Origin of the sequence: Nonomuraea sp. NPDC050383, from assembly GCF_044459125.1 — a bacterium.
Lineage (GTDB): Bacteria > Actinomycetota > Actinomycetes > Streptosporangiales > Streptosporangiaceae > Nonomuraea.
In genome coordinates this window covers 1-57,100 of sequence record NZ_JBITIP010000028.1, presented here as the reverse complement: position 1 = coordinate 57,100, position 57,100 = coordinate 1, and the positions used below count along the sequence as shown (strand labels likewise).

47 protein-coding genes, 1 tRNA gene and 2 CRISPR repeat arrays (1 of these 50 cut by a window edge) are annotated in these 57,100 nt (G+C 71.7%); of the genes, 29 read left to right on the top strand and 19 right to left on the bottom strand.

Translation table 11 applies throughout. The features are described from left to right. Window positions 1–1,203, top strand: partial view of an acyltransferase family protein gene (locus tag ACIBG4_RS39895; protein WP_397207523.1) — the 3' portion only. The gene continues 78 nt to the left of window position 1, outside the view; 1,203 of the gene's 1,281 nt are visible here — the last part of the coding sequence; its start codon lies beyond the left edge, outside the window; it ends in the stop codon at window positions 1,201–1,203. Window positions 1,204–1,264: 61 nt separating this feature from the next. On the opposite strand, the gene ACIBG4_RS39890 is transcribed toward ACIBG4_RS39895, so the two are convergent. Then, window positions 1,265–1,771 (bottom strand): DinB family protein, encoded by a 507-nt coding sequence (locus ACIBG4_RS39890; RefSeq protein WP_397207521.1) that lies wholly within the window; start codon window positions 1,769–1,771, stop codon window positions 1,265–1,267. Between the two features lie 83 nt (window positions 1,772–1,854). Between ACIBG4_RS39890 and ACIBG4_RS39885 the strand changes: the two genes are divergently transcribed. Next, window positions 1,855–2,244 carry a PPOX class F420-dependent oxidoreductase gene (locus ACIBG4_RS39885; protein WP_397207519.1) on the top strand — a complete coding sequence of 130 codons (390 nt, stop codon included), beginning with the start codon at window positions 1,855–1,857 and terminating at the stop codon, window positions 2,242–2,244. A gap of 55 nt (window positions 2,245–2,299) precedes the next feature. Here ACIBG4_RS39885 and ACIBG4_RS39880 read toward each other — a convergent pair whose 3' ends face one another. Together ACIBG4_RS39880 and ACIBG4_RS39875 are read right to left on the bottom strand one after the other, a co-directional pair. Continuing rightward, window positions 2,300–3,067, bottom strand: a complete 768-nt coding sequence (locus ACIBG4_RS39880) for an ankyrin repeat domain-containing protein (protein WP_397207517.1) — start codon at window positions 3,065–3,067, stop codon at window positions 2,300–2,302. Between the two features lie 189 nt (window positions 3,068–3,256). After that, the gene (locus ACIBG4_RS39875) at window positions 3,257–4,612 is read right to left on the bottom strand and encodes a dipeptidase (RefSeq protein WP_310715636.1); all 1,356 of its coding nucleotides are present in this window, start codon (window positions 4,610–4,612) and stop codon (window positions 3,257–3,259) included. Between the two features lie 232 nt (window positions 4,613–4,844). Between ACIBG4_RS39875 and ACIBG4_RS39870 the strand changes: the two genes are divergently transcribed. Continuing rightward, entirely contained in the window at window positions 4,845–6,227 is a 1,383-nt protein-coding gene (locus ACIBG4_RS39870) for an aspartate aminotransferase family protein (protein ID WP_310715633.1), read from the top strand. A 60-nt stretch (window positions 6,228–6,287) separates the two neighbouring features. Continuing rightward, window positions 6,288–7,403 (top strand): alanine dehydrogenase, encoded by a 1,116-nt coding sequence (gene ald, locus ACIBG4_RS39865; RefSeq protein WP_397207514.1) that lies wholly within the window; start codon window positions 6,288–6,290, stop codon window positions 7,401–7,403. A gap of 39 nt (window positions 7,404–7,442) precedes the next feature. Here the strand turns inward: ald and ACIBG4_RS39860 are convergent, their stop codons facing one another. From ACIBG4_RS39860 to ACIBG4_RS39850, 3 genes are all read right to left on the bottom strand, one after another. Next, window positions 7,443–8,831 (bottom strand): tetratricopeptide repeat protein, encoded by a 1,389-nt coding sequence (locus ACIBG4_RS39860; RefSeq protein ID WP_397207512.1) that lies wholly within the window; start codon window positions 8,829–8,831, stop codon window positions 7,443–7,445. 53 nt (window positions 8,832–8,884) lie between these two features. Beyond that, on the bottom strand, window positions 8,885–9,844 hold the full coding sequence (locus ACIBG4_RS39855) for a sulfite exporter TauE/SafE family protein (protein ID WP_397207510.1): 960 nt from the start codon (window positions 9,842–9,844) through the stop codon (window positions 8,885–8,887). Window positions 9,845–10,039: 195 nt separating this feature from the next. After that, window positions 10,040–10,687, bottom strand: a complete 648-nt coding sequence (locus ACIBG4_RS39850; protein ID WP_397207508.1) for a TetR/AcrR family transcriptional regulator — start codon at window positions 10,685–10,687, stop codon at window positions 10,040–10,042. A gap of 81 nt (window positions 10,688–10,768) precedes the next feature. Here ACIBG4_RS39850 and ACIBG4_RS39845 point away from each other — a divergent pair, with 81 nt between their 5' ends. Together ACIBG4_RS39845 and ACIBG4_RS39840 are read left to right on the top strand one after the other, a co-directional pair. After that, window positions 10,769–11,659 carry a hypothetical protein gene (locus ACIBG4_RS39845; protein ID WP_397207506.1) on the top strand — a complete coding sequence of 297 codons (891 nt, stop codon included), beginning with the start codon at window positions 10,769–10,771 and terminating at the stop codon, window positions 11,657–11,659. Next, a complete protein-coding gene (locus ACIBG4_RS39840) occupies window positions 11,656–12,903 on the top strand; it encodes a methyltransferase family protein (RefSeq protein ID WP_397207504.1) in 1,248 nt (415 codons plus the stop codon). The genes ACIBG4_RS39845 and ACIBG4_RS39840 overlap by 4 nt, the downstream gene beginning before the upstream one ends. Here the strand turns inward: ACIBG4_RS39840 and ACIBG4_RS39835 are convergent. The 4 genes from ACIBG4_RS39835 to ACIBG4_RS39820 form a co-directional block, all read right to left on the bottom strand. After that, window positions 12,869–13,630 carry a class I SAM-dependent methyltransferase gene (locus tag ACIBG4_RS39835; protein ID WP_397207502.1) on the bottom strand — a complete coding sequence of 254 codons (762 nt, stop codon included), beginning with the start codon at window positions 13,628–13,630 and terminating at the stop codon, window positions 12,869–12,871. The two genes, ACIBG4_RS39840 and ACIBG4_RS39835, sit on opposite strands and share 35 nt — an antisense overlap. 127 nt (window positions 13,631–13,757) lie before the next feature. After that, window positions 13,758–15,251, bottom strand: a complete 1,494-nt coding sequence (locus tag ACIBG4_RS39830; protein ID WP_397207500.1) for an ATP-binding protein — start codon at window positions 15,249–15,251, stop codon at window positions 13,758–13,760. Between the two features lie 51 nt (window positions 15,252–15,302). After that, window positions 15,303–15,950 carry a response regulator gene (locus ACIBG4_RS39825; protein WP_397207498.1) on the bottom strand — a complete coding sequence of 216 codons (648 nt, stop codon included), beginning with the start codon at window positions 15,948–15,950 and terminating at the stop codon, window positions 15,303–15,305. Continuing rightward, on the bottom strand, window positions 15,950–17,083 hold the full coding sequence (locus tag ACIBG4_RS39820) for a sensor histidine kinase (protein WP_397207496.1): 1,134 nt from the start codon (window positions 17,081–17,083) through the stop codon (window positions 15,950–15,952). The genes ACIBG4_RS39825 and ACIBG4_RS39820 overlap by 1 nt, the downstream gene beginning before the upstream one ends. A 96-nt stretch (window positions 17,084–17,179) precedes the next feature. Between ACIBG4_RS39820 and ACIBG4_RS39815 the strand changes: the two genes are divergently transcribed. Continuing rightward, window positions 17,180–18,943, top strand: coding sequence for a gamma-glutamyltransferase family protein (locus tag ACIBG4_RS39815; protein WP_310709475.1), 1,764 nt, complete (start codon window positions 17,180–17,182; stop codon window positions 18,941–18,943). A gap of 166 nt (window positions 18,944–19,109) precedes the next feature. On the opposite strand, the gene ACIBG4_RS39810 is transcribed toward ACIBG4_RS39815, so the two are convergent. Continuing rightward, on the bottom strand, window positions 19,110–19,292 hold the full coding sequence (locus ACIBG4_RS39810; RefSeq protein ID WP_310709474.1) for a hypothetical protein: 183 nt from the start codon (window positions 19,290–19,292) through the stop codon (window positions 19,110–19,112). A 103-nt stretch (window positions 19,293–19,395) separates the two neighbouring features. On the opposite strand from ACIBG4_RS39810, the gene ACIBG4_RS39805 reads away from it, so the two are divergent. Then, window positions 19,396–20,175: an SURF1 family protein gene (locus ACIBG4_RS39805; RefSeq protein WP_397207493.1), complete on the top strand. Its 780-nt coding sequence runs from the start codon at window positions 19,396–19,398 to the stop codon at window positions 20,173–20,175. Between the two features lie 4 nt (window positions 20,176–20,179). Next, window positions 20,180–20,500: a DUF3817 domain-containing protein gene (locus tag ACIBG4_RS39800; protein WP_310709472.1), complete on the top strand. Its 321-nt coding sequence runs from the start codon at window positions 20,180–20,182 to the stop codon at window positions 20,498–20,500. Between the two features lie 27 nt (window positions 20,501–20,527). Here ACIBG4_RS39800 and ACIBG4_RS39795 read toward each other — a convergent pair whose 3' ends face one another. Together ACIBG4_RS39795 and ACIBG4_RS39790 are read right to left on the bottom strand one after the other, a co-directional pair. Then, a complete protein-coding gene (locus tag ACIBG4_RS39795) occupies window positions 20,528–20,719 on the bottom strand; it encodes a hypothetical protein (protein WP_310709471.1) in 192 nt (63 codons plus the stop codon). A 129-nt stretch (window positions 20,720–20,848) separates the two neighbouring features. Next, window positions 20,849–21,505, bottom strand: coding sequence for a protein kinase (locus ACIBG4_RS39790; protein WP_397207491.1), 657 nt, complete (start codon window positions 21,503–21,505; stop codon window positions 20,849–20,851). A gap of 149 nt (window positions 21,506–21,654) precedes the next feature. Between ACIBG4_RS39790 and ACIBG4_RS39785 the strand changes: the two genes are divergently transcribed. The 6 genes from ACIBG4_RS39785 to ACIBG4_RS39760 all read left to right on the top strand — a co-directional run bounded on the left by ACIBG4_RS39785 (window position 21,655) and on the right by ACIBG4_RS39760 (window position 29,880). After that, window positions 21,655–22,338: a response regulator transcription factor gene (locus ACIBG4_RS39785; protein ID WP_310709469.1), complete on the top strand. Its 684-nt coding sequence runs from the start codon at window positions 21,655–21,657 to the stop codon at window positions 22,336–22,338. After that, on the top strand, window positions 22,335–25,505 hold the full coding sequence (locus ACIBG4_RS39780) for a DUF4153 domain-containing protein (protein ID WP_397207489.1): 3,171 nt from the start codon (window positions 22,335–22,337) through the stop codon (window positions 25,503–25,505). Before ACIBG4_RS39785 ends, ACIBG4_RS39780 begins: the two co-directional genes overlap by 4 nt. 98 nt (window positions 25,506–25,603) lie before the next feature. Beyond that, window positions 25,604–27,151, top strand: coding sequence for an amidohydrolase family protein (locus ACIBG4_RS39775; RefSeq protein WP_397207487.1), 1,548 nt, complete (start codon window positions 25,604–25,606; stop codon window positions 27,149–27,151). A gap of 44 nt (window positions 27,152–27,195) precedes the next feature. Beyond that, entirely contained in the window at window positions 27,196–28,272 is a 1,077-nt protein-coding gene (locus ACIBG4_RS39770) for an alanine racemase (RefSeq protein WP_397207485.1), read from the top strand. 9 nt (window positions 28,273–28,281) lie between these two features. Further along, window positions 28,282–28,662 carry a RidA family protein gene (locus ACIBG4_RS39765; protein WP_397207483.1) on the top strand — a complete coding sequence of 127 codons (381 nt, stop codon included), beginning with the start codon at window positions 28,282–28,284 and terminating at the stop codon, window positions 28,660–28,662. A 21-nt stretch (window positions 28,663–28,683) separates the two neighbouring features. Then, a complete protein-coding gene (locus ACIBG4_RS39760; RefSeq protein ID WP_310709464.1) occupies window positions 28,684–29,880 on the top strand; it encodes a hypothetical protein in 1,197 nt (398 codons plus the stop codon). A 10-nt stretch (window positions 29,881–29,890) separates the two neighbouring features. On the opposite strand, the gene ACIBG4_RS39755 is transcribed toward ACIBG4_RS39760, so the two are convergent. Together ACIBG4_RS39755 and ACIBG4_RS39750 are read right to left on the bottom strand one after the other, a co-directional pair. Beyond that, window positions 29,891–30,439 (bottom strand): TetR/AcrR family transcriptional regulator, encoded by a 549-nt coding sequence (locus ACIBG4_RS39755; RefSeq protein WP_397207481.1) that lies wholly within the window; start codon window positions 30,437–30,439, stop codon window positions 29,891–29,893. Window positions 30,440–30,443: 4 nt separating this feature from the next. Further along, entirely contained in the window at window positions 30,444–31,061 is a 618-nt protein-coding gene (locus ACIBG4_RS39750) for a LysE family translocator (protein ID WP_355438991.1), read from the bottom strand. 102 nt (window positions 31,062–31,163) lie between these two features. On the opposite strand from ACIBG4_RS39750, the gene ACIBG4_RS39745 reads away from it, so the two are divergent. After that, window positions 31,164–33,929, top strand: coding sequence for an AAA family ATPase (locus tag ACIBG4_RS39745; protein WP_397207479.1), 2,766 nt, complete (start codon window positions 31,164–31,166; stop codon window positions 33,927–33,929). A gap of 31 nt (window positions 33,930–33,960) precedes the next feature. Here ACIBG4_RS39745 and ACIBG4_RS39740 read toward each other — a convergent pair whose 3' ends face one another. Next, a complete protein-coding gene (locus ACIBG4_RS39740; RefSeq protein WP_397207477.1) occupies window positions 33,961–34,326 on the bottom strand; it encodes a response regulator transcription factor in 366 nt (121 codons plus the stop codon). A 137-nt stretch (window positions 34,327–34,463) separates the two neighbouring features. Here ACIBG4_RS39740 and ACIBG4_RS39735 point away from each other — a divergent pair. The 8 genes from ACIBG4_RS39735 to cas2 all read left to right on the top strand — a co-directional run bounded on the left by ACIBG4_RS39735 (window position 34,464) and on the right by cas2 (window position 44,091). Continuing rightward, window positions 34,464–34,535 (top strand) — tRNA-Arg (locus ACIBG4_RS39735). A gap of 289 nt (window positions 34,536–34,824) precedes the next feature. Continuing rightward, window positions 34,825–36,242: a CRISPR direct-repeat array (repeat unit 37 nt; unit sequence GTTGCGATCCTCGGCCACCCCGGAGGGTGGCCGCCAC). Window positions 36,243–36,622: 380 nt separating this feature from the next. Then, window positions 36,623–38,797 carry a CRISPR-associated helicase Cas3' gene (cas3, locus tag ACIBG4_RS39730; RefSeq protein WP_397207475.1) on the top strand — a complete coding sequence of 725 codons (2,175 nt, stop codon included), beginning with the start codon at window positions 36,623–36,625 and terminating at the stop codon, window positions 38,795–38,797. After that, the gene (gene cas5c / locus ACIBG4_RS39725) at window positions 38,794–39,483 is read left to right on the top strand and encodes a type I-C CRISPR-associated protein Cas5c (protein ID WP_397207473.1); all 690 of its coding nucleotides are present in this window, start codon (window positions 38,794–38,796) and stop codon (window positions 39,481–39,483) included. Before cas3 ends, cas5c begins: the two co-directional genes overlap by 4 nt. Before the next feature lie 4 nt (window positions 39,484–39,487). After that, a complete protein-coding gene (gene cas8c, locus ACIBG4_RS39720) occupies window positions 39,488–41,221 on the top strand; it encodes a type I-C CRISPR-associated protein Cas8c/Csd1 (protein WP_397207471.1) in 1,734 nt (577 codons plus the stop codon). A 36-nt stretch (window positions 41,222–41,257) separates the two neighbouring features. Next, on the top strand, window positions 41,258–42,118 hold the full coding sequence (cas7c, locus tag ACIBG4_RS39715) for a type I-C CRISPR-associated protein Cas7/Csd2 (RefSeq protein WP_397207469.1): 861 nt from the start codon (window positions 41,258–41,260) through the stop codon (window positions 42,116–42,118). After that, entirely contained in the window at window positions 42,115–42,780 is a 666-nt protein-coding gene (gene cas4, locus ACIBG4_RS39710; protein WP_397207467.1) for a CRISPR-associated protein Cas4, read from the top strand. The genes cas7c and cas4 overlap by 4 nt, the downstream gene beginning before the upstream one ends. Further along, window positions 42,773–43,801, top strand: coding sequence for a type I-C CRISPR-associated endonuclease Cas1c (cas1c, locus tag ACIBG4_RS39705; RefSeq protein WP_397207465.1), 1,029 nt, complete (start codon window positions 42,773–42,775; stop codon window positions 43,799–43,801). The genes cas4 and cas1c overlap by 8 nt, the downstream gene beginning before the upstream one ends. Beyond that, a complete protein-coding gene (gene cas2, locus ACIBG4_RS39700) occupies window positions 43,801–44,091 on the top strand; it encodes a CRISPR-associated endonuclease Cas2 (protein WP_355438975.1) in 291 nt (96 codons plus the stop codon). Before cas1c ends, cas2 begins: the two co-directional genes overlap by 1 nt. Window positions 44,092–44,221: 130 nt before the next feature. Then, window positions 44,222–47,204: direct repeats of the CRISPR family, unit length 37 nt; unit sequence GTGGCGGTCGCCCTCCGGGGCGACCGAGGGTCGCAAC. 162 nt (window positions 47,205–47,366) lie between these two features. Here the strand turns inward: cas2 and ACIBG4_RS39695 are convergent. Beyond that, on the bottom strand, window positions 47,367–47,945 hold the full coding sequence (locus tag ACIBG4_RS39695) for a tyrosine-type recombinase/integrase (protein WP_397207463.1): 579 nt from the start codon (window positions 47,943–47,945) through the stop codon (window positions 47,367–47,369). Window positions 47,946–48,426: 481 nt separating this feature from the next. Between ACIBG4_RS39695 and ACIBG4_RS39690 the strand changes: the two genes are divergently transcribed. Together ACIBG4_RS39690 and ACIBG4_RS39685 are read left to right on the top strand one after the other, a co-directional pair. Further along, entirely contained in the window at window positions 48,427–48,828 is a 402-nt protein-coding gene (locus tag ACIBG4_RS39690) for a hypothetical protein (protein ID WP_397207461.1), read from the top strand. 257 nt (window positions 48,829–49,085) lie between these two features. Beyond that, window positions 49,086–50,012, top strand: a complete 927-nt coding sequence (locus tag ACIBG4_RS39685) for a hypothetical protein (protein WP_397207459.1) — start codon at window positions 49,086–49,088, stop codon at window positions 50,010–50,012. A 102-nt stretch (window positions 50,013–50,114) separates the two neighbouring features. Here ACIBG4_RS39685 and ACIBG4_RS39680 read toward each other — a convergent pair whose 3' ends face one another. Next, window positions 50,115–51,314, bottom strand: coding sequence for a cytochrome P450 (locus ACIBG4_RS39680; protein ID WP_397207458.1), 1,200 nt, complete (start codon window positions 51,312–51,314; stop codon window positions 50,115–50,117). A gap of 232 nt (window positions 51,315–51,546) precedes the next feature. On the opposite strand from ACIBG4_RS39680, the gene ACIBG4_RS39675 reads away from it, so the two are divergent. Together ACIBG4_RS39675 and ACIBG4_RS39670 are read left to right on the top strand one after the other, a co-directional pair. Continuing rightward, window positions 51,547–52,491 carry an ATP-binding cassette domain-containing protein gene (locus tag ACIBG4_RS39675; RefSeq protein WP_397207457.1) on the top strand — a complete coding sequence of 315 codons (945 nt, stop codon included), beginning with the start codon at window positions 51,547–51,549 and terminating at the stop codon, window positions 52,489–52,491. Continuing rightward, a complete protein-coding gene (locus ACIBG4_RS39670) occupies window positions 52,488–53,249 on the top strand; it encodes an ABC transporter permease (protein WP_397207456.1) in 762 nt (253 codons plus the stop codon). The genes ACIBG4_RS39675 and ACIBG4_RS39670 overlap by 4 nt, the downstream gene beginning before the upstream one ends. On the opposite strand, the gene ACIBG4_RS39665 is transcribed toward ACIBG4_RS39670, so the two are convergent. Then, complete coding sequence (locus ACIBG4_RS39665) at window positions 53,233–56,385, bottom strand: BTAD domain-containing putative transcriptional regulator (RefSeq protein ID WP_397207454.1); 3,153 nt, start codon at window positions 56,383–56,385, stop codon at window positions 53,233–53,235. The genes ACIBG4_RS39670 and ACIBG4_RS39665 overlap by 17 nt on opposite strands. A gap of 154 nt (window positions 56,386–56,539) precedes the next feature. On the opposite strand from ACIBG4_RS39665, the gene ACIBG4_RS39660 reads away from it, so the two are divergent. Next, window positions 56,540–57,010 (top strand): hypothetical protein, encoded by a 471-nt coding sequence (locus ACIBG4_RS39660; RefSeq protein ID WP_397207452.1) that lies wholly within the window; start codon window positions 56,540–56,542, stop codon window positions 57,008–57,010. Window positions 57,011–57,100: the final 90 nt, after the last annotated feature.

Sequence of the window (57,100 nt, the reverse complement as noted above, 5' to 3'; positions counted from 1 at the left end):
CTGGCCGCGATCGTGGTGGTCTTCGAGCACGCGCTCGAACCGCTGTGGCCGGAGGCGCGGACGCCGATCAAGGCCGTCTTCGATCCCGGCTGGTACGGCGTTCTGGTGTTCTTCCTGGTGAGTGGCTACATCGTGCCGGCGTCGCTGGAGCGCCGGGGTAGTGTGCGGGCCTTCTGGATCTCGCGGTTCTTCCGGCTGTGGCCGCTGTTCGCCGTGTGCGTGGCCGGCATGATGCTGCTGGCGGCGGCCGGCTGGGACAGCTTGCACACCTGGTGGGGCAGCCGGCCGGTGGCGCTGGCCCTGGCGCACGCCGGCATGCTGCAGAACCTGATGTACGTGCCGAACCTGGCCAATGTGCTGTGGACACTGTCCTACGAGATGGCCTTCTACCTGCTGCTGACGGCGATGTTCAGCCTGGGCGTACACCGGCGCAGCACCGCGGCCGCGCTCGCGTTCGCGGCGGCCGCGGTGCTGGGTGCCGGGCTGCTGCCGGTGGCGCTCCTGTCGGCCGGTGGGGCCGGCCGGATGCTCACCGTCGTGGTCGTGGTGACCGCCGTGCTGGCCGCCGGCCTGGCCGCGACGTTGTCCGGCGGCAGGCGGGTACGGCAGGTGGGCGCGGTGGTCATCGCCGGCACGATCCTCCTGCTGCTGGCGGTCAACCAGAGCTACCCCGGGCCGTGGCAAGGGCTGTTCATCCTGGCGACCATGTTCGCCGGCACCGCGCTGTATCGCGTCGAGACGCGGGGGCTCGGCCGCCGGCACATCGCCTGGGTGGCTCTGATACCGCTGGCGGGACTGTGGCTGGCGCGCGCCGAGCTCGGGACGCAGGTGGCGATCGCGGCGGCCTGGCTCACCTTCGCCGCCGGGACGGCACTGCGCCACCGCACGATGCCGTCATGGCTGACCTGGCTGGGCCTGGTGTCCTACTCGATCTACCTGCTGCACCCGCTGCTGCTGGAGAGCGTGGAGTTCTTCCTGCCGGACCCGCCGGCCGTGCCGCCGGCAGCGCGCATGACGCTGCTGGCGGGGGTGTACGCGGCGCTGCTCGGCCTGTGCGCGCTGACCTGGCGGTGGGTGGAGCTGCCGGCGCAGCGGCTGGGCAGGCGCCTGATCAGCCGGGCCGAATCCCGCCGGGCGGGGTCCGGCCTGGCGGGGGGCTCAGAAGAACCAGCCGACGAGCCGCACGTTTTCCGCGCCGTGTAGTCCGCCCAGTGTCACGGCGTAGTTCGCCCAGTGTCACGGCCACCACCGATCGACCCGTCCCTCACTCCCCGGTGGTGCCGTCGATCCGCTCGCGCAGCAGGTCGGCGTGGCCGTTGTGGCGGGCGTACTCCTCGATCATGTGCACGAGGATCCAGCGGTGGGAGAACCTCTCGCCGTGGCGAAGCCGCTTGCCCAGGGCGTCGAGGGGCAGCCCGGCCGACACCTCCCGCGCGTGCTCGACCTCGGCCCGCCAGATCGCGAACGCCTCCTCGGCGGACGTGTCGTCCACGTTCTCGAAGTCGGCGTCCCGGTTGGTCTCCTTGCCCCACAGGAGCGGCACGTCCTCGTCGCAGAGCACGTGCCGGAACCACGCCCGCTCCACGTGCGCCAGGTGCCGTACCAGCCCGAGCAGCGACATGCCGGACGGCTCCACGGCCGGCAGCCGCAACTGCTCATCGGTCAGGCCCTCGCACTTGAGGGTCAGGGTGTCACGCTGCCAGTCGAGGAACGTGCTCAAAGTGACCCGCTCATCGGCGGCCAGCGGAGGGTCAACACGGTTGTCTGCCATGTGCGGCAACGTACCCCGCCACCCTCTGACCGCGCATCCGGTGCATTGACTGACGTCGGTGTCAAGGTTTCATACTTGGCCGCATGATCTTCACACAGGCGGAACTCGACTATCTGGCCGGACAGCATCTTGCCCGCCTGGCCACCGTCTCTCCTGCGGGTCACGTTCAGAACAATCCCGTGGGGTTCTTCGTGGACGCCGCCTCGGGCACGATCACCATAGGCGGGCACGCGCTGGGGGTGTCGAAGAAGTTCAGGAACGTCCAGCAGGGCAGCACCGTGTCTCTCGTCGTGGACGACCTGGCCTCGGTGGACCCGTGGGTAGTGCGCGGCATCGAGATCCGGGGCTCGGCGGTGGCCCTGACCGATCACGAGCCGCCGGTCCCGTACTTCTCACGGGAGATCATCAAGATCACCCCCAACAAGATCATCTCTTGGGGGCTCGACGGGGCTCGGTCGAGCCGCACGGTGTGATCGACGCTCGACTGACCGGGCGCTGGTGGGCCCGCCGGCCCGACAAGGTCGGCGCTCACTCGTCGGCGGGGGCCGTTCGGGGCTCCAGCAGGTGGAGGATCTCGGTGTGGCCGGTGCCGAGCCGGCGTTCGGAGCGGAGCGCGCCCGTCTCGTCGCGTACCTCCGCCACGATCCGCACGTCGCCGCCCTCCGACCGCTCGTGGCGGACCGTGACGCGGCGTCCCGGTCCCGCCCCGGCCTGCGCCAGGAGCTCCGCCTCGATGTCGCGCCCGGCGTACGGGCGGGCGTGGTCGGCCGGGGTCCGGCCCTGGCCGTCGCGGTGGGCGGGGCTCGCCCCGTGGTCGAGCAGCGCCCTGACCACGGCCGTCGAGCCGTGTCCGGCGGCGTGGGACAGCGCGGTGCGGCCGGCCGAGTCGCCCAGATCAGGTGTGGCGCCCCTGACGAGGAGGGCGCGCACGACAGCGAGGTGCTCGTTCGCGGCGGCCCAGTGCAGCGCCGTCATCCCGGTTCGATCGACGTCCTCCCGCCGGTCGGGGTCGGCCCCGGCGTCGAGCAGGGCCTCGACGACGTCGAGGTGCCCCCAGGCCGCGGCGGCACACAGCGGCAGCCCTTCGTGGTCGTCCCCACCCTCGCGGCCGGGGTCGGCGCCGGCTTCCAGCAGCACGCGTACGATCTCCGCGTGGCCCTGCACGGCGGCCCGGTAGAGGGCGGTGCTGCCGTTCTCGTCGGGCTCGCCCGGGAGCGCGCCGCCCTGGAGCAGCCGCCGCACCGTTTCGGTCTCGCCCAGCGCCGCCGCCGTCACCAGACCCGCATCCTCGCTCATGCGCGCCAGTCTCGTACGAGACCGCCCGCGTGATCCACTCGTTTGAACGCTCTGCTCTACGTCCTCACGGAGGCGTGGTCGCTGCCCGCCTGCCGGCGGACACGGTCCCGCACGACGACGCCGTGGCCAAGGCGCGGGGAGGTGGGAGGCGCGGAGCCCCCCACAAGCCACGGTCGAGGAACCCCGGGGTCAGACGCCCAGGGCCGACGGGGAGCCGAGCTCCTCCAGGAACAGGGCCTCGGCCGTGGCGACGCGGCGCAGCTCCTCCAGGTCCACCCGCTCGTTCGGGGCATGCACCGCCGCCTCCTCGTCCTCCGCCCCGAAAAGCAGGATCTCCGCCGCCGGGAACTGCTTGAGCAGCGTGTTGACCAGCGGGATGGAGCCGCCGGCCCCGACGTCGCGGGGCGGGCGGCCGAAGGCGCGCTCCATGGCCCGGTTGAGGGCGGCGCGGGCCTTGCCGCCGGAGTCGGCCTGGAAGCCGGACCCCACGGTGAAGTCGCCGAACGACACCTGCGCGCCCCACGGCGCCACCTGGCGCAGGAAGTCGACGACGGCGTTGACCGTGGTCTTCGGGTCGCCGGCCGGGGGGACGCGGACGGTGACGCGGGCCCGGGCCATCGGCTGGACCGCGTTGATGGCCCCGGAGACCGTGGGCACGTCGAGGCCGGTCACGGTGATGGCGTAGGACGCCCACAGCCGGTCGGCGAGCGAGCCGGAGCCGACGAGCGAGACGCCGTCGACCACCCCGGCCGTCCGGCGGAACTCCTCCTCCGACGGCCCCTGCCCGAGGAACGTGCCGCGCGGCAGGCCGGGCACGCGGATGTCGCCGTTGTCGTCGTGCAGGGAGGTGACCATGCGCATGAGCGCGGCGAGCGCGTCGGGAGCGGCGCCGCCGAACTGGCCGCTGTGCACGGACTCGCGCAGCGTGCGGACCTCCATGGTGAACGCCGCCATGCCGCGCAGCGACGTGGTGACGGCGGGGTCGCCGACGCGCGGGTTGCCGGTGTCGGCGACCACGATGGCGTCGGCCCGCAGCAGGTCGGGGTTGCGGTCGACGAAGGCTTCGAGGCGCTCCCCGGCGTACTCCTCCTGGCCCTCGATGATGACCTTCACGCCGACGGGGAAGCGGCCCTGGAAGGAACGCAGGGCGAGCACGTGGGAGATGACGCCGGACTTGTCGTCGGCGGTGCCCCGGCCGTACAGCTGCCCGTCGATGAGCGTGGGCTCGAACGGCGGGGTGCGCCAGGCGGCGGGGTCGCCGGCGGGCTGCACGTCGTAGTGGGCGTACAGCAGGACGGTGGGCGCGCCGGGAGGCGCGGGCGCCTCGCCGTACACGGCGGGGAAGCTGCCCTCGACGGGTATCTGCTGCACGCGCGGCAGCCCGGCCGAGCGCAGCAGCTCCTCGGTGTAGGCCGCGGCCGCGTACACGGGCTCCTCGGGATGCCCGGGGAAGGCGACGGACGGGATGGCGGCGAGCCGTCGGAGCTCCTCGACGGCCTGCGGCATCGCCGCGGCGACGGCGTTCTCGATCTGGTCAGGAGTCACGGGACGGTCCCCCGGGGTCGTTTCGGTAGTCAACATCTCATTGGATCACAGACGCTCCCGCACCGCGGGAAACGGGCATGACCCGCGCGCAAATCTACCTGCGGATTTCGTAGCGGTTACATGGAGCTTCTGCGGATCTCGGTTTTCTTGCAGAGTGTCGCGACGCTTTCGCTTGGCAAACCCCAAGTGAACATGCAGACTGTGGGGAGGTCAGAGGCAAGGGAAGATAACCATGACGCAGCCGGACAACGACATCAACAAGGCCGCGCAAGACCACCTGTGGTTGCACTTCACCAGGCATAGCGCCTATCAGCAGGCCGAGATCCCGACGATCGTCCGGGGCGAGGGCTCGTACATCTACGACATCCACGGCAAGCGCTACCTCGACGGGCTCGCCGGGCTCTTCGTCGTCCAGGCCGGCCACGGCCGCAGCGAGCTGGCCGAGGCCGCCGCCAAGCAGGCCCAGGAGCTGGCCTTCTTCCCGCTGTGGTCCTACGCGCACCCGAAGGCGGTCGAGCTGGCCGAGCGGCTCGCGGCCCTGGCGCCGGGCGAGCTGAACCGCGTCTTCTTCACCACCGGCGGCGGCGAGGCCGTCGAGACGGCGTGGAAGCTCGCCAAGCAGTACTTCAAGCTCACCGGCAAGCCGCTCAAGCACAAGGTCATCAGCCGCCAGATCGCCTACCACGGCACCCCGCAGGGCGCCCTGTCGATCACCGGCATCCCGGCGTTCAAGCAGATGTTCGAGCCGCTGGTCCCCGGCTCCGTCCGCGTGCCCAACACCAACCACTACCGCGCCGACGAGATCAGCGGCGTCAAGGGCATGACGCCCGAGGAGTACGGCCTGTGGGCGGCCGATCGCGTGGCCCGCGCCATCGAGATGGAGGGCCCGGACACGGTCGCCGCCGTCTTCGCCGAGCCGGTGCAGAACGCCGGCGGCTGCTTCCCGCCGCCTCCCGGCTACTGGCAGCGCCTGCGCGAGATCTGCGACGAGTACGACGTGCTGCTCGTCTCCGACGAGGTCATCTGCGCCTTCGGCCGCCTCGGCACGATGTTCGGCGGCGAGAAGTTCGACTACGTGCCCGACATCATCACCTGCGCCAAGGGCATGACCTCCGGCTACTCGCCGATCGGCGCCATGATCGCGCACGAGCGGCTGTTCGAGCCGTTCAAGGACGGCGACAACATGTTCGCCCACGGCTACACCTTCGGCGGCCACCCCGTCTCCGCGGCCGTCGCGCTGGCCAACCTCGACATCTTCGAGCGCGAGGACCTGCTCGGCCACGTCACCAGGAACGAGCCGCTGTTCCAGGCCACGCTCGACGGCCTGAAGGACCTGCCGATCGTCGGCGACGTGCGCGGCTCCGGCTACTTCTGGGGCATCGAGCTGGTCAAGGACAAGACCACCAAGGAGACGTTCACGGCAGAGGAGTCGGAGCGGCTGCTGCGCGGCTTCCTGTCCAAGGCACTCTTCGACGCGGGCCTCTACTGCCGCGCCGACGACCGGGGCGACCCGGTCATCCAGCTCGCGCCCCCGCTCATCGCGGGGCCGCGGGAGTTCGACGAGATCGGCTCGATCCTCCGCTCGGTGCTCACCGAAGCGTGGTCTCGCCTCTGACACCCCCCTCTCCGGCACGGCCCCGCGCCGTGCCGGAGCACGTCCCGAAAGGATTGCGCGATGAAGATCGGCGTGCCTGCCGAGGTCAAGAACCATGAATACCGGGTGGCCGCCACGCCGGCGGGCGTGCACGAGCTGGTGCGCAACGGCCACGAGGTGACCGTGCAGCGCGGCGCGGGCCTCGGCTCGCACATCACGGACGAGGAGTACCTCGCGGCCGGCGCGAAGATGCTCGACAGCGCCGACGACGTCTGGGCCGAGGCCGACATGGTCCTCAAGGTCAAGGAGCCGATCGCCGAGGAGTACCACCGGCTGCGTGAGGGCCTGGTGCTGTTCACGTACCTGCACCTGGCGGCGTCGCGGCCGTGCACCGACGCGCTGCTGTCGGCGCGGACCACCGGCGTCGCGTACGAGACCGTGCAGGTCGGCAACGCGCTGCCGCTGCTGGCGCCGATGTCGGAGGTGGCCGGCCGGCTCGCCCCGCAGGTCGGCGCGTACAACCTCATGCGCTTCAACGGCGGCCGCGGCGTCCTGCCGGGCGGCGTGCCGGGCGTGGCCCCGGCGAAGATCGTCGTCATCGGCGGCGGCGTCTCCGGCCTGAACGCCGCGCAGATCGCCGTCGGCATGGGCGCCGACGTGACCGTGCTCGACACGAACGTCGACCGCCTGCGCCAGATCGACGCCATCTACCAGGGCCGGCTCAAGACGCTCGTCTCCACCTCGTACGCCATCGAGCAGGAGGTGCTGCAGGCCGACCTGGTCATCGGCGCGGTCCTCATCCCCGGCGCCAAGGCGCCGACGCTCGTCTCGAACGACCTGGTCTCGCGCATGAAGCCGGGCTCGGTGCTGGTGGACATCGCCATCGACCAGGGCGGCTGCTTCGAGGACTCCCGCCCGACCACGCACGCCGACCCGACGTACACGGTGCACGGCTCGGTGTTCTACTGCGTGGCCAACATGCCGGGCTCGGTGGCCAACACCTCCACGTACGCGCTGACGAACGCCACGCTGCCGTACGCGGTGAAGCTGGCCAACCTCGGCTGGCGCGACGCCCTGGCCCAGGACCCGGCCCTGGCGGCGGGCCTCAACACGCATGACGGGAAGCTCACCAACGCGCCGGTCGCGCAGGCGCTGCGGCTGCCGTACACGCCGGTGACCGAGGTCCTCGCCCCCTAGGAAGCCGCCGGAGGAGCCCCCGGCGGCGGCGCCGGGAGCTCAGCGGACGCCGAGACGGCGCCGCAGGTCGCGGGCGGTGGCCAGCACGTGCTCGACCTCGCCCTGGCTCGGCCAGGGCGAGCTCCCGGGCCGCAGCAGCGTGCCGCGCACCGACGCGAAGTGCTCGATCGCGCTCGCGTGCAGGCCGCTGCGCTCGACCAGCCACCGCACGACGTCGGTGTGGTCGCGCAGCGGCCTGGTCACGAGGTCCCACGTGCCGAGCAGCTCCGACAACTCGTGTACGGCCAGCGCCACGCCGCCCCGGCGGCCGGTCGCGGCGGCGGCCAGCTCGGCCCGCGCCGCCAGCTCCGGCTCGGTCACCCGGTCCCAGCCGGGCGGCGGCGGGTGGGACAGCCAGCGCTCCGCCTCGGCGAACTCCCCGGCGGCCGACAGCAGCCCGCCCAGCTCCACGGCCGCGTGGTGGTGCCCGGCCAGCGCCGCCACCCGGAACCAGTGCCGCCCGGCGGCCAGGTCGCCGTACTCGGCGATGAGCAGCAGCCCGAAGCCGAACGCCGAGCCGGGGTCGCCCGCGGCCGCCGCCCGGCCGAACCAGTGGCTGGCCCCCGCCGGGTCGCCGAGCTCCACGCACACGAACCCGGCCATGCGCTGGTCGCCCAGCCGCCCCGCGTTGGCGGCCCGCTCGTACCAGGCGCGGGCGGTGCGCAGGTCGCCGCGCGACAGCGCGATGCCGCCGAGCTGCGAGGCCGCGCCCGGGTGGTCGCTGGTGGCGGCCAGCCGGTAGTACGCCTCGGCGCTCTCCGGGTCGCGGCCGGCCTGGAGGAGCAGCCCGAGGTGGTAGGCGGAGTCGGCGTGGCCGCCCCGGGTGGCGTGCTCCCACCAGCGGGCCGTCTCGGCCTCGTCGCCGCAGGCGTAGGCGAGGAAGCCCAGGTCGTGCGCGGAGGCGTGGTCGCCCTCGCCGGCCGCCCTGCGGTGCCACTGCCGGGCGGCGGGCAGCTCGCCCGCGTCCTCGCAGATCAGCGCCAGCCGGCGAGCCGCGGCGCGGGAGCCGGAGCGGGCCGCCCGCTCGAACCAGCCGCGGGCGGCGTCCGGGTCGCCGCGCTGCTCCAGCAGCAGGGTGGCCAGGTTGACCGCGGCCTCGACGTCGCCCCGGCCCGCCGCCCGCTCGTACCAGGACACGGCCTCCTCCAGGCTGCCGTGCTTCTCGTGCCAGATCCCCAGGTTGTAGGCGCTGTCGACGTTGCCGGCCACCGCGGCCCGCTCCCACCAGTGCCGGGCCGCCGAGCGGTCGCCGCGCTGGGCGCAGAGCCGGCCGAGCCGGTGCGCGGCCTGCGGGTCGCCCGCCTGCGCGGCCTGGAGCAGCTCGGGCTCGTCGCCGACCCGGGGCGCCGGAACGGCCGGTGCCGCCACCTCACCTTGCCACCACGCCATGCGCACAGGGTGGCACGTGATCGAGCCGGTGCGGAGTGTAATCGCCGAGAGCACTAGGAGAAGTTGATGAAGCCTGTGTACATCCCCATCGCGCAGACGTAGCGCAGGGTTCCGGGTGGTCGCGGAGGCAGCCGCACGGTCGCCGGGAGAGGCACGTCACGGCCCTCGATGGTGACGGTACGGGTGCAGCCGCCGGGGTCGGCGAGCCTGAACACGATCTCCACGGGTACGCCCGCCCGGGCCCTCACGAGCCCGGGACGGAAGCCGTCGCGCGTGGCCCACACCGTGACGGGGCCCGTGCCGGGCGCCTCCTCGCCGGTGACGGCGCCGGCCGGAGTCGTGGCGCCGGGCAGCCAGCCGCCCAGGTTGAGCCCCGACCCGGCCGTCCACAGCCCGGCGGCCAGCGCCACCACCCCGGCGAGGCGGGCCACGCGGGTGTGCGAGACGCGCCGCAGGACGTACCCGAGCAGCGCGAACGCGGGGGCGCTGCCCGCCACGAACCCGGCCATCACCGCCGCCCCGCCGGCCGCCGAGGCACCGGTGACCGCGACCATCTCCACGCCGAGCGTCACACCGCACGGCACCAGCACGGTCGCCGCGCCGAGCGACCCGGCCAGCGCCAGCGGATGCGCCCGCCCGAGCCGGTCCGGCGCCCGCCCGAGCCGGCGCGGCGCGCGGTCGCACGCGTGCCGGGGGCCGCGCAGCAGTCGTACGGCGAACACGACGACGGCTGCGCCCGCGGCCACGAGCAGCGCGGCCCGGACGGCCGGCGGCGGCTGCACGGCCGCGCCCAGCCACCCGAGCAGGGCGCCGAGAGCGGTGTGGGCGGCGAACCGCCCCAGCAGGAACCACCCGATCACCATCCGCGCCGCGACGGGCCGGTCGGGCTCCGGCCCCGAGGGACGGCGGTCCGTCAGGCCCACGAGGAGCCCGCCCTGGACCGCCGTACACGATGCGGTGCCCGCGAGCAGACCGGCGGCGAGTCCGGTCGCGAGCAGAGCGGCCGCCTGCACGCTCAGCGGGCGGGGGCGGCGAAGAAGGCGAGGGCGCGGGGCGCGACCCGGTCCGCGGCGTGCGGAGCGCGGTGCGCCGGCCAGGCATGGAATCGGGTGGGCTGCGGCATTCTCGTCCCCCCACTGTCGGCGGCGCCCCCACGGCGCCGCTCTACCGGCAACCTAACGTGGCGTCCCGGATGCGGCCAGTGACACTTATGTCCCCCCGGTCCCGGTCTCGTCCTTCGCGCCGCCGCGGCGGCGGGGGAGGCGCACGGTGAGCAGCTTGGCGCGCGGCGCCACCCGCTCGGCCAGCGCGAACAGCGCCTCGGTGCGCGACCGGTCGGCGTCGAGGTGGGTGAAGAGGTTGACGCCCAGGTAGAACGTGATCGACGCGTACGCCAGGTCGCGCGGCGGCAGCAGCTTGGCCAGCGGGGAGCCGCCGATGACCCGCTCCAGGCTGCGCTCGACGAACGCGATCCACGGCTCCGACCGCCTGACGATCTCCTCGCGTAGCTCGGGCCGGGCGATGCTGGCCCCCACCAGCTCCGAGAACAGCGTGATGTGGCCGCCCTCCAGGTCGGCCCGGTAGATCTCGGTGGCGACCGCCACGAGCTCCTCCAGCGTGCGGACGCCGGCCACGGCGGCCTCGTAGGCGGCCATCCGCTGCTGGGAGGACCTGTCGAGCGCCGCGAGCAGCAGCGGGTCCACGCCGCCGAAGTGGTAGAAGACCAGCGCCGAGTTGACGCCCGCGGCCTTGGCGATGGTGCGGGCGCTGGTGCCGGCGTAGCCCTCCGTACGCAGCGTCTCCGCGGCGGCCTCGATGAGCCGCTCCCGCGTCTCCGCCCCTGCCTGCTTCGTCATGCGCCTTCCCTCTTGCACGTTCCGTCGGGCTCATCATACGGTTTAATCACTTGATTAAACCGATCGCTCAAGGAGTGGCCGATGTCCGCCGAGCCGAATCCCGTTCATCAGCGCAGGTCGCGACGCGTGCTGGCCGGCGTGCTCGCGGCCCTGTTCGCCGCGTTCCTCGCCTACCGGGTGCTGCACGCGGGCCACCTGGAGCAGACGGCGGTGTTCTACGTGGGCATCCCCGCCGTCATCGCGATCACGGTGGCGCTCGCGGCCCGGCCGAAGAGCGCGACCGGCCTGATCATGGCGGTGATCACCATCGGGCTGGCCGTCTCCGGGCCGTTACTGGGAGAGGGGATCGTCTGCCTGGTGTTCGCCGCGCCGCTGTTCTACCTGGTCGGGCTCATCGTCGGGCTGCTCGTCGACTGGGGCGGCCGGCGGGGCACCGGGGTGAACCTGCTGGTGGCGCCGTTGCTGCTGGCCGTGGTCAGCGAGGGCGCCACGGGGGCCACCTCGCTGCCCAGGGAGAACGTGGTCAGCGCCACCCGCGCCACCGGCGGCGCGGACGTGGAGGCGGCGCTGGCGGCGGCGCCGGTGTTCCCGGGGGTGGAGCCGGCGTTCCTGCGCCTCGGCTTCCCCCGCCCGCTCACGGCCGAGGGGCAAGGGCTCCAGGTGGGCGCGACGCGGCGGGTCACCTTCACGCCGCGCCGGTCGCTCGGCATCGGCGCCGCCCTGGAGCCGCGCTCGATGACGCTGCGGGTCAAGGAGCGGGCCGCCGGCGTGGTGGTGTTCGACGTGGTGGCGGACAGCACGCTGGCGCGGTGGCTGGAGCTGGAGGAGGCCCGGTTCGCGTGGACGCGCTCGGACCTGACCGTGTCGCTGCGCTACCGGCGGACCTTCGACCCGGCCTGGTACTTTGGTCCCCTCCAGCGATACGGACTGGGCGAGGCGGCCGGCTACCTGGCCGAGACGTTCACGCGATGAGCGCCGCGCTGATCAGGGCGGTCGCGCTCATGGGCCCGGTCCTGGCCGTGGCGGCCGTCGTCGCCGTGCGGCGCCCCGAGGAGCCGCGGATCGCCGGCGCGCTCCTCGCCACCGGCTGGAACGTGCTCGCGCTGAGCGGCGTCAACGCGCTGGCCCTCCACCTCGGCTGGTGGAGCTTCCACGCGGAGGGCGCCGTGGCGCTGGGCGTGCCGGTCGACCTGCTGCTCGGGTGGGCGCTGCTGTGGGGCGCGGCGCCGGCCCTGGCGGTGCCCGGGGCGCCCGTGCCGCTCACCGCCGCCGTTCTGGCCTGGCTCGACCTGGCGCTGATGCCCATGGCCGGGCCGGTGCTGGTGCTCGGGCCGGACTGGCTGCTGGGGGAGTCGGCCGCGGTCGCCTGCGCGCTGGTGCCGGGGCTGCTGGTGGCCCGCTGGACGTGGACGGGCCGCCGGCTGCGGGCCCGGGCGGCGGCCCAGGTGGTGCTCGCGGGCGGGCTCGGGGTGGTGCTGCCGCTGCTGGTGACGGGGGCGTGGCGGCAGCCCGCCTGGGCGCTCGGCCTGCTGGCCCAGGCCATGGCGGTGCCGGGGCTGCTGGGGCTGGCCGCCGTGCGCGAGTTCGCGGTCTCCGGCCGGGGCACGCCACTGCCGTACGATCCGCCGCGGCGGCTGGTGACCGGCGGGCCGTACGCGTACGTGCGCAACCCGATGCAGACCGCCATGACCGGCGGCTACCTGCTGCTGGCCACCCTCGACGTGGCCTTCCTCGGCGCGGCGGCGATCGCGTTCGCGTACGGCGCGGGGCTGGCCGCCTGGCACGAGGGCGAGCAGCTCGACGCGCGGTTCGGCGAGGAGTGGCGGGCGTACCGCCGGGCGGTCCGGCCGTGGCTGCCCCGCTTCCGGCCGGCCGCGCCGCCGGCGGCGGTCGTCCACGTGGCCGCGACCTGCGGGCAGTGCGCGCCGGTCGGTCGGTGGCTCGCCCGCCGGACGCCCGTCGCGCTGGCGGTCGCCGCCGCCGAGGACCATCCGCGCGGGCTGCGCCGGATCACCTACGAGCGGGCCGACGGCGTCACGGCGGAGGGGGTGCGAGCGCTCGCGTCGGCGCTCACCCACATCCACCTGGGCTGGGCGCTGGCCGGATGGCTGCTCGGGCTGCCGGGCGTCGCCTGGTTCGCCCAGCTCTGCGTGGACGCCCTCGGCGGCGGCCCCCGCACCCTCACCCAGGAGCGACGGCTCTACGAGCCTCGATGAGGAACCTGCTGGAGTGGGCCACGAACGGCCCCTCGGCCTCGATGCGCTCGTGCAGGTCGCGCAGCCGCGAGCGGTGGCGGGCGACCGTGAAGCCGGGCACGATCCAGATCACCTTGCGCAGGAAGTAGACCACCGCGCCGACGTCCCGGAACTCCATCCGCAGCCGCTCGGCCCTGAGATCGACAACGGTGAGCCCGGCCGCCTCGGCCTCCGCCCTGGCCCGTTCCGGGTCGCGGCCCGAGCCGTCCAGGGGGCCGAGGAAGAACTCGGCCAGCTCGAACACGGTGCGCGGGCCCACCTGCTGCGAGAAGTACGCGCCGCCGGGCCGCAGCACGCGGGCGATCTCCGCCCACCACGTCCGCACCGGATGGCGGCTCGTCACCAGGTCGAAGACACCGGTTCGGAACGGCAGGCGCGGCTCCTCGTCGTCGGCCACCACCGCGGCGCCCCGCTCGCGCAGCCGGGCGGCGGCCAGCCGGAGGTTCGGCGGCCAGGACTCGGTGGCGACAGTCACGGGCGGCAGCACGGGCAGTCCCGCCAGGATCTCGCCACCGCCCGTCTGGATGTCGAGCGCCGCCGTCGCCCGCGCCATGCGCTCGGCGAGCAGCCGCGAGTAGCCCCAGGAGGGGCGCTCCTCACTCGCGCGGCCGTCGAGCCAGGAGAAGTCCCAGCCGTCGACCGGCACCGCCTCCGCCTCGGCCACCAGATCATCGAACGAGCGTCCCATCCACGCAGCCTCTCAACCCCCCGCCCGCGCCTCAACCGCTTTTGCCCGCGTACGGCCGAGCGGCGATGCAACACGAATCCTCGCCTGGCTGATCCGTCACCGCACCCCACGAGCACTCAAACCTTCGTCAGCAGGCTCTTACTGATGCGTCCCCGTACAGGCTGTCCAGGTCGAGCAGATGGACCCGTTCCGAGGCGGCGGCCCCGCGCAGGTCGGGCGAGAAGCCGTTGCGTGAGAACAGCACGAACCGCGTCTCCGCGGCGTTCCAGCCGGCCGCGGTCAGGAGGTCGCGGATGTGCTCCAGCCGCAGGAGATCTCCGAGTGTGCGCTGCTTGGCCGTGCACTTGGCCTCGCCGAGCACCGTGATCCGGCCTCCTCGCGCGCGTGCCATGGCTGAGCGGCTGAGCGCGATGACGTCCACCTCGTGGCCGCGGTGCTCGCGGCAGGCCACCTCGGTCGTGCCCACTTGGCCGACGTCGTCCAGCCCCGCCTCGGCGCCGTGCCGCCGAACCCAGGAGCGCGCGATCTCCTCGAAGTGCGGCCCGAGGATCTTGTCCGAGAACGTTTTCCTGGACCGCTCCCACGCGGGGCGCGCGTGGCGCAGCTCCAGGTCGATCAGGTTGGGCTGGACGATGAGGTTGTGGAAGCGGACCGCGGGGTCGGCGACGGTGATGACCGGCCGGCGTTGCAGGAGGAGGTCCTGGCCGTAGGAGATGAAGGCGGCATCTCTCATGATGTTCAGGTGGTACGTCAGGGCCTTGGCATCCATCCCCACCAGCCCCCCGATCTGCGTCGGGGACGAGGCGCCGCCGGAGACCGCCTGCCAGATCGCGTGATAGATGGCGCGGTCCCCGATGCGGGGATCCTCGGCGAGCAGGTAGTCCGGCTCGGTGAACAGGATGTGCGACGGGTTGAGCACGGTCCGCTCCAGCCAGCGGAAGAACGCCTCCGCCCCCGTTCCGGGAGCATCGCCCACGATGTCGCGGTAGCCCGGAGCCCCGCCCAGCACGGCGTCCACCAGGAAGGCGGTTCCGGGCTCCGCCTCCCAGTAGTCAGCCGCGTCCCGGAAGCCGAACGGACCGATCCGCAGATCCAGCACCGCACGTCCCCGTAGAGCCTGGTCCCCGGCGAGGAGCGTGGACATCACGGAGATGGCCGAGCCGCACAGGATGAGCTTGGCCGGGGGGTGCCCCTTGCGCGGGCCGCGCCGGTCGTACAGCGCCTGGATCGCGGACGGCAACTCGGGAGAGTGGTCCACCAGGTAGGGGAACTCGTCCAGCACCAGTAGCGGGGGGCCGTCCCGGGCTCCGCGTGAGAGCACCTCCACCGCCGTGTCGAGCGCCTGCACCCAGTCGGAGAAGACACCGAGGCGGTACCCGACGGTCTGCGCGAGGGATTCGGTGAACCGGGCCAGAGCCATCGTCCTGCTCTGCCTGAGGGCCAGCGTGTAGAGGCCGCCGACCGCTTCGCACAGATGCTCCAGCAGGAAGGACTTCCCGTGGCGGCGCCGGCCCCGTACCACGCCGATCTGGAGCCCCGGCGTGGGGTCGGTCGCGAAACGAGTGAGGTCGTCCCACTCGTGAGTGCGGCCGAACACCGCGTCCGGCTTGGTGATGCTCACCCCCACATGGTAACCAAAATCCCGCTAGCCTAACTGGATTTGGGCTGACTGTCAGATCCAGCCCGGTCGGACCAGGCCCGACTCGTACGAGATGACGACGAGCTGGGCCCGGTCGCGGGCGCCGAGTTTCATCATGGCGCGGCTCACGTGGGTCTTGGCGGTGGCCGGGGACATGAAGAGCTTGGCCGCGATCTCGTCGTTGGTCATGCCGGTCCCCACCAGTGCCAGCACCTCGCGCTCCCGGTCCGTGAGCTGGCGCAGCCGCTCCGTCGCCATCGGCTCCTTGGCGCGCGAGGCGTACTCCGCGATGAGACGCCGCGTCACGCTGGGCGACAGCAGGGCCTCGCCCGCCGCCACCACCCGGACCGCCTGGATGAGCTCCGCCGGCTCCGTGTCCTTGACGAGGAAGCCGCTGGCGCCGCCGCGCAGCGCCTCGAAGACGTACTCGTCCAGCTCGAACGTCGTCAGGATGATGACGCGCGGCCCCTCCGGCATCTGGCGGGTGGCGGTCAGCCCGTCGGTGCCGGGCATGCGGATGTCCATGAGCACCACGTCGGGCCGGTGCTCGGCCGAGAGCCGCACCGCCTCCGCGCCGTCGGCTGCCTCGGCCACCACGGTCATGTCGGGCTGGGCGTCCAGCAGCGCGCGGAAGCCGGCGCGCACCAGCGCCTGATCGTCGGCCAGCAGCAGGCGGATCATCACGTGTCCTCGGAGGGAGTCGGGTCGGGGAGCGGGGGGATGGGGAGGCGGGCGGAGACCTGGAAGCCGGTGCCGGACGGGCCGGCGGCCAGGGTGCCGCCCAGGGCGGCGGCGCGCTCGCGCATGCCGGGGATGCCGTTGCCGCTGCCGTGGGCCGACAGCACCGGGGCCGTCGTCGCGCCGGTGTCGGTGACCGTGAGCGCCAGCTCGCTCGCGCCGTACTCCAGCCGGACCGTCACCCGCGCGCCGGGAGCGTGCCGCGCGACGTTGGTGAGCGACTCCTGCACGATCCGGTACGCCGCCCGATCCACCTGCGGCGGCAGCGGCCTGGCCCCCTCGCGGCGCACCGTGACGTCGAGCCCGCAGCGCCCGGCCAGCTCGTCGATCCGGTCGAGCCCGGCCGTGGGGGAGCGCGGCGCGCCCTCGCGCAGCACGTTGAGCACGGAGCGCAGCTCGCCGAGCACCTCCTTGGAGGCGGTCTTGATCGTGGCCAGCGCGGTGCGGGCCTGGTCTGGGTTGTCGTCGATGAGGTGCAGCGCGGTCGACGCCTGCACGTGGATGAGCGAGATGTTGTGCGCCAGCACGTCGTGCAGCTCCTGCGCCATGGTCAGGCGCTCCTCGCTGGCCTGCCGCCTGGCCTCCTCCTCGGCCGCGCGCTGCTGCTGGGCGCGGCGTTCGCGCACGATGCCGACCAGCTCGGCGACCACCATGACGAGCAGGATGAACGCGGTGATGGCCAGGTCGTGGAAGAGGCCCGGCCAGCGGGCGGAGCCCAGGTGCCCGTACGCCAGGAACACCACCAGCGTGATCGCGGCCAGGGTCCACGCCGCCGGCCGCCGTCCGCGCAGGACCAGGGTGAACAGGACGATCGTCGGCGCCAGGTAGACGGGGCCGAGCGGGTAGTCGAGCCACGTGTACGCGTAGGTCGCGGCCAGGACGACGACGGACGACGGGACGAGGAACCTGCGGTGGACCACCAGCGCCGCCGGCCCCGCCAGCAGCAGCGCGTACGCCAGCGCGTCCAGCGGTTTCCTGGTGTCCATCTGCCCGTACGCCGCCCCCTGTGACATCACCACCTGGGCCACCGCGACGACGAGCCCGAGCAAGGGGGCGTATTCGGACGACTTGCGCACGGGATCCACGCTAGGGCACCCGGTCCGCCGCCCGCGTCCGTCCACCGGGGGAGGGGGCCCTACCGCGACGGGCGTACCTGGGCCATCGTGGAGAGCATGCGCCGTGTGATAGCTCCAGCAGCAGCGATCGTCATCACGCTGGTCACTGCCGTGCCCGCGCTGGCCACCGCAACTCCGACCATCGACTCCAGAGCCACCTCCACAGCCCCCCGCAAGACGCCCGTCGCCGAGGGGTACGGCGGGGCCGTCTCCACCGTCGACCTCGACGCGAGCCGGGCCGCCATCGCCGTGCTCAAGAAGGGCGGCAACGCCGTCGACGCCGCCGTGGCGGCCGGCGCGGTGCTCGGCGTCACCGAGCCGTACTCCGCCGGCCTGACGGGCGGCGGCTTCATCGTGTTCTACGACGCCGAGCACCACAAGGTGCACACCATCGACGGCCGCGAGACCGCGCCCAGGGCCATGACCCCGACGACGTTCGAGGGCATCCCGTTCGAGGAGGGCGTCACGAGCGGCCTGTCGGCGGGCGTGCCCGGCGCGGTCGCCCAGTGGGACCTGGCGCTGCGCCGGTTCGGCACGATCTCGCTCAAGCAGGCGCTCAAGCCGGCCATCGAGGTGGCGTCCCAGGGCTTCGTCGTCGACCAGACGTTCTTCGACCAGACCCAGGCCAACCTGGCCAGGTTCAAGGACATCACCTCCACCGCCGCCCTCTACCTGCCGAACGGCGCGCCACCGCCCGTCGGCTCCGTCTTCCGGAACCCGGATCTGGCCGCCACCTACCGTGAGCTGGGCAGACGCGGCCCCGACTGGCTGTACGGCGGGCAGCTCGGCAAGGAGGTCGTCGCCACCGTCAAGCAGCCGCCCGTCGCCTCCGGGGTCACCCGCAAGGTCCGCCCCGGCCTGATGGAGCTGTCGGACCTGCGGGACTACCGGGCGCTGCTGCGCGAGCCGACGCGCGTGGACTTCAGGGGCCTGCGCGTGTACGGCATGGCACCCCCCTCCTCCGGCGGCTCGACCGTGGGCGAGGCGCTCAACATCGTGGACGCGCTGCCGGACACCGGCCTGCACGAGTACCTGGAGGCGTCCCGGCTGGCCTTCGCCGACCGCAACAAGTACGTCGGCGACATCCCCGGAGTGCCGCTGAAGCAGCTGCTGTCCGACGGCTTCGCCAAGGAGCGCGCCTGCCTCGTCGGCCCGCTGGCGATGACCTCGCCGGTCGCCCCCGGCGCCCCGGACGGCGACTACCAGGCGTGCGCGAGCCCCGAAGGCACGTCCACGCCGACCGCCGCCGAGGGGCCGGAGACCACGCACCTGGTCGTGGCCGACCGCTGGGGCAACGTCGTCGCCTACAACCTGACGATCGAGTCCACCGGCGGCAACGGCATCGTGGTGCCGGGCCGGGGCGTGCTGCTCAACAACGAGCTGACCGACTTCACCTTCGGCCCCGCCCCCGGCGACCCCAATCTGCCCGGCCCGGGCAAGCGCCCGCGCTCGTCGATGGCGCCCACGATCGTGTTCGACGACGGCGAGCCGATCATGGCGGTGGGCTCGCCCGGCGGCGCGACGATCATCACGACTGTGCTGCAGATCCTGCTCAACCGGTACGTGTGGGGGATGAGCCTGCCCGAGGCCGTGGCCGCGCCCCGCGCCTCGCAGCGCAACACCGCGCAGACGCAGGCCGAGCCCGCCTTCCTGCAGGCCCACCAGGCCGAGCTGGAGGCCCGCAGACACAGCTTCGCGAGCGTGGCCGAGATCGGCGCGGCGACCGCGCTGGAGTTCACCGGGAAGGGCAGGGTGAAGGCGGTGGCCGAGCCGGTCAGGCGGGGCGGCGGCAGCGCCCTGGTCGTCCGGCCGGCCGACTAGCGGATCAGCTCGCGGGCGCGGGGGGGTCACCTTCCGCGCCCGGGGCTCGAAGCCGGCTGCCCCCGTCCTGTCGCCGCGGGCCGGCGAAGTGCTCGCGGGCGCGCGAAATGCGCCGAGGGCCGTCGTCGTCGGCCGGCCGTCGGCGCCGTGCGGGAGAGCCGCCGGGCTAGCGCAGGAGCAGGAAGGCGGCGACGCCGATGACCACGATGGCCGCGACCACCGCGATGATCGGTACGAGAGGGGACTTCTTGGGCGCGGGGGCGGCCTCCTGCTCGGAGCGCTGCGCGAAGGCACGGAACTGCTGCGTGGTGCCCGCCGGGTCGATGGGCTGCTGGTGCTGCTCAGACATGGGCAGCAGCCTAGCGGGATCACCTGCGGCATTTTGCGCCTTTTACGCGATCGGTAGGCAGCCTGAGTACGGGACCGGTCCCATCGCCGGATAGCGTTGAAGCATGCTCAGGACCGTGCTCTCGCCCCGCATGCTGGGGCTCCACCTGTTGACGGTGGCGGTCCTCGTGTCCTTCATCCTGCTCGGCCGCTGGCAGCTCGGGGTTTTCCAGGAGTCCGGCAAGCCGCACGTCGCCCACGATCCCGCCCCCGTCTCCGTCACCACGCTCGCCCGGGTCGGCGCGCAGATGGACGGCATGTCGGCCGGTCGGCGCGTCACCGCGACCGGCGTCTACGACGCCTCGCTCCAGCTTCTCGTCGTCGACCGCGAGCCCGACGTGGACGCGCCCGGCGGCAAGGTCTCCCGCGACCGGGGCTACTGGGTGCTCACGCCGCTCCGCCTCGACGACGGCACGCTGATGCCGGTCGTCCGCGGCTGGACGGCCCGGCCCGGCGGCCCGGCCATGGCCGTGCCGACCGGCCAGGTCACCGTGGCCGGCCGGCTCCGGCCGTCACAGGGCACCGACAGCGTGCAGAGCAGGCCCGACGAGCTGCCCGCGGGGCAGGTCGACACCGTGTCGACGGGCCAGCTCATCAACGTGTGGACCGGCCGTAAGCTCCGTGACGGCTTCCTGGTCGCCCAGCCCCCGTCGGGCGCGCTCACGCAGGTCAAGATCGCGCCGCCGGTCGTCGGCGGCACCCTCACGTGGCGCAACCTCGCCTACGCCGCCAACTGGTGGATCTTCGCCGGGTTCGCCGTGTTCATGTGGTTCCACTTCGTCCGCGACGCCGTGCGTACGGACCGGGAACACCGCAAGTCCCCTGAGATGGTTCTGGAAGGTTGAAACGGTGGAATCGGCTCTGAAGCCTTTCCGGGTGCTCGCCTACTGCGTCGGCGTGATGCTGCTCATCCTGTGCGCGGCCATGGTGCTGAGGTACGGGTTCGGCATCGAGGGCATCTCGAAGTTCGTGGCGCCCATCCACGGCTTCCTCTACATGATCTACCTGGTCACGGTCATGAACCTGGGCATGAAGGCCCGGTGGGGCTGGCCGTACATGCTGGGGATCATGCTCGGCGGTACCGTGCCGTTCCTGTCGTTCTTCGTGGAACGGCGCGTCACCCACCGGGTGCACGCGCAGCTCGCCGCGGCTCCGGCGGCGGGGGCCTGAGACCCCCGCCGCCCGCGCCGGGCCGGCTCAGTGGCCGATGCCGCGCCTGCGGGCGCGCTTGAGCCTCTCCCGCTGCGAGGGGTCGAGCATCAGGTAGCCGACCACCGGGGCGGCCACCACGCCCAGGACGACCAGCAACGTGAGCCACCCCGGCAGGAAGATCAGCGAGAGCAGCACGGCGGCGCCGGCACCGATGGCGTACTTCTGGACTGGCGACATCCCCTACATCCTCCGAACGCGGAGCGCGCGCCCCGCCTCTTCCACATATTCTGCGTCGCCGGTCCAACGAGTGGGGGCGCATCGGGGTTCCGAATCGCGATGTATCGCAAATCGTTCGGACATCGTGCTCTAAGGGGACCCGTCCACGGCCAGGCTCAGCAGCGTCTCGGCCGTCTCCTCGGCCGGGGGAGGCCCGGCCGGGTCCAGCATGGCGCGGATCAGCGACCGCAGCGGGTCGGTGCCCGGGGCCGGGGTCGCGCCCGGCGGCCTGCCCTCGACGGCGAAGTGCAGCGTGGCCGCCAGCGACCACAGGTCGGCCGAGGGCCGCAGCTCCGGCTGCGGCAGCCCGAACCCCGTCAGCAGCGCCCGGCCGGTCGGCGTGAGCAGCACGTTGCCCGGATTGACCCGGCCGTGCACGATCCCCGCCGCGTGCGCCGCCGACAGCGCCGCCATCGCGCACACCCCGGCCCGGGCGGCCTGCGTCGCGGGCAGGGGGCCGCGCGCCATGACGGTCCGCTCCAGTGACGCCCCGGAGACGAACTCCATGACCACCCAGACCGCGTCGTGCATGGCGACCACGTCCACGGTGGGCACGAGGCAGCCGTGCCGCAGGCCCGCGACCCGCTGGGCGTCGCGCACGGCCCGGTCCAGCAGTGCCGGCGGCACGCGCACCTCGCGGACGACGACGTCGCGGTGCGCCGGCTCGTCGAAGGCCAGCCGGACGGCGCCCCCGCCGAGGGGGTTCAGCAGCCGGTAGCGCCCCGCGAGCCTCGTGGTCTCTCCCATCCCGAGGTGGACGATAGCGGCCAGGCGGCGCCCCCGGCCATCATCCCGGTGAGCCGGGTATGAACAGCTCCGACCGGGCGGGGGGTCTGCACCGGATGTGCACGTTTCAGGGAGTGCTGTCTGCACGGGCTACTCCTAGGCTTTCGTCCGTGGCAGAGCGGCGACGGGTCCTCCTGGTCGAGGACGACGAGACGATCGGGCGGGCCGTCCGCGACCGGCTGGCGGCGGAGGGCTTCGACGTCCGCGTGGCCGGGGACGGGGAGACGGCCCTGACCGAGTACGGCAGGGCGGAGCCCGACCTGGTGATCCTCGACCGGCTGCTGCCGGGGCTCGACGGGCTGGAGGTGTGCCGCCGGATGCAGGCCGCCCGGCCCGTGCCCGTCCTCATGCTGACGGCCCTCGGCGAGGAGACCGACGTGCTCGTCGGGCTCGGCGTGGGCGCCGACGACTACCTCACCAAGCCGTTCAGCATGCGCGAGCTGGTCGCGCGGATCCACGCGCTGCTGCGCCGGGTCGAGCGCGCCACCCAGCTCGCGGCCGAGGACACGGTCATCCGCGTCGGCGAGGTCGAGATCGACACGGCCGCGCGCCGGGTGTTCGTCCGCGGCACGGAGGCGCAGCTCACCAGGACCGAGTTCGACCTGTTGCGCCGGCTGGCCGAGCGGCCGGGGCAGGTCTTCGAGCGCGACCGGCTGCTGTCGGACGTGTGGGGCTTCTCCGAGGCCGCCGCCACCCGGACCGTGGACAGCCACGTGCGGGCGCTGCGCCGCAAGCTCGGCTCCGACGTGGTCCGCACCGTCCACGGAGTCGGGTACGCCCTGGTGCGCCGATGAGGCCGCTCGACTTCCTGGGCCGGATCAAGGTCAAGCTCGGCATCGTGATCGTGCTGGCCGTCGGCACCGCGTTCGTGGTGAACGAGGTCGGCATCAACTCCGGCCTGTCCCGCGAGCTGCGGATCGCCGTCGCCGTCGTGCTCGCGCTGATCATGGTGCAGCTGCTGGCCATGGGCATGACCAGGCCGCTGCGCGAGATGGCCCGCGCCGCGCAGACCGTCGCCAAGGGCCGCTACGACCTGAGCGTCCGCGCCACCTCGCGGGACGAGGTGGGGGAGCTGGCCAGGGCCTTCAACGCGATGGCGGCCGACCTCGGCGAGGTGGACCGGCAGCGGCGCGAGCTGGTCGCCAACGTCAGCCACGAGCTGCGCACGCCCATCACCGGCCTGCGCGCCGTCCTGGAGAACGTCGTGGACGGCGTCTCCGCGGCCGACCCCGACACCATGCGCACCGCCCTGGCCCAGACCGAGCGGCTCGGGCGGCTCGTGGCCCAGCTCCTCGACCTGTCCAGGCTCGACTCCGGCGCCCGCCTCATCGAGCCGGAGCCGATCGAGCTGGCCCCGCTGCTGGAGCAGGCCGTGCGGGAGGCGGCGCTGGCCCGCGAGGACGTCCGGATCGTGCCGCGGGCCGCGGCCGGCCTCGTGGTGCGCGCCGACCCCGACCTGCTGGCCCAGGTCCTGGCCAACCTCCTCGACAACGCCGTACGGCACAGCCCGCCCGGGGGCGTGGTGACGGTGGCGGGGACCGCCCGCGGGGACGGGGCCCGGATCACGGTCACCGACCAGGGGCCCGGCATCCCGGCGTCGGCACGGTCGCGGGTGTTCGAGCGGTTCTCGCGGCTGGACGCGGCGCGCGCCGCGGACGCCGGCGGGGCCGGTCTGGGGCTGGCCATCGTCAAGGAGATCGTCGAACTGCACGGGGGCGACGTCCGTATCGCGGACGGCGCGGGTTGTCACATGATCATCGAGCTGCCAGGGAGAACCACGATGGGGGACAGACGGGGCGCCACCGGACCGGACCGGGCCTCGGGGGGCTTCGAGGCCGCGGCGCCCGTACCGGCTCCTGGGGGTGCCGTGCTCGGCCCGGCGGCCGAGGGCGGCGGGACGGGCGCGGTCGCGGAGGCCGGGGCGCCGGTGCCGGCGGGGGCCGGGACCGGCGCGCCGGAGCCCGTACGAGCCGGGGTGTCCGGGCCGCCCGGTCCGTCCGGCCCGTTCGGGTCCTCGGACGGGCCGGTCGCGGCGCCCGCGCCTCTCCCCGTGCCCGTGCCTGGAGCCGGAGCCCTGGCCGGAGCCGGAGCCGGAGCCGGGGAGAGGCTGGCGCGGCTCGTCACGGGTACCCTCCTCGGGCTGCTCCTCGGGTTCATGGTCGGCGTGGTCGCGGCCGTGTTCGTCAGCTTCGCGGTGGGCGGCGGGTTCGCGCTGGCCACGCTGGCGTTGTGCACGCTCCTGGCCGGGGCGCTGGGCGCGTCCATCGGCGGCACTCCCCGGCGCGGCGTCGCCGCCGCCCACCCGAGCGCGCCGTACGGCACCAGGGCCCCCCAGCCCCCTGGCCGGCCACCCGCGGCAGCGCCCCCGCCTTCCGGGCACGCATCCGCGACGCCCCAGCCCTCCGGGCACGCACCCGCGACGCCTCAGCCCTCCGGGCACGCATCCGCGATTCCCCAGCCTTCCGGGAGCCAGGCGCCGCCTCCCGCCTACGTCCCCCCGCCGCTCTTCCCTCGTCCTGAGCTGCCCGAGACGCCGCGCTGGCTGCTGCCCGCCGCCGCCGGTGCCGGAGTGTTCGGCGCCGTGGCCCTTCCCGGGGCCCAGATCGGCCTCGGTGTCGTCCTGGTCGCGGTGGTGCTGGGCGCGGCGGCCATGCCCGCCGTGCTGCGGCGGATGACGCCGTGGACGTGCGCGTACGCCCTGGTCGCGTACACGCTGATCGCCATGGCGGCCGTGCGTGACGCCGACTGGCTGGTCGGCGTGCTGCTCGTGGCCGGCGCCGGGCTGGCCGCGCTGGCGGTGTCCGGGGCCGGGGCCGGCTGGCTCGGCGCGATCAGGGGGGTGCTGTCGGTGCTGCTGGCGCTGCCTCCGGTGCCGTGGTTCCTGGCGGAGCCGGTGAAGCGGCTCACCTCCCGCCGGCGGATCCTGCCGGTGCTGGGCGGGCTGGGCATCACGGTGGTGCTGCTGGCGGTGTTCGGGGTGCTGTTCGCGTCGGCCGACCGCGTGTTCGCCTCGTACGCGCGGCGCCTGACGGCCACCCCCGACTGGGCCGACACGCTGCCGCTGCGCGTCGTCGTGTTCGCGCTCGTGGGCGCGCTGCTGACGGCCGTGGTGCTGGTGGCGCTGCGGCCCGTCAACGACCCGGCCGGGCCCGAGGCCAAGCTGAAACTGAGCCGGAGCGTGTGGCTGTTGCCGCTGACGGCCGTCAACCTGCTGTTCGCCGCGTTCGTCGCGGTGCAGATCACCGCGCTGTTCGGCGGCAACGCGTGGGTGCTGAGGACGGCCGGGCTGACGTACGCGGAGTACGCCAGGAAGGGGTTCTTCCAGCTCGTCGTGGTGAGCGTGTTCGTGCTCGGCATCGTCGCCGTGGCGGCCGGGGTGGTGCGGACCGGGCGGCGCGAGCGGTGGCTGCTGGCCGGGCAGCTCGGGGTGCTGTGCGCGCTCACCATGGTGGTGCTCGCCTCCGCGCTGCACCGGCTCGCCCTCTACACCGACGCGTACGGCCTGTCCCGGCTGCGGCTGTCCGTGCAGGCGACGCTGTGGTGGCTGGGCGCCGTGTTCGCGCTGGTGCTGCTGGCCGGGGCGGTACGGCTGGCGGGCCGCGGCTCGGCCTGGCTGCCCCGCACGGTCGTCCTGGTCACCGGGCTGGCCCTGGCCGGCTTCGCGTTCGTCAACCCGGACCTGCGGGTGGCGCAGACCCAGGTGGCGGTGCGTGGGGTGGCCAAGCTGGACTCCGACTACCTGGGCGACCTGGGGGCCGAGGCGGTGCCCGCGCTCGACCGGCTGCCCGAGCCGCAACGCAGCTGCGTGCTGGCCGACCTGGTGGCCGCCGACGACCTGGCGGACCCGGACCCGTGGAACGGCTGGAACCTCTCCCGCGCGCAGGCCCGCGCCCTCCTCGCCGAGCACCCGATCCGGCCTGCCACCTCCTGCCCCCAGGTCTCCTCCCGGACGTCCGACTGACGTCCTCCCCGGCTCCCCGGCCCGCCTCCGCGGTGAGGGCGACGGATCCGCGATCGAGGTCCGGGCCGGAGGAGCCGGAGATCGGGTTTAATCCTTGGGTGGCTTTCGATGTGATCATCAGCGGTGGCCGGGTGCTCGACGGCACCGGCGCCCCGCCGTACCGGGCCGATGTCGCGATCACCGGCGACAGGGTCGCGGCCGTGGGGCGGCTCGGCGGAGCTCAGGGCGCGAGCGCCGCCACCGTGATCGACGCGACCGGCCGGCTCGTCTCGCCCGGGTTCGTCGACTGCCACGCGCACGGCGACGCGACCGTCTTCGACCCGTCCGTGCAGCTCGCGGCGCTCCGGCAGGGCGTGACCACGTTCGTCCTCGGGCAGGACGGCCTCTCGTACGCCCCCGGCTCCGCCGGGACCGTCGCCTACGCCGCCCGCTACTTCGCCGCCGTCAACGGCCCCCTGCCCGGCTCCCTGGCCGGCGGCCCGCTGAGCGTGGCCCGCCTGCTCGACGCCTACGACCGGGCCGTCGCCCTCAACACCGCGTACCTGCTGCCCCACGGCACCATCCGCTACGACGTCATGGGCCCCTCACCGGACGCCCCGGCGCCGGACGAGCTGCGCCGGATGCTCACCCATGTCGAGCGCGGCCTGTCGGAGGGCGCCGTCGGGCTGTCCAGCGGCCTGGAGTACCTGCCCGGCCGGTACGCCTCCGCCGAGGAGCTGGCCGCGCTGTGCGTGCCGCTCGGCGGCCTGCCGTACGTGACCCACATGCGCGCCTACGGAGCCCGCGCCGGGGTCGGCATGGCGGAGGTGAGCGAGATCGCCGCGCGGTCCGGCGCGGCCGTCCACGTCTCCCACCTGCACGGCCCCGCGGACGTGCTGCTGCCGCTCGTGGAGGAGGCGCTGGCCGCCGGGGTCGACCTGACCTTCGACACGTACCCGTACCTGCGCGGCAGCACGATCCTCGCCATGGTGGTGCTGCCGCCGGACGTGCCCGCCGCCGAGACCGACCGGGCCCTGGAGATGCTCACCTCCGGTGAGCTCGACGCATGGTGGCCCGGCCTCGCGCAGACCTGGCCGCGGCTGACCGTCTCGCACGCGCCCGGCCTGGAGTGGGCCGAGGGCCTGAGCATGGTGGAGGCCGCCGAGCGGGCGGGCGTGGAGCCGGCCGAGTTCTGCCGGCGCCTGCTCGTCGAGACCCGGCTGGAGGCCGGCTGCGTGTCGGCCCGGCCGGACGAGGGGCCCGAGGGCGAGGAGTCGGTGCGGCGGATGCTCCGCCACCCGGCCCAGACCGGCGGCTCCGACGCCATCTACGTGGGCGGTCATCCGCATCCGCGCGGGTTCGGGGCGTTCGCCCGCTTCCTCGGGAGGCACGTGCGCGAGCTGGGGGACTGGACGTGGGAGCAGGCCGCCGTCCACCTCGCCGCGCACCCGGCGCGCCGCTTCGGGCTCGTGGACCGGGGGCTGCTGCGCGCCGGGTTCGCGGCGGACGTGGTGGTGTTCGACCCGGCCACGGTGGCCGACCGCGCCACGTACGAGGCACCCCGTACGCTCGCCGGAGGGGTGGACGACGTGCTCGTGTCCGGCGTGCCCGTGCTGGCGGGCGGCGAGCCGACCGGCGCGACGCCCGGCCGGGCGCTGCGCGCCTGATGGCGGCGCCCGTGACACCCGAGAACGTGGACAGAGGAGACGTCGTGCAGCAAGCCCCAGGCCGGTCGATCTTCGACGGCGGCCTGCCCTTCCCCCTGATGGTCGTGCACCGTGAGGCGCTGGAGCACAACGTCGCCACCATGGCCGCGTTCGCCCGCGACCACGGCATGGAGCTCGCCCCGCACGTCAAGACGCACATGTCGCCCGAGATCGCCGCCCTGCAGCTGGAGGCGGGCGCGTGGGCCCTCACCGTGGCGACGCCGCGGCAGGCCATGGCGGCCCGCTCGTTCGGCGCCTCGCGGATCATCGTGGCCAACCAGCTCGTCGACCCGGCCGGGCTGGCGTGGGCCGCCGCCGAGCTGGCCCGCGACCCCGGCTTCGAGCTGCTGAGCTTCGCGGACTCGGCCGCCGGGGTGGACCTGCTGGCCAAGCACGCCGGCCCCCGGCCGTTCAGGGTGCTGGTGGAGCTGGGCCACCCCGGCGGGCGGGCCGGCTGCCGGTCGCTGGAGGAGCTGCTGGAGGTCGTCCGGTACGTCCAGGAGAGCCACGGTGTGGAGCTGGCCGGCATCGCCGGGTACGAGGGCGGGCTGGCCGGCGCCGACGAGGTCCGCGCCTACCTGCGGAAGCTGCAGGACGCCGTCGAGCACGTGCGTCTCAGGCAGCCGATCCTTTCGGTCGGCGGCAGCCAGTGGTTCGACGTGATCGGCAGGGAGCTCGTCGCCACCAAGGCCACCGTCGTGCTGCGCAGCGGCGCCTACGTCACCCACGACGACGGCTACTACCGCGAGCGCACGCCGTTCAACCGCATGGACGGCGAGCTGCGGCCCGCGCTGGAGGTCTGGGCGCACGTGCTGTCCGTCCCCGAGCCCGGCATGGCCGTCGTCGGCATGGGCAAGCGCGACGCCCCCTACGACGAGGGCCTGCCCGTCCCCAAGCGCGGCGGCGTCGCCGTGACGCGGATGCAGGACCAGCACACCGTCGTGCAGGCCGACGGGCTGCGCCCCGGTGACCTGCTCGCCTTCGGCATCTCGCACCCGTGCACCGCGTTCGACAAGTGGCGGGTGCTGCCGGTCGTCGATCGTGACTACCGTATCGTCGGCGAGATCACGACTCACTTCTGAGGAGCACCCATGAAGAGCGAGCTGCGGACCACCGAAGGCGCCGCGCCCGTCGGCGCCTACTCCCAGGGTCTGGTCGTCGGCGACTTCGTCTACACCTCCGGCGCGGGTCCGTTGCACCCGGACACCGGCGAGGTCGTCGGCGACGACGTGGCTGCTCAGACGCACCAGACGATGCGCAACCTCGGGGCGATCCTGGCCACCCACGGGCTCGGGTTCGACGACGTGATCAAGGCGACCGTGCATCTGCAGGAGCTCAAGCGCGACTTCGCCGCCTTCAACGAGGTGTACCAGTCGTACTTCTCCCGCCCGTACCCCGTGCGGACCACGGTCGGATCGGACTTGATGGACATCCTTGTGGAGATCGACTTCGTCGCGCACAAGAGCGCCTAACCAGGATTGTAAGGTCGGCTCGTGGACAGTTCGGTGTACGTCTTCGTCGAGGATCTCCGAGGCGAGGGCGTCGAGCGGGTGCTCGACAGGATCAGTGGCTACGGCGTCACCGGCGTCACCGTCGGCGCCGTGCACCACGCCTGTCAGGACATCACCCCGCACGGACTGTCCCGGTTGACCGTCCGCCACGACGCCGCCCACTTCACGCCGCCGCCCGAGCTGTTCGCGGGGCTGCGGCTCAAGCCGCCCGCCGGCCACCAGGACGCCCTGTCCGGTCTCGCCCAGGCGTGCGCGCAGCGCGGGCTGAAGCTGCACGGCTGGACGGTCTTCCTGCGCAACGCCACACTCGGCCTGCGCCACCCGGACGTGACCGTGCGCGACTGCTTCGGCGACCGCGGCTCGCCCGCCGACCTGTGCCCGGGACACCCCGACGTGCGCGACTACGCCGTGGCGCTGGCCCGCGCCGTCGCCCGGCTCGGCGTCGAGAGCGTGGTGGCCGAGGCGCTGCACTTCAACCCGCTGCGGGCGCAGCGGTCGTTCGTGCCGCTCGGGCCGATGGACACGTACCTGTTCGGGCTGTGCTTCTGCGACTACTGCATGCGCCGCGCCGCGGACCTGGGCGTCAACGCCGAGGCGGCGCGCGAGGAGTGCGCCGGAATCGTCGGGCGCGTGCTCGACGGCGACGCGCCCGCGCAGGGCGAGGTGACCCGGGCCGCGCTCACCGCCTACGCCGGGCCCGAGGTGGTGGCCTACGCGCGGGCCAGGTCCGAGACCGTGACGACGCTGGTGTCCGAGGTCGCCTCAGCCGTGGAGGCCGAAGGGGCCCGGCTGGTGTTCGTCGACTCGACCGGCGCGGTTAAGGGGTACACCGACGGGCTGCCCACCCCAGGGCTGGCCGCGCACGACGCCTGGCAGCTCGGCGTCGACCTGGTCGCGCTCGGCGACCTGGTGCCGGCCTTCGGGGTGCTCGCCTACGCCCGCGACGCGGCCCGCGTGGCCGACGACGTGGGCGCCTACCTGCGCTCGGTCGGCAAGGACCGGGAGGTGCGGGCCGTGCTGCGGCCGGGCCACCCCGACAGCGACTCGGCCGACCGGCTCGTGGCCAAGGCCCGCGGGGCGAAGGCGGCGGGCGCGGCGGCGGTCGACTTCTACGCGTACGGGCTGGCGCCCCACCCGGTGCTGGACCGGATCCCGGCCGCCCTGGCGGAGGCCCACTGACGCGGGCCGGTCACCGGGACGCCAGCCCGTCCAGGACCGCCGACACCGTCTCCTCCGCGAAGCCGTCGTCCACCGGCAGTCCGCGGAACACCGCCCGCATCCACACCGCCCCGGCCAGCAGGTCCACGATCAGCATCGGGTCGGCCGTCTCCTTCAGCTCGCCCCGCCGTACCGCCCGCTCGAACACCGCGCGCTCCCGGGCGAACCGGTCGGCGAAGAACCGGTGCGCGTCGAGCTCCGGATGGCGTACGGCGGCGCCCAGCGCCGTCACCGCGACGTCCCGCGCGGGGGGCCGCGTCAGCAGGCGCACCACGCCCTCGGCCAGCGCCACCAGGTCGCCCCGCAGGCTGCCCGTGTCCGGCGGCTCGAACGCCAGGACGTCGGCCTCCACCAGCGCCGCCCCGAGCAGCGCGGCCTTGGACGGCCACCAGCGGTAGATCGTCGTCTTGTTCACGCCGGACCGCTCGGCCACCCCCTCGACGGTCAGCCCGTCGTAGCCGCGCTCGGCGACCAGCCGGAGCGTCGCGTCGAAGATCTCCTGCTGCTTCCTGGGCGCCATGCCGTCATTTTCTCCCGGTGAACGCGGTGACGACGCCCAGCCCCAGGTACACCACGCCGCTGACGTACCGCAGGGTGCGGGCCCGGCGGGCCAGCCGGGTGCCGAGCGCGCCGGCCGTGAACGCGTACACGATGTCCGACAGCAGCCCCAGCGCGAGCAGCGTGACCCCGAGCACCACGATCTGGAGGGCCGGCGAGCCCGCGTCCGCGTCGACGAACTGCGGCAGGAGCGCCAGGAAGAACAGCGTGACCTTGGGGTTGAGCACGTTGACCACGACGCCTTCGAGGAACACCCTGGGCAACGGCTGCGGCCGCAGCGCCGTGCCGCCCGCCTCGTCCTTCGAGGTGAGCGCGCGGACGCCGAGGTAGACGAGGTAGGCCACGCCGGCCCACTTGACGATCCCGAAGAGCGTCGCCGACTTCGTGATCAGGTACGACAGGCCGGCCGCGGCGGCGGCGATGTGCACGAGCGTGCCCGTCTCCACGCCGAACGCGCTGGCCAGCGCCGCCGCCCTGCCCTGGGCGAGGCCGCGGGCGGCGATGTAGAAGTGGTTGGGGCCGGGGATGAGCACCAGGGCCAGGCAGGCGCCGGTGAAGAAGAGGTACGTCGACCAACTGATCACGAAATATCAGCGTAGACATGGCTTTATGTCGACAAGAAGGCCAATGGCGGGTGGTGGCGGTGGGCCAATGAGTGTCGGCGAGGCATGGCATAGTTGCTGACCGTGAAGGGTCTTCTGGTGGGGCGCGGTGCCGAGCTGACACGGCTCGTCGGCGTGCTCGAGTCCGCCGCGGCCGGCACCGCCGGGGTCGCGCTCGTCGGGGGCGACGCGGGCATCGGCAAGACCCGGCTGGTCGCCGAGCTGGTGGCCGAGGCCAGGGAGCGCGGCTTCCACGTGCTGTCCGGGCAGTGCGCCGAGCTCGGCGACGCCCTGCCGTACCTCCCGCTCGCCGACGCCCTGCGCGGCGCCGAGCCCGCGGTGCGCGAGAAGGCCGCCGCCCACCCGCTGCTCGGCCAGCTCCTGCCCGGCGTGGAGAGCGTCCCGTCGGCCGGGCTGACGCAGCAGCGGCTCTTCGGCTCGCTGCTCGGCCTGCTGTCCGGCATCCAGCCCGTGCTCTTCGTCATCGAGGACCTCCACTGGGCCGACCGCTCCACCCGCGACCTGCTGGTGTTCCTCAGCCGCATGGTGCAGACCGAGCGGGTCTGCGTGGTCGGCACCTACCGCACCGACGACCTCCACCGGCGCCACCCGCTGCGCTCCGTGCTGGCGGAGATGAAGCGGCTGCCCACGGTCACGGCGGTGGAGCTGGGGCCGCTCGACCCGGGCCAGATGTCCGACTACGTCGCGACCATGGGCCGGGTCGACGCTCAGGGACTCGGCATGATCGTCACCCGCGCCGACGGCAACCCGTTCTACGCCGAAGAGCTCTTCGCCGCCATGACCGAGGGCGACAGCCTGCCCGAAGGCCTGGCCAGCCTCCTGCTGTCCCGCGTCGAGGTGCTGTCCGAGCCGGGCCAGCGCGTGCTGCGCGCCGCCGCCGTGGCCGGCCGGCGCGTCGAGGACGAGCTGCTGCGCGAGGTCTCCGGGCTGCCGCTCGCCGACTTCGAGGAGGCCGTACGCGAGATCGTCTCGCGCGGGCTGCTGCGCGTCGACGGCTACGGCTACGCCTTCCGGCACGCCCTGCTCCAGGAGGCCGTCTACACCGACCTGCTGCCCGGCGAGCGCACGCGCCTGCACGCCGCGTTCGCCCGGCTGCTCACCGCGCCCGCCGAGCTGGCCCACCACCACCTGGCCGGCCACGACCTCGCGGGCGCCCTGGCCGCCTCCGCCGAGGCCGGCCGGCTCGCCGAGCGGCTCGGCGCCCCGGCCGAGGCGCACAGCCACTACGACCAGGCCCTGTCACTGTGGGAGCGGGTGCCCGACGCCGAGCGGCTGGCCGGCGAGAGCCGGGCGAGCCTGGCCTTCCGCAGCGCCGTCATGGCCGCCGACAGCGGGGACAACCACCGGGCCATCACCCAGCTCCGCGCCCTGCCGCCCACCTGCGAGGTCAGCGAGCGGCTCGCCTACTACCTGTCCGAGATGGACGACCAGGACGGCGCCGTCGCCGCCGCCGAGCAGGCCGTCGCCACGGCGGCCGACGATGCGGCCCTGGCCCGCGCCCTGGCCACCCACGCCCGCACGCTCACGTGGGGCCCCCGGCACGCCGAGGGCCAGGCGCTGGCCCTGCGCGCGCTCGACGTCGCCCGCGCCGCCGGGGCGCGCGACGCCGAGGTGGGCGCGCTGCTCACCCTCGCCATCCACGCCGAGCTGCAGGGCGACACCGCCAAGGCCCACGACCTCGTCACTGTCGCCTCCGCCGAGGGCACCGGCGACCTCGCCATGGACCTGCGCGCCCGCTTCCACCACGCCCGCATCCACTATGAGCAGGGCTACCTCGCCCACGCGGCCGAGGTCGCCGACGAGGGCATCCGGCTGGCGTTCGAGACGGGGCTCAAGTGGAGCACCTACGGCACCGACCTGCAGTTCCTGCGCTTCCTCATCCATTACGTCGCGGGGGAGTGGGACCAGGCCGAGACCGTGGCCGCCTCCTTCGGCGCCCGGGTGGGCACCGCGCCGGAGGCCACCCTGTCGTCGTTCGCGCTGTTCCTGGAGGTGGCGCGCGGGCTGCCCGCCGTGGACAGCAGGCTCGGGTGGCTGCGGCCGTTCTGGTCCGACGGGCTGGTGGCGTACATGTCGCGCGGGCTCGCCGCCGAGCACGCCCTGTGGCAGGGCGACCCCCAGACGGCGCTCACCCACGTACGCGCGACGCTCGACGTGCTCCAGCCCGGCGAATCGGGCATCCTGCGCATCGCCGCCGTCGGCCTGTGGGCGCTCGGCGACCTCGGGGTCGTCGAGGACGCCGACGAGATGGCCGATCTGGCCCGTTTCGCGGTGAAGTCCGGCCCGGTCGGCCAGCGTGGCCAGCTCGGTCTTGAGGGGCGCGCGTGGGCGCTGCGGGTCGAGGCCGAATGGCACCGCGTCCACGGCCGGCTCGACCCGGAGCTGTGGCGGGCCGTGGTGGAGGCGTTCGATTACGGCTTCGTCTACGAGACGGCCCGCGCCCGGTGGCGCCTGGCCGAGGCGCTGCTCGCCGCCGGCGACCGGGAGGCGGCCCAGACGGAGTGGACACTGGCCCGGGAGACCGCCACCACGCTCCGCGCCGCTCCCCTGGAGAGGGTGCTGGCCGACTTCGGCAAGCGGGCCCGCTTCACCGCCGTCGCCGGGGCCGGCTCGGCCGCGCAGGAGTCACCCAACGGCGGGCTGACCGCCCGCGAGCTCGAAGTGCTCACGCTGGTCGCGGAGGGTCTCACCAACAGGGAGATCGCCGAGCGGCTGTTCATCGCCCAGAAGACGGTGAGCGTCCACGTCTCCAACATCCTCGGCAAGCTCGACGTCTCCACCCGCACGCAGGCGGCCGCCACCGCCCGCGCCCACGGCCTCCTGACCTGACCCCTTACCGGGGCCTGCTCACCAGGGGCCTTCAGCTTCTGGCGAGCGCGGCCAGATCCCGCACCACCTGGATCAGCTCTGCCGGATCGAACGGCTTGGTGAGATAGGCGTCCACCCCGATGCCCATCCCGCGCCGCTTGTCGTCGTCCTGCGCCCGGGCGGTGATCAGCACCACCTTGATGTGACTGGTGGCCTCGTCCGCTCGCAGCCGCTCCGCCGTCACCCACCCGTCGAGATACGGCATCATCACGTCCAGCGTGATCACATCCGGCATGACGTCGAGCACCCGCTCAAGGCAGTCCTGCCCATCGGTGGCGGTCGACACGTCGAACCCTTCCAGGCTCAGGTTGACCGCGATGAGCTGACGGATGACCTCGTCATCGTCGACGACCAGCACTTTCCCAAGAACCTCACCCACGGCGGCAAAGCTACCCGTAGTGGCGCGGTCACGTGCGGTTTTCCGGCGATGTGTGATCGGAGGTTTATCGTGGTGCGGAGTGGTGGCCGAATACTGGTAGCCTTGTCACACGTTCGGCCCCCTTAGCTCAGGGGATAGAGCACCGGCCTCCGGAGCCGGGTGCGTAGGTTCGAATCCTACAGGGGGCACACGATCCTGACCGGCGGCTTCGGCCGCTGACCAGGACGAACGACACAGGAACGGGCGGGTCTCCAGTCTCACGGAGCCCCGCCCGTTCTCGTTGGCGCTCACTGCTTGTGGACCAGCTGTGGACCACGAGAGCTCCGTCCAAGCCTCGAACGGCGAGGCGCCACTTCGTCTCCCCGGCATACGATCGAGATCGGCGTGAGTCAGCAGGTTCGCCGTATCAACCAGGTGCTTTGAACAGCCGGCGGGGGCGATCGTTCAAGGCCAGATATGGCAGAGCGAACAGTCCCTCGTTGTGATGCTCGGCCACCCCGGAGGGTGGCCGCCACCAGCAGGCGCTCACCGAGCGCGTGCCGCTCGCTGTTGCGGTCCTCAGCCACCCCGGAGGGTGGCCGCCACCACGTGGATGCCGTACGTCCCCGAACGCGCCCCGGTGTTGCGATCCTCGGCCACCCGGAGGGTGGCCGCCACCTGCGACGGCGCCGATCGCTTCACCAGCTCCAGGCGGTTGCGTTCCTCGGCCACCCGGAGGGTGGCCGCCACTCGAACCAGTGACCCCTCGCTTGTAAGGATCGCCCGCAGGTTGCGATCATCGGCACCCCGGAGGGTGGCCGCCACTCAGGCATGAGCCGGTCGACGTCGGGGCGGTGGAGGTTGCGATCCTCGGCCACCCCGGAGGGTGGCCGCTACCCCACGGCGCTGACCCGCTTGGGGCACACCTCGCAGTTGCGATCCTCGGCCACCCCGGAGGGTGGCCGCCACGTGGCTCCGCGTGAGCATCGTCGCACGACACACCGGTTGCGATCCTCGGCCACCCCGGAGGGTGGCCGCCACGGAGTGACGTGCTCACCTGGTACCCCACCGGAGCCGTTGCGATCCTCGGCCACCCCGGAGGGTGGCCGCCACGCTCGGTGGCGTTGTCCAGGAAGCCCTCGATGCCGAGGTTGCGATCCTCGGCCACCCCGGAGGGTGGCCGCCACCACCGCGGCGGTGAGCTGGGTGAGCGCGACCACCAGGTTGCGATCCTCGGCCACCCCGGTGGGTGGCCGCCACCCCGTGTACACGTCGACTCGGACTACGGCCCCGGTGTTGCGATCCTCGGCCACCCCGGAGGGGGGCCGCCACTGCCCTGCTTGGCCGGCGGCGCCTTCGGGTGGGAGGTTGCGATCCTCGGCCACCCCGGAGGGTGGCCGCCACAGGACCTCCCCGGCACCCAATGACACATTTAACGTGTTGCGATCCTCGGCCACCCCGGAGGGTGGCCGCCACTGCCCTGCTTGGCCGGCGGCGCCTTCGGGTGGGAGGTTGCGATCCTCGGCCACCCCGGAGGGTGGCCGCCACCCGGCCGCGCGATCTTCTTCGACTGGACCGGCCATGTGTTGCGATCCTCGGCCACCCCGGAGGGTGGCCGCCACGGACCGGGGGGTCCGGTGAAGACAGTAGAGCCCGGTTGCGATCCTCGGCCACCCCGGAGGGTGGCCGCCACACCGGGACCGGGACCGGGACCACCCCTGTCACCTGCGGGTTGCGATCCTCGGCCACCCCGGAGGGTGGCCGCCACACCGGGACCGGGACCGGGACCACCCCTGTCACCTGCGGGTTGCGATCCTCGGCCACCCCGGAGGGTGGCCGCCACACCGGCGGTGACCGCTGCTGGCGACGTCCCGAAGCCGTTGCGATCCTCGGCCACCCCGGAGGGTGGCCGCCACCGCATCTGAGTAGGCAATATGCCCCCTCGACACCGACAGGACGACTTGCGAATTCACGTATCAAGGAACATTGCGGGTGATAACTCCTTAGGAACCTACCGCGTGTCGCATGAGCACTCCAGGTTCCGAAGCACAGGCACGGCAAGCACAACAGGCGTAAGGCTATGCCGGGAGCGTACGCGGATCGAGCAGCTCCCCAGGGATCACGTTATTGATCATGACTTGTCTACGCGCATAGGGTCGTCTGGCCGAGACGGCCGCCCTGTCCGACATGAAGCGATCAGGGTTGTTGAGCGCCGATTTGGTGGAACTTCGCGAAACTGTCGGCGGCATCTCCTAAAGTTCAGCTCTCGCAGGGATCCTCCGACCAAGGGGTGTGCGTGAGCGACCGCTTGTGGGCGCACAGTGCTCGGGACAGTGACAGGCTTCGCCATGGTCTCGCCGACCATTTGCGGGGAACCGCATGGCACGCAGGCGCCTTCGGCGAGGTCTTCGGCGCAGGCTCGCTCGCTGCTCATTGCGGTCTGTTGCACGATGTAGGGAAAGGCTCCTGCCAGTGGCAGCGCGGCCTGATCGATGCGGAGCGCCTGGGCGGCCGGGTGGGCATTCCGCACAAGCATGCGGGTACTTGGCTGCTGGACCAGCACGGCCTGGGCATCATGTCCGCCGTGGTGTTCGGTCATCACGGAGGGCTGCCGGACGCGACGCGACTCAAGAAGGAGTTGCGCTTCGCGGACGCCGATCCGCTGGTCGCCGAGGCAATTCGGCGGGTCGGGGAAATCGTTCCGGAGATTCATCCGTCGGAACCGATCGCACCACCCGCCTGGCTGCACGAGGCCGCGGCCGATGACCCTTATGCGTTGGATCTCCTGGTTCGCATGGTCTACAGCACCGTGGTTGATGCGGATTTTTTGGACACTGAGCAGCATTTCGCTGGCGTCGCGCGCCCTTTTCATCCGGTTTCTGCCGCTGATCTGGCTGAGCGTTTCGAGCGGGGACGCCAGAATCTGCTCGAAAACAAACCGGAATCGCCGATTGACGGGTTGCGTCAAGAGGTCTACCGGCAGTGCGTGGAGGCTTCGCAGGGACCGCGAGGTATTTATCGCATTCCGGCGCCCACTGGCTCGGGGAAGACGCTCGCGGCGGGCGGCTTCGCCCTGCAGCACGCCCGGTTGCACGGCATGAAACGCGTCATCGTCGCCGTGCCGTTCATGTCGATCACCGAGCAGAACGCCTCGGTCTATCGCAACCTCTTGGACATCGAGGGTGAGGATCCGGTGGTGCTGGAGCACCACAGCGGCATCGATCTGGACGACGGAAGGGCAAGCAGGAGGTGGCAGCGGCTGGCCGCGGAGAACTGGGACGCCCCCTTCGTGGTGACGACCACCATCCGGCTGTTCGAGTCCCTGTTCTCTCACAAGCCCGCGGCGATGCGCCGCGTGCACCGACTGGCCGGTTCGGTGATCGTCCTGGACGAGGTGCAGGCGCTGCCGGACCGCTTGTTGATCCCTATCGTGTCCGCGCTGCGCAGCCTCACCCAGTGGTTCGGTGTGACGGTGGTACTGGCCTCAGCCACTCAACCACCGTTCGAACTGCTCAGCCCCTTGCAGGGCACGCGCATCAGGGACGTCATCGCCGAGCCGAAGCCGCTGTACAAGGCTCTGAGCCGAGTGCGGTACCGGTGGCTCCTGGATCCGAAGCCGACCATGGCGCAGATCGCCGAGCAGGCCGCGGCGGAGACTCAGGTCCTCGTGGTGGTCAACACCACCAGGGACGCCGCCCGGATGCACGAGCTCGTGGAGGAGCATCGGCCGGCGCTGCACTTGTCCACACGGATGGCAGCCGCGCACCGGCGCGCTGCTTTGGACGAGATCACGCGGCGTCTCGCCGACGAGGAGCCGGTCGCGGTGGTGAGCACCCAACTGGTCGAGGCAGGAGTAGACCTGGACTTCCCGGCCGGTTTTCGGGCGATTGCCTCCGCCGACTCCCTTCAGCAGGCAGCCGGCCGAGTCAACCGAGGCGGGCGGCTGCCGTACGGACAGGTCACCATCTTCGACCCGGAGGACGGCAACAAGGCGGCCGACAGGTTGTACGGCGCTGCGCTGGAGGCCACCCGCGCCAGGTTCGGCCCTCACTGCCCTCCCGACGATCTGGACGCGTTGGAGGCCTATTACCGGGCCAGGTTCGACTTCCACAACGTCGAGGCGGCAGGGCACGAGATCCAGCAGGGCCGCCAGACCCATGACTTCCCTCACGTGGCCGAGCTGTTCCGCATGATCGATGAATGGACCGTTCCCGTTGCAGTGCGCTATGGCGACACCGAGAAGCTGGACGGGATCCTCGCCCACCTGCGTGCCGGGCATCCTGGAGCAGGCGCGCAGCTGCGTGCTCTGCGTCCCTATCTGGCCACCCTGCCTCGGGGTGCCGCGCGCAAGGCACTGCAGGAAGGACTTGCCACCCCCGTCGTCGGTGACCTCCTCGAATGGCTCGGCGACTACCACCCGCGGCGAGGCATCGAGATGACCTCCCCCGACCCCCAGGAGCTGGTGTTTTGACCACCCGTCGCGTTCACCATCCGCCTCTGCCGCTCGTCGTGGAGGTCGAGGCGCCGTACGCCTGTTTCACCCGCCCCGAGTTCAAGACCGAGCGGATGAGTTACCCGGTCATGACCCCGTCGGCTGCGAAGGGCGTGCTGGAGGCGATCTTCTGGAAGCCGGAGTTCGGCTACCAGGTCACACGCATCGAGGTGCTCAAGCCCATCCGGTGGGCGTCGATCCGCCGCAACGAGGTCTCCTCCATGCTGACCATGGCTTGGGTGCGCGAGGCCATGGCTGACACCAGCGTGCGCTTCGATGCGGAGGCCGACCGTGACCAGCGCAACATGGTGTGCCTGCGTGACGTCGCCTACCGCATCCACGCCCAGGTCCGGTTGCGCCCGCACGCCACCGATCCCGAGGCCAAGTACCGCGACCAGCTCCGCCGCAGAGTCGAGCGTGGCGCCTGCTACTCACAGCCGTTCATGGGTGTCCGCGAGTTCTCCGCCTCCTTCCGACCCAACACCGGCTGCGAGCCGATTCCCCACGACGAGAAGCTCGGCGTGATGCTGCACAGCATCGTCTACGGTCCCGAGGGCGAGAGCTACCGCTGGTTCCAGGCGGAACTCCAGCGAGGCGTGCTGGCGATTCCCCGCGAAGGCATCGAGTTGCCGGGCGCCGACACGCGTACCGGCGGCAGGCGGTGACCCCGTGCTGATCAGACAGCTCGCGGCGCACGCCGGCGACAGGCGCGACCTCCCACCGCCGTACTACCGCACCCGGAACGTACGGTGGGCAATCGACCTGGACGGGGACGGACGCCCCCGCGGAGGTCGCCTGGTGGACCTCAGCACCGCTGAATCCAAGTCAGGAGTGCTGCTGGACACCCCCTACGTGCAGCGCTCCGGCACCGGATCCCTGCCGTTCCTGCTCACCGACACCTTGCAGTACGTCCTGGCGATGCCCAAGGACGACAGCGACAAGCAGATCGCCGATGCCCGCCGGCGTGCCGAGGACTTCGCCGAACTGGTCCACCGGTGGGCGAAGGACGAGCCGCTGGCCGAGCCTGTCGTCCGTTTCCTGCGAAGCGGCGCCTTCTCCGAGGTGGAGATCCCTGTGCAGGCCAAGCCGTCCGACGTGGTGGCGATCCGCACGGATCAGGGATGGGTGCACGCCCTGCCGTCCGCCGTTCAGGTGTGGGGGCAGATCGTACGGGAACGCAAGAGCGCGGCCGGCGGCCAGGGAATCTGCCTGTCCTGCGGAGAGGAAGGGCCGTTGCTGGCCACCATTCCCGAGCCGGTGAAGCCTGGCGGCATCCCGGTAGCAGGTGGCCGCGGCAGGGACGCGCAGCTCGTGTCCATCAACAAGACCGCCCAGGGGCGCGGCGGCATCACACAACTGGCCAACACGCCGCTCTGCGACACCTGCGGCGGGCAGGCGATGTCCGCACTGAACGCGCTCCTGGCAGACCGGCAGCACCACTACCGCGGCACCGACAGCGTCCTGGTGTGGTGGCTGCGCCGTCCGGCTCCGTTCTCCCTGCTCGGCGCCGTCCGAGACGCTCAGCCGCAGGACGTCAAGGGCATCATCGAGCAGGTGCACCTGCCGCCCGCTCGGCGCGCGGACTGGCTGAACAACAACGACTTCTACGCGGTGACGCTGTCGGCCAACCAGAGCCGCGTGGTGATCCGCGACTGGATCGACGTCCCGCTGATCGAGCTGTGTCAGCACCTGGACACATGGTTCGCCGACCACGAGATGGCAGACCTGTGGGAGGACGGGCCACAACGAGTTCCGCTGTGGCGGATGGCAGCCGCACTGGGCAGGCACGGCAAGCAGGGCTACGTCAGGGACACCGCGCCCCGCTCGGCCGAACGGGACCTCATGGCGGCCGCTTTGCACGGCACGCCGCTGCCCGCAAACCTACTGGCCCGCCTGATCCAGCGCGTCCGTGCCGACAATCGCGTGGACCTGCCGCGCGCCGCGCTCCTGCGCCTGCTGCTCGTTCGAGCCACCCCGGCCATGAAGGAGATCCTGTTGGAGCATCTCAACCTTGACACCCGCGACCCCGCCTACCTGTGCGGGCGCGTCTTCGCGGTCCTGGAGGACATCCAGCGCACCGCCCTGGACAACATCAACACCACCATCGGTGACAAGTTCTTCGGCGCGGCCATGGCCAGGCCGCTGCCGGTGCTCACCATGCTGCGCAAGAACGCCACCGGCCATCTACGGCGGCTGCGCGGCAGCAGGAAGGCCGCCGGGATCGCCCTGGACAAGCGTCTTGACGAGATCTTCCAGAGGTTCGCCGCCGAGCTGCCGGCCACCCTGGACCTCGCCGGTCAGGGACGGTTCGTCCTCGGCTACCACCAGCAGAGATCGGCCGACCGGGAGGCGGCCCGCGCCGCCGCTGCCGCGCGCAAGGCAGCCGCACCCGAGTCCGCCTGACCCGTCGTCCCTTCCCTACGAAAGGAATTCCTCGGCATGTCCGTCCACCTGGACCCCGCCCGTAAGCACGACTTCGTCTTCCTGTTCGACGTGCGCGACGGTAACCCCAACGGTGACCCCGACGCCGGCGGCATGCCGCGGACCGATCCGGAAACCGGCCATGGCCTGGTCACCGACGTGGCGATCAAGCGCAAGATCCGGAACATGGTGGCGCTGATCAACGAGGGCGTCGCCGGTTACGACATCTACGTCGAGGCGGGAGTCGCGCTCAACGCCCAGCACGAGCGGGCCTACGCCGCGCTGAACCTGTACCCCAAGCAGCGGCGCAAGTCCGAGTTCGAGGCGCAGCAGTGGATGTGCCAGACCTTCTACGACGTGCGGATGTTCGGCGCCGTCATGACCACCGGCACCAAGCCGTGCGGACGCGTCCAGGGCCCGATGCAGCTCACCTTCTCCCGGTCCATCGACGTGGTCCTCCCTCAGGAGCACGGCATCACCCGCATCACCCAGACCCGCCAGGACGACATCGACAAGGGCGAGTCGACCGAGATGGGCAACAAGCACATGATCCCCTACGCCCTCTACCTCGGTTACGGGCACTTCAGCGCCCCTCTGGCCCGCCGCACCGGCGTGACCGGCCAGGACCTGGAGACGTTCTGGAGGGCCATGACGCTGATGTTCGAGCACGACCGCGCCTCCACCCGCGGCGAGATGGCGTTGCGCGGCCTGCACGTGTTCAGCCACGACGATCCCTTCGGCCGGGCTCCGGCTCATCAGCTGTTCGACCGCGTCAAGGTCGCCGCCAAGCAGCCGATCCCGCGCTCGTTCGCCGACTACACCATCTCCGTCGGGAACGACCTCCCCGAGGGGGTCGCCTTCACCTCCGTCGTCGGGTGACCGACACCGCTCCGAAGGCCGACGGCGTCCCCCTTCAGCAAGTGACGCTGTCGGCCCTGGAACATCACGCCTTCTGCCCGCGCCAGGCCGGCCTCATCCTCCTGGAGGACGGATACGCCGATGACGCGGCGACCATCCGCGGCACCCTCCTGCACCAGCGCGTCCACGAGCCGGGGCACGAGACCCGCGGCGCCGTGCGCACTCTGCGGGCCCTTCCGGTGTGGCACGACGGGCTCGCGCTGGTAGGAGTCTGCGACGTGGTCGAGATCCACCGCGACGGGCGCATCATCCCGGTAGAGCACAAGTCCGGCTCGTACACGCCGGGCGGACCCGCTGACGTACAGGTGACCGGCCAGGCGATGTGTCTGGAGGCCATGTTCGGGTGCTCGATCCGCCAAGGCGTGATCTACTCTGCGGCCGATCGGCGCAGGCACACCGTCGCGGTCGACGCCGCCGCCCGGGACCGGGTCCTCACCCTTGCCGACGAGGTACGGCGCACGCTTGCCACGGCCACGCTTCCCGGCGCCGCCGCTGATCGGCGATGCCGGCGCTGCTCGATGCACGACATGTGCATGCCCCGCGTCCTCGCCCGCAAGGACGCCATCACGCGGGCCGCGTCCAAGCTGTTCACCCCTCAACCTGAAGCGGCATGGGATGACTGAACTCCTCAACACCCTCTACGTCCAGACCCAAGGAGCAAGCCTCCATCTCGACCACGACAGCCTGAAGATTGTCATTCCGGAGACTCCCAAGAAGACACTGCCTCTGCGCCGCCTGGACGGCATCGTGGTCTACGGTCACGTGTCCCTGTCCGCCGAACTGCTCGCCCGGTGCGCCGAAGACGGCCGGTCCGTGGTCTGGATGAGCCTGTCCGGACGCTTCCTCGGCCGAGTCGACGGGCCGACCCGCGGCAACGTCATGCTCCGCCACGCTCAGCACCTCTCGCATGCCGATCCCGTTCTGCGCCTGCAGATCGCCGAAAGTTGCGTCGCCGGCAAGCTGCAGAACTCACGGCAGATCCTCCTCCGCGGAGCCCGCGACGCCACCGATCAGGCGCAGGTCACGCTGCGGTCGCTCGCGCAGGACATTGAGGACCTCCTGGCCCGCACCGAAGACGCCGGAACCCTCGACGAACTCATGGGACTGGAAGGCCAGGCGGCCCGCCTCTACTTCGAGGGACTGACCCACATGCTGCGCCCGCCGTCCGACATCGCCACCTTCACCAACCGGACGCGGCGTCCTCCCACCGATCCCGTCAACGCGCTGCTGTCGTACCTGTACGGCCTGACCCGGGCTCTCGTCCACGGAGCTGCCGAGCAGGTAGGCCTCGACCCGTACCTCGGCTTCCTCCACGGCATGCGCCCCGGCAAGCCGGCTCTTGCCCTGGACCTCATGGAGGAGTTCCGTCCCATTCATGCCGATAGGCTCGCGCTCAACCTGCTCAACCGCAAGCAACTGCGTAAGGAGCACTTCGAGACCCTGCCGGGCGGGGCGGTCCAGATGACGGAGGACGGCCGGCGCCTCGTCCTCAGCGAGTGGCAGGCGTGGAAGCACAAGGACTGGCCACACAAACTGCTCGGGCGCAAGGTCTCCGCCTCGCTGCTGCCCGTCGTGCAAGCCCGCCTGCTTGCCAGGCACATCCGCGGCGAACTGCCTGCCTACATCCCTTGGACGGTCGGCTGATGCAACTGCTCCTCGCGTACGACGTGGTGACCACCACACCGGAGGGCCGTCGCCGGCTGCGACAGATGGCCAACCTGTGCGAGGGCTACGGGCATCGCGTGCAGAAGTCCGTGTTCGAGATCACCTGCACGGACGCCGAGCTACTCACCCTGCTCGACTCCGCAACCCGGATCATCGATGCGTCCGACGATTCGGTGCGGGTCTATCGGCTGCCGAGCAACGGCTTCGATACGGTGCACCGCCTGGGCGTAGCTGAGCCTGCACCCCATCATGATCCACTCATCCTTTAGTTCGGAACCTCAAGTGCTCACGCGACACGCGGTAGGTTCCTAAGGAGTTATCGCCCGATACGTTCCTTGATAAGTGAATCCGTGAATCTTTCTATCGGTACCGAGAAGGCATAACACCTGCTCAAGTGCCGTGGCGGTCGCCCTCCGGGGCGACCGAGGGTCGCAACCTTGTGAATGATCCACTTGAGCCGCATGGGCTGGAGGTGGCGGTCGCCCTCCGGGGCGACCGAGGGTCGCAACCTTGTGAATGATCCACTTGAGCCGCATGGGCTGGAGGTGGCGGTCGCCCTCCGGGGCGACCGAGGGTCGCAACGCGATCGTGCAGAACTCGCCCGTGACCGCCAGCCGCAGTGGCGGTCGCCCTCCGGGGCGACCGAGGGTCGCAACACCAACCCACGGAGCTCCCTTGTGTGGCGAACCTCATGTGGCGGTCGCCCTCCGGGGCGACCGAGGGTCGCAACTCTTCCCCGATCGGTTCTTGTGTCGCTTCCCCTTCGGGGTGGCGGTCGCCCTCCGGGGCGACCGAGGGTCGCAACGCGTCTGTCACTCGCCCTTCTCCTTTCTGTCTCTCAGGGTGGCGGTCGCCCTCCGGGGCGACCGAGGGTCGCAACCCACACCCGCCGGAGTGCCCTCCTTCACCACAGCCTGTGGCGGTCGCCCTCCGGGGCGACCGAGGGTCGCAACACGTTGAATGCGTCGTTGGGTGCCGGGGAGGTCCTGTTTGTGGCGGTCGCCCTCCGGGGCGACCGAGGGTCGCAACACCTTGATCGGGCCGAAGTGGGCCTGCGGCACCCGGGTGGCGGCCGCCCTCCGGGGCGACCGAGGGTCGCAACGCCAGCTCGGCGGCGGGCGTGGCGGCGCTGCGCCAGGTGGCGGTCGCCCTCCGGGGCGACCGAGGGTCGCAACACCTGATCAAGGCCGAGCTCCAGATCTCTCGCCCCGGTGGCGGTCGCCCTCCGGGGCGACCGAGGGTCGCAACGAGTCGATCTCGGAGTGGCCGCCGCTCGGCGTGTCCAGTGGCGGTCGCCCTCCGGGGCGACCGAGGGTCGCAACTTCAACGCCCGCCACACCAGGCCCGAGCAGTCCCCGCCGGTGGCGGTCGCCCTCCGGGGCGACCGAGGGTCGCAACGCCGTGACATGCGCGAGACTGAGATCGCTGTCAAGTGGCGGTCGCCCTCCGGGGCGACCGAGGGTCGCAACTGTCTCGTCTGGGGCTTTTCCGATCCACCTCATCTGTGGTGGCGGTCGCCCTCCGGGGCGACCGAGGGTCGCAACGTCAGCACGTCCGTGAGTCCGCCCGACATGCCGGCGTGGCGGTCGCCCTCCGGGGCGACCGAGGGTCGCAACATCCACGTCAAGAACGGGTCCGGTGGGTCCATCACGGTGGCGGTCGCCCTCCGGGGCGACCGAGGGTCGCAACCTGGCGTGCGAGCCGAAGACCAAGTTCAACCCGGTCAAGGGTGGCGGTCGCCCTCCGGGGCGACCGAGGGTCGCAACCCCTGTGGGGCGAGCGTGGCCGCAGTCTTGGCCACGCCGGTGGCGGTCGCCCTCCGGGGCGACCGAGGGTCGCAACACCGTGACCATCTGCACCGGCCCGTACTGCGGCATGTGGCGGTCGCCCTCCGGGGCGACCGAGGGTCGCAACTCGGCCTGGTGGGCAACGCCGGCCTGACCCAGCCGTGTGGCGGTCGCCCTCCGGGGCGACCGAGGGTCGCAACGAGTTCTCCGGCACCTACTCCTCCTCAGCCGCCGCGTGGCGGTCGCCCTCCGGGGCGACCGAGGGTCGCAACCCAATGCGTGCCGCCCTTCAGGGCGTCGACCTCGTACGTGGCGGTCGCCCTCCGGGGCGACCGAGGGTCGCAACAGGACGTCGGCTCCCGCCAGGAAGTCACGGCCGAGTGGCGGTCGCCCTCCGGGGCGACCGAGGGTCGCAACTGGGAGTGAGTCCCGGTCCACCACCGGCTGCTCCAGGGTGGCGGTCGCCCTGCGGGGCGACCGAGGGTCGCAACATCATGGCCTACACGCCACCATGCGACGTCAGCCGAGTGGCGGTCGCCCTCCGGGGCGACCGAGGGTCGCAACGTCATGGCCTACACGCCACCATGCGACGTCAGCCGAGTGGCGGTCGCCCTGCGGGGCGACCGAGGGTCGCAACTCGTAGATCCAGTACCAGCCGTCCCCGTCTTGGACGTGGCGGTCGCCCTCTGGGGCGACCGAAGGTCGCAACCGGGGTGTCCAGAGCGAGGTCTTGAAGATCGGCGGTGGCGGTCGCCCTCCGGGGCGACCGAGGGTCGCAACACCGAAGGGACCCTCTCATGACCATCGCCCCGCCCCGTGGCGGTCGCCCTCCGGGGCGACCGAGGGTCGCAACTCCCACAACCCGAGCACCTCGATGTGCGGCCTGTCCTGTGGCGGTCGCCCTCCGGGGCGACCGAGGGTCGCAACTACCTGGGCACCCACCAGCCGCACTGGCTGGCAGACGTGGCGGTTGCCCTCCGGGGCGACCGAGGGTCGCAACACCGAAGGGACCCTCTCATGACCATCGCCCCGCCCCGTGGCGGTCGCCCTCCGGGGCGACCGAGGGTCGCAACTCTTTCGACTTGCGCAGGGCCAGACCGAACTCGGGCTAGGTGGCGGTCGCCCTCCGGGGCGACCGAGGGTCGCAACGACGCAGCGCCACCAGCGGCGCCGCCGGCCTGCTGCGGTGGCAGCCGCCCTCCGGGGCGACCGAGGGTCGCAACAAGGTGGAGCAGGGCACGACCGAGACGTCCTACGGTGGTGGCGGTCGCCCTCCGGGGCAGCCGAGGGTCGCAACTCTGCCACGAGCGCGGCGCCCGCCTGGTCGGCGAACAGGTGGCGGTCGCCCTCCGGGGCGACCGAGGGTCGCAACAACGTCACCACCAGCCCGCGCTCGCGCAACACATCCAGTGGCGGTCGCCCTCGGGGGCGACCGAGGGTCGCAACGACCAGGCCGGGCGGCGGCTGCATCTCGGCACGGTGGAGTGGCGGTCGCCCTCCGGGGCAGCCGAGGGTCGCAACAGGTAGACGCGGAACAGCAGCCCCGGCAGGCTCTCGGGTGGCGGTCGCCCTTCGGGGCGACCAAGGGTCGCAACTGGCAGCGTGGTGCACCAATCAAGGACTCCACGGTAGCGGTCGCCCCTTGAACCAATCGGAGCCCCTATCTCGATCTTATCGCCGTTCGAGAGGGCGACTCTTCCGTGGTCGCCCTCCCGGACGGCGAAGACAGAGTTCAAAACCGTGCCGGTTGAGCTCGATCAGGTTTCAAGGGCGGCCTCGATGCGGCGGTTGATCTGGCTGTCGCGTCCGTCGAGGCACTTGGCGTACCGCTTGAGCAGGACCTCCACACTGTTGCCCGCTCGCTCGGCTACCACCGTGGCGTCCACACCTGCGTTGAGCCAGGTGGACAGGGCGGCGTGACGCAAGTCGTAGGGTCTTCCGGCAAGGGGTGAGGCGACCTGTTTCGGCGTCAAGGCCAAGCGACGCGCCTCCTCCCAGGCCCGCGCATAGGTGGAGGCGCCCAGGACCCCACCACGCTCGTTGCGGAACAGGCGTCCATCCGTGGCCGTGCCGAACTCCTCAAGGTGCGCCCGCAGGATACGAACCAGTTCCGGCGGGATCGGCACGGGCCAGACATCTCGGTCCTCTCGCTGCTTGAGTCCGCGCTGGTCGTGCACGGTCCCGCTATCGGTCCACTGTTTGCCGCTGCTCGGGCGGGTGACTTCGAGGGTGAGAAGTCCCCATCCTTCCTCTGGTAGAGCACAGTCCGTTTCCCTGAGCCCGATCGCCTCGGCCGGGCGGAGGCCGGCGAAGTAGAGGGTGGCGAAGAACGCCACGAGGCGGCGGCCTCGTCCGCGATGCCAGCTGCCGATGTAGGAGAGACTGACGAGGAGTTCTCGAGCTTGGGCGGGTTGACCACACAGCGCCGGTCGATGCTGTTGTCCCTGGGCACCTTCTTCTGCTTGACGCGTTTGAGCGGTTCAGCGCGGTGTTGCATGCCCCCAAGGTGCGATGTCTGGCGTTGAATGCCAGTTTCGACGGCAGCTTCGCGATATGTCTCAGCTATAGTATTTGGGCTCATTCGAGGCCTGGCTATGACTCGCTGCAGGGTGAGTCAACCCTGATAGTCCGTGGGTGGTGTGGCGATATCCATCTGAAAACGCTGGGGCTGCGTTACGTATCCGACACTGGCAAGAGGAGGTGCGCTGCCGCCTTCGCGGAAAAAAAGTTAAATTCGGCGCGCCGCCTGCGACAACTCGGACGCCGGACAGGTCGCCGCGGTTATCAAGATCATATTCTCGCGATTGGTGCCATTTGATGCAGCGTATCATCGACCGGCAAGTTGTTATGACTGGCTCGGTTGTGGGCGGGCCGGATATCGACACGGATGTCGAGGCGGCGATACGTGACATAACACTGCGATTGCAAGAGTTGCAAGGGCAAGTCCGCGCCCTCTTCCTGGTAAATGTAATCTATCAGGTGGGCGGCGAATTCTTGGCGCCCGAATTCGCTGGCGTGCGTACCGGTAGATTCAGCAATGGCGTGCTTATTGTGCAGGCCGCCGTTCCCGAGGGCTCCTATGATGACGCATTCGGATTCCTCGGCCTTCTATTGGTGGATGCTGTTGATGCCGTTGTAGTATGGGCCGCTCGGCGGAAGGACGTGCAGGTTTCGATCTCGGATCTGCGCAGTGTGGCACAGGCCGTGCAGCGCAGGTGATCTTGCCTGAGGAGTGCGGCTCTCGGAGCCCCTCACATACAAGTCGCGGCGAACCGCAGCGCTGCAACGGCCTCCTCATACCGGCCGCCGAAAGGGGAGAGCCGGGCCGTGAAGCGATCGTCATCCCGGGTTGACAGATGGATGCGTGGCGCGCCAGGCGCCGGGCGGCAGGAGCCCCATGACGCTCATCCCGGCGTGATCACATGTACATTCACTCCACCTGAACTTGATCTTCACTCACCACCAGGATGTACGGCATGCAACCCCTCATCATCGCCTTAGCCCTCGTCGCCGCCGCTCCCACCACAGCACACGCCCAGACAGCCGAACCCGACCCGGTGGCGGGTCTGCGCTCGCTGCTCGCCCGCGGGGCCGGCGCGACGGCCGAGTTCTACGGCCAGGCCTCCACAGACCTGTCCAAGGAGGTGCAACTGAGCAACGGCAGGCGCACCTTCATCGGGAGCGGTATGGGAGTGAGCGGAACCGGCAAGGTCAAGCTGGGGCGGGCCGGCGTGATCGCCTCCGAGCACGTTCGGCAGCTCAGCGTGAGCAACAAGGAGCTGATGGTGGAGGAGGCGCCCAAGGACCCCTACTTCGCCGGCGTGCTCCGCACGGTGGGGACGCTACGCACGATCAGCGTGGGCGGCTGGCAGTACCAGCTTGCGCCGCGGGCGAAGACCTGGGTGCGCACCGGCCGGGCCGGCGGCGCTGCCGCCGCGTATGGCGATCAGCTCATCAACGTCCTGGAACCGGCCACGCTGAGCAAGCTGCTGTCCACCAGGAGCCGCAAGAGTGTCGCGCCCTGGCTCAAGGACCACACGACCGGCCGCAAGCAGCGGATCTACACCCTGACCGGGACGATCAAGCTCAAGGAGCTCTATCGCGTCTCGCCCAGCTTCCGCGAGGCCGCGGGTACCTCGGCTCTCGGGACCTCTGAGGTGACGTGGACGTACATGTACGACGACCGCGGATGGCCGTACCGGGTCGGCTGGCGGTTCTACGCGCACCCGCGGCCGCAGGTCCCGGGGCTCGGGCACGACCGGATCCTGCGGGGGCACCTGGCGACGCAGTACCGGAACTGGGACAAGCCGATGACGATCACCGCGCCCCAGGCGAAGCCGGGCCGGGGACTGCCGGTGGACGACCTCGCCGACGTCCTCAGCGCCCCCGAACGCCGTGATTGAGGAGCGGCGACGTTCCCACCTCGTCCGTTCCGCAACGGCAGTGGTGTGCTCGCGTGCCGCGGGTAGCCGGAGGCGTAGAGCCACGCAGTCCCCGGCTCGGGGTCACAGGTCCCAGGTGACCGGGAGGCTCTTGACCCCGTAGATGTCCGCGGTCTCCGGGCGCAGGGCGACCTCTTCGGCCGGTACGGCCAGCCGCAGCGTGGGGAAGCGGTTGACCAGTGCCGGGAGCGCGACCCGCAGCTCGACGCGGGCCAGTTGCTGGCCCAGGCACTGGTGGATGCCGTGGCCGAAGGCCAGGTGGCCGCCGTCCCGCCTGCGGAGGTCGAGGACGTGGGGATCGGCGAAGCGCTCGGGGTCGCGGTTGGCGGTGTTGTACGACAGGATGACCGTCGTACCGGCCTTGACGGTGTGGCCGCCCAGCTCGACGTCCTCCAGCGCCGTCCTGAGGAACGTCTTGGCGACGGTCAGGTAGCGCAGCAGCTCTTCCACGGCCGGGTCGGTGAGCGCCGGGTCGGCGCGCAGGGCGGCCAGCTGCTCCGGGTTCTGCAGCAGGGCGAAGGTGCCCAGCGCCAGCATGTTCGCGGTGGTGTCGAACCCGGCCGACAGCAGGATCAGCGCCATCCCCTGCAGCTCCTCGTCGGTCAGGTCGCTGTCGAGCAGGTCGCTGAGCACGTCGTCGGTGGGGTGGGCGCGCTTGGCCACCACCAGCTCGGCGAGGTACTGCTGGGTCGCGGTGTAGGCCGCCATCAGCTCCTCGTCGCCGACCTCCCCGCCGAGGAACTTGTCGATGTTGTCCTGGAAGGAGCCCCGGTCCTCGTACGGCACCCCCAGCAGCTCGCAGATCACGATGGCGGGGATGGGCTTGGCGAACGCGGTCACCAGGTCCGCCGTCGGCCCGGCCTTCTCCATGGCGTCCAGGTGGTCGGCGGTGATCTGCTCGACGCGCTCGGTGAGCAGCCGCATCCGCCGGACGGTGAACTTGCCCACCAGTGGTTTGCGATAGCGGCTGTGCTGGGGCTCGTCCATGAGGAGGAACTCGCCGGGCGGCGCCGGCGGGACCTCGATGCCGCCGTAGTCGATGGTCGGGTGGTGGCTCATGAGCTCCCTGCGCGAGCTGAACCGCGGATCGGCCAGGACCGACCGGCCCAGGTCGTAGCCGGTGACCAGCCAGCCCTGGTGTCCGTCGGGGAACGGGTAGCGGCTGATCGGGCTCTGCTCGCGGGCCTCGATCAGCTCCTTGGGCGGGTCGAAGGGACAGCCGGACTGACGGGCGGCCGGCAGCGTGGTGACGGTGTGCTCCATGGTTGTTCCTCTCATCGGCCCTGAACCGTTCTTGACATCCACGGTCGCCGACGCCTCTGACATCAGGCCGTCGCCGTGCTGACGCGACCGCTGACACGACGTCGCCGAGCGTCAGTCCGGCGCGATCAGACTGACGAAGGTTCCGCTGCGTACCGCTGCCTGAAGGTGCTGTCAGTGGCCGCGTCAGCACGGCAACGGCCCGGTATCAGGACGGTCCGCGATCGTGGACGCCATGAACGGTTCAGCGATCGCGGCCTCGGGGCTGCGGAAGGCGTACAAGGACAAGACCGTGCTCGACGGCATCGACCTGGATGTCCGGACCGGCACGATCTTCGCCCTGCTCGGGCCGAACGGCGCCGGGAAGACCACGACGGTGAATGTGTTGACCACGCTGCTGGCCCCCGACGCCGGGAAGGTGGTCGTCGCCGGGCACGACGTGACCACGGAGACCAAGGCGGTGCGCGCGGCGATCGGGGTCACCGGGCAGTTCGCCTCGGTGGACGATCTGCTCACGGGTGAGGAGAACCTGACGCTGATGGCGGACCTCCTGCATCTGCCCAAGGCGGAGGGCAAACGCGTCGCCGACCGGCTGCTGGACCGGTTCGACCTGGGGGAAGCGGCCGGCAAGCCGGCGGCGTCCTACTCCGGCGGCATGCGCCGCAAGCTGGACCTCGCCATGACGCTCGTCGGCGAGCCGCGGATCATCTTCCTGGACGAGCCCACGACGGGACTCGACCCGCGCAGCCGCCGCACCATGTGGGAGATCATCCGGGAGCTGGTCGCCGACGGTACGACGATCTTCCTCACCACCCAGTATCTCGATGAGGCCGACGAGCTCGCCGACCGCATCGCCGTACTCGACCAGGGCCGCCTGGTCGCCGAGGGCACCGCCGACGAGCTCAAGCGCCGAGTTCCCGGCAGCCATGTCCGGCTGCGGTTCACCGCTCGGCACGAGCTCGACGTCGCGGCACGGGTCCTGCACGGGTCCACGAGGGACGACGAGGAGCTGACCCTGCGTGTTCCCGGCGACGGCGGGGTGAGGTCGTTACGCGCGCTGCTCGACCGGCTCGACGCGCATTCCATAGAGGTCGAGGAACTGTCGGTGCATACGCCGGACCTGGATGACGTCTTCCTCGCCCTCACCGGCCACGGGAACAAGGAGGTCAGCGCCCGATGAATGCCGTCTCAGCGTCCCTGGCGGACTCCGCGACCATGTTGCGGCGCAACTTCCGGCACACGATGCGCAATCCGCTGACACTGCTCAACGCCATCATCATGCCGATCTTCCTGATGTTCCTCATGGTGTACGTCATGGGCGGCGGATTCAGCGTCGGTACCGGCTACGTCGACTACGCCACGCCAGGGTTGATCATCATGACCATCGGCTACGGAATCGGCCCCACCGCGACGGGGGTGAATTCCGATATGACCACCGGATTCATCAACCGGCTCCGGGTCATGCACGTGTCACGGGCCGCGGTGCTGAACGCGCACGTGATCGCGACCATGCTACGAACCCTGGTGGCCATCACGCTCATCATCGGGGTCGCGTTCCTGATGGGATTCAGCCCGTCGGCGAGTTTCCCGGAGTGGCTCGGCGCGATCGGCATCGTCATGCTGGCGGCACTGGCGATCAGCTGGCTGACCGTCGCGGCCGGCCTGGCGGCGAAGTCGCCGGAGAGCGCGGGCATCCTCGGTGTCCCGCTGATGCTGCTCCCCTTCTTGAGCAGCGCGTTCGTGCCGGCCGACAAGATGGGACCGGGCGTGCGGGAGTTCGCGGAGTACCAGCCGTTCACCCCGATCATCGAAACCCTGCGCGGGCTGCTGACCGGCACCCCGTCGGCGGGCTCGGCCATCACGGCGATCGCCTGGTGTGCGGGGCTCACGTTGGTCGGTTACCTGTGGGCGCGGGCGACGTTCACGAAGCGAGCGTGATCTCGGCCAGCTCCCGCCAATCCCGCCGCTGTCCGTCGCGGGTCGCCTCGGTGAACACGGTTTCGCCGAGGCGATTCCGCGTGTCCGCGGCGATCCTGGAAACGTCCGGGTGTGAACGATTCGGCGTGCCGCGCACGCCGTCGCTTGCCGCGAGCAGTCGCACCGCCTGCTCGTACTCTCCCTGGCGCAGCGCGAGATCAGCGATCCCGACCAGCACCTCGGCGAGCGTGGGGGGGAACGCGTGCTGTACCGCCGCGCGGAACGCCTCGGTCCGATGCGCGCGGGCCTTGTCGAGATCCTCGGTGAGGTAGCCGTACAGGTCCATGGTCGCGGCGCGGAGGGAGTCGACCATGTCGGCGTCGCCCAGCACCGCCCGCACCGTGGCCAGGTGCTGGTGTGCCTGGTCCGGCTCGCCGCGCCAGCGCGCCAGCTGCGCCTTCGAGAGCGCCAGCTCCGCGAGCGCGTCCGGCCAGACGATCCGGTCAGCGATCCGCTGTGCTTCCGCCATGGCGGAGGTGCTGGATCGCTCATCGCCGAGCAGCCAGTACAGCTGAGCCAGCCGCGCCCGCATGCCCACCACGTCCTCGGTCGCGCCGACCTCGGTCAGCGCCACGACCGCCTCTTCGTAGTGCTCACACGCGCGTGCGAACTCGCCGCGCATGGCGAGCCGGTCGGCCAGGAAGGTCAGCGCGTACGAGATCCCCATCCGGTCGCCCAGCGTGCGGAACTCGGCAAGGGCGATCTCGCCGTCGATGTCCACGTCAGTCTCGTCGCCGCCGAGCGTGAGCCGGAACCGGCCACGAGTGAGCCTGGCCTGCGCGCGCACCCATGGATCGTCATCGGCGATGAGCGGCTCGAACGCGGGCAGGAGCTCCGTCGGGCCCTGCAGCGTCCGCTCCAGCAGCGCGACGAACCCGAGCAGCGGCCGGCGGGACCCGCTGCGCTGGGCCAGCCGGTGCGCCTCCTGGATCCACTCCCGCGCCAGATACTGGTCGCCGCTGACCCCGGAGGTCACGAATATCGTCACCATCAGGTACGCCATCGACCGCACCTCATCGGACACCTCGCCGGGCAGCGAGGCCGCCGCGATGCTCAACTCGGCGCCCTCGGCCCGGTGCCCGCTGAGGTACCAGTACCAGCCCGCGGCCGCGACCAGCCGCATCGCCTCCTGGGCCCATCCCACGGCGATCGCCCCGCGCAGGGCCGTGCTGATGTTGTCGTGCTCGGCCTCGAGCGTGGACAGCCATTCCAGCTGCTCGGCCCGGCGCAGGTGCGGGTCGGCCGTCTCGGCCAGCTCGGTGAAGTAGGCGAGATGGGCCCGGCGCGCCGGCTCGGTCTCCCCGGCTTCGGCCAACCGGTGCGCCGCGTATTCCCTGATGGTGTTGAGCAGCCGGTAGCGCGGCGTGCCCTCGCCGTCGGCGAGCAGAAGCGACTTCTCGATCAACGCGCTCAGCACGTCGAACACCTGCTCCCCGGCGGGCGCCTCCTCCCCGCACACCCGTTCGGCAGCTTCCAGGCTCACCCCGCCGGAGAACACCGAGAGCCGCCGCAGCACTCCCCGTTCGGCCTCGGTCAACAGATCCCAGCTCCAGTCCACGACCGCGCGCAGCGTCTTGTGCCGGGCGAGCACCGTACGGCTGCCGCTGGTCAACAGGCGGAATCGGTCATCGAGCCGGCGTGCCAGCTGATCGACGGACATGGTGCGCAGCCGTGCCGCGGCCAGTTCGATCGCCAGCGGCATCCCGTCGAGTGCCCGGCAGATCCGCGCCATGGCCGACATGGTCTGCGCGTCGGAGCCGATGTCCTTGCGCACCAGACCCGCGCGGTCCCGCAGCAGCCGCACCGCGGGCGAGGAAGCGACCGCGGGGGAGTCCGCTCCCGTGGCGGGCAGCGCGAGGGGCTCCACCTGCCACAGCACCTCCCCGGTGATGCCGAGTGGTTCCCTGCTCGTGGCCAGGATCCGCAGCCTCCGGCACTCGCCCAGCAGCCGATCCGCGAAAGCCGCGGCCGCCTCGATCATGTGCTCGCAGTTGTCCAGGATCAGCAGGATCGCGCGCTCCCGGACCGCGGCGATGAGCCGATCCATCGGTTCCCCACCCCGCGCGCCACCGAGCAGTGCCTGGTCACGCAGGCCCATCGCGGTGAGCGCGGCCTGCGCCAGCTCACCTCCTGCCCGCACCGAAGCCAGCTCGACCAGCCACGCCCCGTCCGGCAGCTCGGTGAGCATGGTCCGCGCGGTCTCCGTGGCAAGCCTTGTCTTGCCGGAGCCACCGGGCCCCGTCAAGGTGACCAGCCGGTGCTTGACGGCCAGAGCGGCGACCGCGGAGATGTCATCGTCCTTGCCGACGAAACTCGTCAGCTCGGCGCGCAGGTTCGTCCTGCGGTTCTCCGCCCGCTCGCCCAGCTCGCCGCGCAGCAACGCGGTGTGCAGCGCGGAGAGCTCGGCCGACGGATCGACGCCCAACTCCTCGGCGAGCAGCTCGCGCGTCCGCTGGTACACGGTCAACGCCTCGGTCCCGCGCCCCGCCTCGGCGAGCGCCCGCATCAGGGCCGCCACGAACCCCTCCCGCAGCGGGTACGTGGCGACCAGCTCGGTCAGCTCGGAGATCAGCTCCGAGCCACGGCCGAGACGGACGTCCGCGTCCACCCGATCCACGAGCGCGGCGACGTAGAGCTCGTCCAGGCGCGTGACCACGGCGTCGAACGCGTCGCTGCCTCGCAGCGCGATGTCGGCCATGGCCGTACCGCGCCACAATGCCAAGGCCGAGCGCAGCAGATCCGCCCGCGCCGCCGGCTCGGCGGCACGGGCCTGACCGACCAGGTGCTCGAACCGGCATGCGTCCACGGCATCAGGAGCCACGGCCAGCCGGTACCCACCGGAATCCGCCTCGATCACACCGTCCGGCAGCGCCCTGCGCAGCCGGGACACCAACGCCTGCAAGGCATTCGCTTCGTCCGCGGGCGGCTGTTGCCCCCAGATCCAGTCCACCAGCCGCGCACGCGTGACGATCCGGCCGGGTTCGAGGGCGAGGGCGGCGAGCAGTGCGCGCAGCCGAATCCCGGGGACCTCCACCAGGGCCCCATCACGGTTCCGGACCTCGAAGGGTCCCAGCAGTTCGACTCGCACATCGGTCATTATGTCCGAACCGTGGCGACGACCGACTGGCCGCCGCAGTGCGCACACCGCCTACCGCCATGGGACCTGCGTCGCCGGCGGCACCGCTGACGATTCGCCGAGTGTCTCGTTAGAGTGTTGGCCCTGTGCCGCTCTCCCCGTTGTGAGGACCAGCATGGCGGACGATCCCGCGAAGCCCCGACGACTTACCGTCTACGCTGAGGCTGCGGCTGTTCTGGCCCTTGTCGTGGCCGTTGTCGGCGTGATCGTGGCAGTCCTCGCGTTCGATCATGACAAGGAAGTCGCCGCGGGGAACCCGGGAGCCACTCCCGTGGTCACGGTCACGCAGTACGCCCCACGTTCGGGTGACCAGAATCCGAAGGACGCCGACTCTTCCTCACCCGGCTTCTGGAGTGTGACCGGAGTGGCGATCCTGACCATGGTGACGGGCCTCATCGCCGGTTTTCTGGTTTTCCTGTCCTGGGAAAAACTGGTCTCCGACTTCGGTGCTGTCTTTCTCATGGTCGTGATCGCGGGGGCGCATGCCTTCACGCTCTCCCTTCTGGGGATCACTGTGGTCTGGGCGGTGATCTTGGCATTCGTGTTCGCGGCGATCGGATTCTTCGCCAATGTGTTCGCCGCCTAGGCAGTGTTTTGTGGATCAGAAGGAGTGTTTAGCCGCCTGATTCGCCGATTCGGGCAGCACGGTGAGCTCGGGCGTGGCTCGATGGGTACA

Bases quoted from the DNA above. Each gene is read 5' to 3' on its own strand.
- ACIBG4_RS39890 (WP_397207521.1), bottom strand. From the start codon at position 1,771: ATGGCAGACAACCGTGTTGACCCTCCGCTGGCCGCCGATGAGCGGGTC.
- ACIBG4_RS39885 (WP_397207519.1), top strand. From the start codon at position 1,855: ATGATCTTCACACAGGCGGAACTCGACTATCTGGCCGGACAGCATCTT.
- ACIBG4_RS39880 (WP_397207517.1), bottom strand. From the start codon at position 3,067: ATGAGCGAGGATGCGGGTCTGGTGACGGCGGCGGCGCTGGGCGAGACC.
- ACIBG4_RS39870 (WP_310715633.1), top strand. From the start codon at position 4,845: ATGACGCAGCCGGACAACGACATCAACAAGGCCGCGCAAGACCACCTG.
- ald (WP_397207514.1), top strand. From the start codon at position 6,288: ATGAAGATCGGCGTGCCTGCCGAGGTCAAGAACCATGAATACCGGGTG.
- ACIBG4_RS39860 (WP_397207512.1), bottom strand. From the start codon at position 8,831: ATGGCGTGGTGGCAAGGTGAGGTGGCGGCACCGGCCGTTCCGGCGCCC.
- ACIBG4_RS39850 (WP_397207508.1), bottom strand. From the start codon at position 10,687: ATGACGAAGCAGGCAGGGGCGGAGACGCGGGAGCGGCTCATCGAGGCC.
- ACIBG4_RS39845 (WP_397207506.1), top strand. From the start codon at position 10,769: ATGTCCGCCGAGCCGAATCCCGTTCATCAGCGCAGGTCGCGACGCGTG.
- ACIBG4_RS39840 (WP_397207504.1), top strand. From the start codon at position 11,656: ATGAGCGCCGCGCTGATCAGGGCGGTCGCGCTCATGGGCCCGGTCCTG.
- ACIBG4_RS39835 (WP_397207502.1), bottom strand. From the start codon at position 13,630: ATGGGACGCTCGTTCGATGATCTGGTGGCCGAGGCGGAGGCGGTGCCG.
- ACIBG4_RS39825 (WP_397207498.1), bottom strand. From the start codon at position 15,950: ATGATCCGCCTGCTGCTGGCCGACGATCAGGCGCTGGTGCGCGCCGGC.
- ACIBG4_RS39815 (WP_310709475.1), top strand. From the start codon at position 17,180: ATGCGCCGTGTGATAGCTCCAGCAGCAGCGATCGTCATCACGCTGGTC.
- ACIBG4_RS39810 (WP_310709474.1), bottom strand. From the start codon at position 19,292: ATGTCTGAGCAGCACCAGCAGCCCATCGACCCGGCGGGCACCACGCAG.
- ACIBG4_RS39805 (WP_397207493.1), top strand. From the start codon at position 19,396: ATGCTCAGGACCGTGCTCTCGCCCCGCATGCTGGGGCTCCACCTGTTG.
- ACIBG4_RS39795 (WP_310709471.1), bottom strand. From the start codon at position 20,719: ATGTCGCCAGTCCAGAAGTACGCCATCGGTGCCGGCGCCGCCGTGCTG.
- ACIBG4_RS39790 (WP_397207491.1), bottom strand. From the start codon at position 21,505: ATGGGAGAGACCACGAGGCTCGCGGGGCGCTACCGGCTGCTGAACCCC.
- ACIBG4_RS39780 (WP_397207489.1), top strand. From the start codon at position 22,335: ATGAGGCCGCTCGACTTCCTGGGCCGGATCAAGGTCAAGCTCGGCATC.
- ACIBG4_RS39765 (WP_397207483.1), top strand. From the start codon at position 28,282: ATGAAGAGCGAGCTGCGGACCACCGAAGGCGCCGCGCCCGTCGGCGCC.
- ACIBG4_RS39755 (WP_397207481.1), bottom strand. From the start codon at position 30,439: ATGGCGCCCAGGAAGCAGCAGGAGATCTTCGACGCGACGCTCCGGCTG.
- cas7c (WP_397207469.1), top strand. From the start codon at position 41,258: ATGTCCGTCCACCTGGACCCCGCCCGTAAGCACGACTTCGTCTTCCTG.
- cas1c (WP_397207465.1), top strand. From the start codon at position 42,773: ATGACTGAACTCCTCAACACCCTCTACGTCCAGACCCAAGGAGCAAGC.
- cas2 (WP_355438975.1), top strand. From the start codon at position 43,801: ATGCAACTGCTCCTCGCGTACGACGTGGTGACCACCACACCGGAGGGC.
- ACIBG4_RS39690 (WP_397207461.1), top strand. From the start codon at position 48,427: ATGCAGCGTATCATCGACCGGCAAGTTGTTATGACTGGCTCGGTTGTG.
- ACIBG4_RS39685 (WP_397207459.1), top strand. From the start codon at position 49,086: ATGCAACCCCTCATCATCGCCTTAGCCCTCGTCGCCGCCGCTCCCACC.
- ACIBG4_RS39680 (WP_397207458.1), bottom strand. From the start codon at position 51,314: ATGGAGCACACCGTCACCACGCTGCCGGCCGCCCGTCAGTCCGGCTGT.
- ACIBG4_RS39675 (WP_397207457.1), top strand. From the start codon at position 51,547: ATGAACGGTTCAGCGATCGCGGCCTCGGGGCTGCGGAAGGCGTACAAG.
- ACIBG4_RS39670 (WP_397207456.1), top strand. From the start codon at position 52,488: ATGAATGCCGTCTCAGCGTCCCTGGCGGACTCCGCGACCATGTTGCGG.
- ACIBG4_RS39665 (WP_397207454.1), bottom strand. From the start codon at position 56,385: ATGACCGATGTGCGAGTCGAACTGCTGGGACCCTTCGAGGTCCGGAAC.
- ACIBG4_RS39660 (WP_397207452.1), top strand. From the start codon at position 56,540: ATGGCGGACGATCCCGCGAAGCCCCGACGACTTACCGTCTACGCTGAG.